The organism is Sporomusa sp. GT1 (genome assembly GCF_014634905.1).
GTDB lineage: Bacteria > Bacillota > Negativicutes > Sporomusales > Sporomusaceae > Sporomusa > Sporomusa sphaeroides.
This window is the reverse complement of record NZ_BMBX01000022.1, coordinates 1-55,925: the sequence shown is the minus strand read 5'-3', so window position 1 is coordinate 55,925 and position 55,925 is coordinate 1. Positions and strand designations below refer to the sequence as shown.

49 protein-coding genes are annotated in these 55,925 nt (G+C 46.1%); 27 read left to right on the top strand and 22 right to left on the bottom strand.

From position 1 onward, the window contains the following. Positions 1–103 precede the first annotated feature (103 nt). Genes GT1_RS17880 through GT1_RS17865 form a run of 4 tightly spaced genes read right to left on the bottom strand, consistent with a single transcriptional unit; the run spans position 104 to position 2,759 of the window. Positions 104–457 carry a NifB/NifX family molybdenum-iron cluster-binding protein gene (locus tag GT1_RS17880; RefSeq protein WP_188399852.1) on the bottom strand — a complete coding sequence of 118 codons (354 nt, stop codon included), beginning with the start codon at positions 455–457 and terminating at the stop codon, positions 104–106. A 50-nt stretch (positions 458–507) separates the two neighbouring features. Next, complete coding sequence (locus GT1_RS17875; protein WP_188399851.1) at positions 508–1,425, bottom strand: ATP-binding protein; 918 nt, start codon at positions 1,423–1,425, stop codon at positions 508–510. Next, a complete protein-coding gene (locus tag GT1_RS17870; protein ID WP_188399850.1) occupies positions 1,422–2,273 on the bottom strand; it encodes an ATP-binding protein in 852 nt (283 codons plus the stop codon). Before GT1_RS17870 ends, GT1_RS17875 begins: the two co-directional genes overlap by 4 nt. Positions 2,274–2,327: 54 nt before the next feature. After that, positions 2,328–2,759, bottom strand: coding sequence for a DUF134 domain-containing protein (locus GT1_RS17865; protein WP_188399849.1), 432 nt, complete (start codon positions 2,757–2,759; stop codon positions 2,328–2,330). Positions 2,760–3,303: 544 nt separating this feature from the next. On the opposite strand from GT1_RS17865, the gene GT1_RS17860 reads away from it, so the two are divergent. Then, positions 3,304–5,946 carry an EAL domain-containing protein gene (locus GT1_RS17860; RefSeq protein ID WP_223226349.1) on the top strand — a complete coding sequence of 881 codons (2,643 nt, stop codon included), beginning with the start codon at positions 3,304–3,306 and terminating at the stop codon, positions 5,944–5,946. A gap of 20 nt (positions 5,947–5,966) precedes the next feature. Then, positions 5,967–6,659, top strand: coding sequence for an HAD family hydrolase (locus GT1_RS17855; protein ID WP_188399847.1), 693 nt, complete (start codon positions 5,967–5,969; stop codon positions 6,657–6,659). A gap of 176 nt (positions 6,660–6,835) precedes the next feature. Here the strand turns inward: GT1_RS17855 and GT1_RS17850 are convergent, their stop codons facing one another. Further along, a complete protein-coding gene (locus GT1_RS17850) occupies positions 6,836–7,036 on the bottom strand; it encodes a hypothetical protein (RefSeq protein WP_188399846.1) in 201 nt (66 codons plus the stop codon). Between the two features lie 245 nt (positions 7,037–7,281). Here GT1_RS17850 and GT1_RS17845 point away from each other — a divergent pair, with 245 nt between their 5' ends. The 4 genes from GT1_RS17845 to GT1_RS17830 all read left to right on the top strand — a co-directional run bounded on the left by GT1_RS17845 (position 7,282) and on the right by GT1_RS17830 (position 14,414). Next, positions 7,282–7,881, top strand: a complete 600-nt coding sequence (locus GT1_RS17845) for a flavodoxin family protein (protein WP_188399845.1) — start codon at positions 7,282–7,284, stop codon at positions 7,879–7,881. A 51-nt stretch (positions 7,882–7,932) separates the two neighbouring features. Further along, positions 7,933–8,772 (top strand): Cof-type HAD-IIB family hydrolase, encoded by an 840-nt coding sequence (locus tag GT1_RS17840; RefSeq protein ID WP_188399844.1) that lies wholly within the window; start codon positions 7,933–7,935, stop codon positions 8,770–8,772. A 394-nt stretch (positions 8,773–9,166) separates the two neighbouring features. Next, positions 9,167–10,114: a YadA-like family protein gene (locus GT1_RS17835; protein ID WP_188399843.1), complete on the top strand. Its 948-nt coding sequence runs from the start codon at positions 9,167–9,169 to the stop codon at positions 10,112–10,114. Positions 10,115–10,154: 40 nt separating this feature from the next. Further along, complete coding sequence (locus tag GT1_RS17830; RefSeq protein WP_188399842.1) at positions 10,155–14,414, top strand: S-layer family protein; 4,260 nt, start codon at positions 10,155–10,157, stop codon at positions 14,412–14,414. A gap of 213 nt (positions 14,415–14,627) precedes the next feature. Here GT1_RS17830 and pdxK read toward each other — a convergent pair whose 3' ends face one another. Then, positions 14,628–15,437 carry a pyridoxine/pyridoxal/pyridoxamine kinase gene (gene pdxK, locus GT1_RS17825; protein ID WP_188399841.1) on the bottom strand — a complete coding sequence of 270 codons (810 nt, stop codon included), beginning with the start codon at positions 15,435–15,437 and terminating at the stop codon, positions 14,628–14,630. A 133-nt stretch (positions 15,438–15,570) separates the two neighbouring features. Here pdxK and GT1_RS17820 point away from each other — a divergent pair, with 133 nt between their 5' ends. Beyond that, on the top strand, positions 15,571–16,974 hold the full coding sequence (locus tag GT1_RS17820) for a PLP-dependent aminotransferase family protein (RefSeq protein WP_188399840.1): 1,404 nt from the start codon (positions 15,571–15,573) through the stop codon (positions 16,972–16,974). A gap of 111 nt (positions 16,975–17,085) precedes the next feature. Here the strand turns inward: GT1_RS17820 and GT1_RS17815 are convergent, their stop codons facing one another. From GT1_RS17815 to GT1_RS17800, 4 genes are all read right to left on the bottom strand, one after another. Further along, the gene (locus GT1_RS17815) at positions 17,086–18,117 is read right to left on the bottom strand and encodes a DnaJ C-terminal domain-containing protein (RefSeq protein WP_188399839.1); all 1,032 of its coding nucleotides are present in this window, start codon (positions 18,115–18,117) and stop codon (positions 17,086–17,088) included. Between the two features lie 38 nt (positions 18,118–18,155). Further along, positions 18,156–20,024 (bottom strand): molecular chaperone DnaK, encoded by a 1,869-nt coding sequence (dnaK, locus tag GT1_RS17810; protein ID WP_188399838.1) that lies wholly within the window; start codon positions 20,022–20,024, stop codon positions 18,156–18,158. A 304-nt stretch (positions 20,025–20,328) separates the two neighbouring features. Next, entirely contained in the window at positions 20,329–20,790 is a 462-nt protein-coding gene (locus GT1_RS17805; RefSeq protein WP_188399837.1) for a redoxin domain-containing protein, read from the bottom strand. Positions 20,791–20,927: 137 nt separating this feature from the next. Continuing rightward, complete coding sequence (locus GT1_RS17800; RefSeq protein WP_188399836.1) at positions 20,928–22,904, bottom strand: methyl-accepting chemotaxis protein; 1,977 nt, start codon at positions 22,902–22,904, stop codon at positions 20,928–20,930. A gap of 242 nt (positions 22,905–23,146) precedes the next feature. On the opposite strand from GT1_RS17800, the gene GT1_RS17795 reads away from it, so the two are divergent. Both GT1_RS17795 and GT1_RS17790 read left to right on the top strand, forming a co-directional pair. Beyond that, a complete protein-coding gene (locus GT1_RS17795; RefSeq protein WP_188399835.1) occupies positions 23,147–24,394 on the top strand; it encodes an NAD(P)/FAD-dependent oxidoreductase in 1,248 nt (415 codons plus the stop codon). Positions 24,395–24,498: 104 nt separating this feature from the next. Continuing rightward, a complete protein-coding gene (locus GT1_RS17790) occupies positions 24,499–25,188 on the top strand; it encodes an aspartate/glutamate racemase family protein (protein WP_188399834.1) in 690 nt (229 codons plus the stop codon). A gap of 128 nt (positions 25,189–25,316) precedes the next feature. On the opposite strand, the gene GT1_RS17785 is transcribed toward GT1_RS17790, so the two are convergent. Further along, positions 25,317–26,225 carry a LysR family transcriptional regulator gene (locus GT1_RS17785; protein WP_188399833.1) on the bottom strand — a complete coding sequence of 303 codons (909 nt, stop codon included), beginning with the start codon at positions 26,223–26,225 and terminating at the stop codon, positions 25,317–25,319. A gap of 172 nt (positions 26,226–26,397) precedes the next feature. On the opposite strand from GT1_RS17785, the gene GT1_RS17780 reads away from it, so the two are divergent. Beyond that, a complete protein-coding gene (locus GT1_RS17780) occupies positions 26,398–27,162 on the top strand; it encodes a TSUP family transporter (protein ID WP_075753985.1) in 765 nt (254 codons plus the stop codon). 139 nt (positions 27,163–27,301) lie between these two features. On the opposite strand, the gene GT1_RS17775 is transcribed toward GT1_RS17780, so the two are convergent. From GT1_RS17775 to GT1_RS17745, 7 genes are all read right to left on the bottom strand, one after another. Next, positions 27,302–27,895: a TetR/AcrR family transcriptional regulator gene (locus GT1_RS17775; protein ID WP_223226348.1), complete on the bottom strand. Its 594-nt coding sequence runs from the start codon at positions 27,893–27,895 to the stop codon at positions 27,302–27,304. Between the two features lie 171 nt (positions 27,896–28,066). Next, a complete protein-coding gene (locus GT1_RS17770; RefSeq protein WP_188399832.1) occupies positions 28,067–29,107 on the bottom strand; it encodes an ABC transporter substrate-binding protein in 1,041 nt (346 codons plus the stop codon). Positions 29,108–29,119: 12 nt separating this feature from the next. After that, positions 29,120–29,896, bottom strand: coding sequence for an ABC transporter ATP-binding protein (locus GT1_RS17765; RefSeq protein ID WP_188399831.1), 777 nt, complete (start codon positions 29,894–29,896; stop codon positions 29,120–29,122). An 11-nt stretch (positions 29,897–29,907) separates the two neighbouring features. Next, positions 29,908–31,005: an iron ABC transporter permease gene (locus GT1_RS17760; RefSeq protein WP_188399830.1), complete on the bottom strand. Its 1,098-nt coding sequence runs from the start codon at positions 31,003–31,005 to the stop codon at positions 29,908–29,910. A 44-nt stretch (positions 31,006–31,049) separates the two neighbouring features. Further along, positions 31,050–32,777, bottom strand: a complete 1,728-nt coding sequence (locus GT1_RS17755) for an ABC transporter ATP-binding protein (protein ID WP_188399829.1) — start codon at positions 32,775–32,777, stop codon at positions 31,050–31,052. A 147-nt stretch (positions 32,778–32,924) separates the two neighbouring features. After that, positions 32,925–34,862, bottom strand: coding sequence for a TonB-dependent siderophore receptor (locus GT1_RS17750; RefSeq protein WP_223226347.1), 1,938 nt, complete (start codon positions 34,860–34,862; stop codon positions 32,925–32,927). Positions 34,863–35,360: 498 nt separating this feature from the next. Beyond that, a complete protein-coding gene (locus tag GT1_RS17745) occupies positions 35,361–36,266 on the bottom strand; it encodes a malate dehydrogenase (protein WP_188399828.1) in 906 nt (301 codons plus the stop codon). A 371-nt stretch (positions 36,267–36,637) separates the two neighbouring features. Here GT1_RS17745 and GT1_RS17740 point away from each other — a divergent pair, with 371 nt between their 5' ends. The 8 genes from GT1_RS17740 (at position 36,638) to GT1_RS17705 (ending at position 45,045) form a co-directional block, all read left to right on the top strand. Next, the gene (locus GT1_RS17740) at positions 36,638–37,600 is read left to right on the top strand and encodes a TAXI family TRAP transporter solute-binding subunit (protein ID WP_188399827.1); all 963 of its coding nucleotides are present in this window, start codon (positions 36,638–36,640) and stop codon (positions 37,598–37,600) included. A gap of 51 nt (positions 37,601–37,651) precedes the next feature. Continuing rightward, positions 37,652–38,137, top strand: coding sequence for a DUF1850 domain-containing protein (locus GT1_RS17735; protein ID WP_188399826.1), 486 nt, complete (start codon positions 37,652–37,654; stop codon positions 38,135–38,137). 50 nt (positions 38,138–38,187) lie between these two features. Continuing rightward, positions 38,188–40,146, top strand: coding sequence for a TRAP transporter permease (locus GT1_RS17730; RefSeq protein WP_188399825.1), 1,959 nt, complete (start codon positions 38,188–38,190; stop codon positions 40,144–40,146). Between the two features lie 216 nt (positions 40,147–40,362). Then, a complete protein-coding gene (locus GT1_RS17725) occupies positions 40,363–41,226 on the top strand; it encodes a transporter substrate-binding domain-containing protein (RefSeq protein ID WP_188399824.1) in 864 nt (287 codons plus the stop codon). 157 nt (positions 41,227–41,383) lie between these two features. Next, positions 41,384–42,178, top strand: a complete 795-nt coding sequence (locus tag GT1_RS17720) for an amino acid ABC transporter permease (protein ID WP_188399823.1) — start codon at positions 41,384–41,386, stop codon at positions 42,176–42,178. Between the two features lie 40 nt (positions 42,179–42,218). After that, positions 42,219–42,944 (top strand): amino acid ABC transporter ATP-binding protein, encoded by a 726-nt coding sequence (locus GT1_RS17715; protein WP_223226350.1) that lies wholly within the window; start codon positions 42,219–42,221, stop codon positions 42,942–42,944. Positions 42,945–43,106: 162 nt separating this feature from the next. Next, positions 43,107–44,069 carry a copper amine oxidase N-terminal domain-containing protein gene (locus GT1_RS17710; protein WP_188399821.1) on the top strand — a complete coding sequence of 321 codons (963 nt, stop codon included), beginning with the start codon at positions 43,107–43,109 and terminating at the stop codon, positions 44,067–44,069. A gap of 376 nt (positions 44,070–44,445) precedes the next feature. Next, a complete protein-coding gene (locus GT1_RS17705; RefSeq protein ID WP_223226345.1) occupies positions 44,446–45,045 on the top strand; it encodes a flavodoxin family protein in 600 nt (199 codons plus the stop codon). 9 nt (positions 45,046–45,054) lie between these two features. Here the strand turns inward: GT1_RS17705 and GT1_RS17700 are convergent, their stop codons facing one another. The 3 genes from GT1_RS17700 to GT1_RS17690 form a co-directional block, all read right to left on the bottom strand. Next, positions 45,055–45,489: a universal stress protein gene (locus GT1_RS17700; protein ID WP_075754014.1), complete on the bottom strand. Its 435-nt coding sequence runs from the start codon at positions 45,487–45,489 to the stop codon at positions 45,055–45,057. Between the two features lie 203 nt (positions 45,490–45,692). After that, the gene (locus tag GT1_RS17695) at positions 45,693–46,058 is read right to left on the bottom strand and encodes a hypothetical protein (protein WP_188399820.1); all 366 of its coding nucleotides are present in this window, start codon (positions 46,056–46,058) and stop codon (positions 45,693–45,695) included. A 181-nt stretch (positions 46,059–46,239) separates the two neighbouring features. Continuing rightward, positions 46,240–46,698: a hypothetical protein gene (locus GT1_RS17690; protein WP_075754018.1), complete on the bottom strand. Its 459-nt coding sequence runs from the start codon at positions 46,696–46,698 to the stop codon at positions 46,240–46,242. A 101-nt stretch (positions 46,699–46,799) separates the two neighbouring features. Here GT1_RS17690 and GT1_RS17685 point away from each other — a divergent pair, with 101 nt between their 5' ends. Beyond that, the gene (locus GT1_RS17685) at positions 46,800–47,291 is read left to right on the top strand and encodes a GNAT family N-acetyltransferase (RefSeq protein WP_223226344.1); all 492 of its coding nucleotides are present in this window, start codon (positions 46,800–46,802) and stop codon (positions 47,289–47,291) included. Between the two features lie 134 nt (positions 47,292–47,425). Here GT1_RS17685 and GT1_RS17680 read toward each other — a convergent pair whose 3' ends face one another. Then, a complete protein-coding gene (locus tag GT1_RS17680; protein ID WP_188399819.1) occupies positions 47,426–48,238 on the bottom strand; it encodes an alpha/beta fold hydrolase in 813 nt (270 codons plus the stop codon). Between the two features lie 251 nt (positions 48,239–48,489). Here GT1_RS17680 and GT1_RS17675 point away from each other — a divergent pair, with 251 nt between their 5' ends. The 8 genes from GT1_RS17675 to GT1_RS17645 all read left to right on the top strand — a co-directional run bounded on the left by GT1_RS17675 (position 48,490) and on the right by GT1_RS17645 (position 55,802). Next, on the top strand, positions 48,490–49,992 hold the full coding sequence (locus GT1_RS17675; RefSeq protein ID WP_223226343.1) for a 4Fe-4S dicluster domain-containing protein: 1,503 nt from the start codon (positions 48,490–48,492) through the stop codon (positions 49,990–49,992). Positions 49,993–50,100: 108 nt separating this feature from the next. Further along, positions 50,101–51,573, top strand: coding sequence for a YdiU family protein (locus GT1_RS17670; RefSeq protein ID WP_188399818.1), 1,473 nt, complete (start codon positions 50,101–50,103; stop codon positions 51,571–51,573). A 219-nt stretch (positions 51,574–51,792) separates the two neighbouring features. Further along, entirely contained in the window at positions 51,793–52,287 is a 495-nt protein-coding gene (locus tag GT1_RS17665; protein WP_075754026.1) for a hypothetical protein, read from the top strand. Positions 52,288–52,694: 407 nt separating this feature from the next. Further along, positions 52,695–52,913, top strand: a complete 219-nt coding sequence (locus tag GT1_RS17660) for a hypothetical protein (RefSeq protein WP_223226342.1) — start codon at positions 52,695–52,697, stop codon at positions 52,911–52,913. Positions 52,914–53,171: 258 nt separating this feature from the next. Then, positions 53,172–53,735, top strand: a complete 564-nt coding sequence (locus tag GT1_RS17655; protein ID WP_188399816.1) for an acyloxyacyl hydrolase — start codon at positions 53,172–53,174, stop codon at positions 53,733–53,735. Positions 53,736–53,876: 141 nt separating this feature from the next. Beyond that, complete coding sequence (locus GT1_RS22580; RefSeq protein WP_255430463.1) at positions 53,877–54,005, top strand: hypothetical protein; 129 nt, start codon at positions 53,877–53,879, stop codon at positions 54,003–54,005. Between the two features lie 183 nt (positions 54,006–54,188). Beyond that, positions 54,189–55,349, top strand: coding sequence for an MFS transporter (locus GT1_RS17650; protein ID WP_188399815.1), 1,161 nt, complete (start codon positions 54,189–54,191; stop codon positions 55,347–55,349). A 93-nt stretch (positions 55,350–55,442) separates the two neighbouring features. Continuing rightward, on the top strand, positions 55,443–55,802 hold the full coding sequence (locus GT1_RS17645) for a cupin domain-containing protein (protein ID WP_188399814.1): 360 nt from the start codon (positions 55,443–55,445) through the stop codon (positions 55,800–55,802). Positions 55,803–55,925 lie beyond the last annotated feature (123 nt).

The window sequence follows — 55,925 nt, the reverse complement described above, 5'->3', positions numbered from 1 at the left end:
TTTTTCGTGTCCGATTACCCATTTCCCATGCTCAGTTTTTTTAAAACTTAGGGCTTGACTTTTAATAGTTAGTCTTTGATAATGTGATCGTAATAACCGTTAATTAAGGCTTAGGTGCAGTGATAGTCGACAATTTTCCGGCAAGGAAAGCTTCCAGGGCAGCCTGGACGGTGCCGCTCTCAGTACCTAATGAATATATGGTGATATTAGCGGCATTAACGACTTTGAAAGCTTTAGGACCGACATGGCCGGTGATGAGCACATCGGCTCCAGTTCTGGCTAATGATTGTCCTGCCTGAATACCGGCTCCATGGGCCGCTTCCAGGTTTTGCGTGTTGGCAATAGTTTCCCAGGCAGCTTTTTCCTGGTCATAAATTACAAAATAATCAGCCCGGCCAAAGCGGGTATCAACGGTTGCCTGGCAGTCTTCACCGTGGGCGGTAATCGCAATTTTCATAGTATGTACCCTCGCTTTCTTAGTGATTAGGTTATGTGGCCGCTGTTTGCTTAGCGGAAGATGTTGAGTTTTTGCAATAGCAAGTCCAAGGCGCTGGTCTGACTTGGGAGCCTTAAGTGGCTTGCAATGTTTTGCCATAATATGGTCAGTTCTTTTTTGACATCACTGTGTGGCATCTCTAATACTGTTTGTCCGGACTGGGCAGCGGTGCGGAAGGTGTCGCTGTAGGGGATTTGACCAAATACAGGAAGCCCTTTGCTGAGACACCAGGTTATCATTTGGTTTGTATTTTCCTGATGAAGGGTACTTTTATTGATGCATATGGCCAAAGGCAGACGGAAATGGGCAGCTAAATCTGCCAAGCGGCCTAAGTCATGCATGCCGGATACCGATGGTTCTACAACCGCCAGTGCTAAGGTCGCTCCAGATAGGGCGGCGATAGCCGGACAACCGATGCCCGGGGGTCCGTCGGTGATAATGAGCGGCAGATGCTTTGTTGCCGCCATTTTTTTAGCCTCCCGCCGGACCTTGCTTACTAATTTCCCGGAATTTTCCACAGACAGGCCGAGTTCGGCATGAATTAAGCTGCCAAAGCGTGTATGGGAGATAAACCAGTGTCCTGCTTGCTTTTCCTTCATGGCGATAGCGTGTTCCGGACAATTAAAGGCGCATACGCCGCAGCCTTCGCAGTTTAGCGGTGTGGTAATAATACCGCTGTTAATGGCGCCAAACCGGCACAGGCCAGTGCATTTGCCGCAGTGGCTGCAGGCAGCTTCGTCAATGTGCGGCTCAAACCCGGCAGTAAATACATGCGTTTCCCGGATGGTGGCGCCGCTGACCAGATGAAAGTTAGCGGCATCGACATCACAGTCTACCAGCACTTTTTGTGGTGCCAGACAGGCGAGGGCTGCACTGATGCTGGTTTTGCCTGTGCCGCCTTTGCCGCTGACGATGACTAATTCCTTCATGTTTCCGCGCTCCTTTCGGCTTTAAGCTGCTGCCAGATAGAAGCGGCGATACTTTGAAATTCGCCTGGTATGCAGCCTGCGGCATATTGCCGGGCGAAGGCAAGGCTGTGGGGGATTTTAGCCAGGATGGGAACCTGGCGGCTCGCACAAAAGGTTTCAATACTTTCATCGCCAGCAGCGCCGTCACTTTTATTAAGTACAACACCTGTCGGCAGCCGGAGCAGGCGGGTGATATTCAGGGCCAGCTCCAGGTCATGTCTGCCAAAAGGAGTCGGTTCGGTAACCAAGATGCAAAAATCGCTGTCTTTGACGGCAGTAACCATGGAACAGGAAGTACCTGGCGGACAATCTATCAGAATATCGCCTGCAAGCTGCAAACCTGTTTGCTTCATTTGTTTGATCAGTGGTACGGCGCTGGGCGTGCCCACCTTTAACGTGCCTTTTAGCAGGTAAATACCAGGATGAGCGGCAGCTGTTCCGGTCGTAAGCGTGCCAATAGTCTTTTGTTCTTCACTTATGGCAGCCTGCTGACAGACTAGCAGGCAACCACCGCAGCTATGACACAGTTCATCGAACAATAAGGCGGAATTGCCGGAAATGGCTATAGCACTGAACAGGCAAACGGCTGAGCAGGCCCCGCACCCAGTGCAGCAGTCACTGTCAATATGCGGCACCATGACGGTAATGTCCTGTCCGGCTGCCTGCCACTGGGGCTGGAGAAACAAATGGCAGTTTGGTTCTTCAACATCACAATCAAGCAGCGTGACTTGAGAATGGACGGCAGCAAGTAATAAAGCTAAGGTTGTTTTGCCTGTGCCGCCTTTGCCGCTGGCAATACTGATTAGCACATTTCATCCTCCTTTGCATATTATGAAATATATTTCATAATTTAAACAAAAAAATTATTCGTCGTTGTGACTGACAGTTGAGGCTTGGCACGCAGGACATAAGAGGTCGTAGCAACGCTGCCCGTTGCCGTGCGGCAATGTCCATTTGTGGCCGCAGGTATGGCAGACAAAATGTCGCAACATAGTGCGGCGGTGGGCGATACGAAAAGTGCCGCCATCAACTCGCAGCGCATGACCTCCCCATAAGGCCGCAGCAATTTTTTGATGAGCGCTATTGACAATACGGTGAAAAGTGGGGCGGGAAACGTCCATACTTGTTGCCGCTGTTCCCTGATCAAGCTGTTCGATATCAGCCAAACGGATAGCCTCCATTTCTTCAATGGTTAGGGTAACTTCCTCCAGATCGCGTAAAGGAACCCCTGCAGGCTTGTAATGGGTAACCGGTGGTAATTGTTCAACACGGCGTTCTTTGTGTGGGCGAGCCATAGTAATCCTTTCAAATTATGAGATATATTTCAAAATCAATATATAATAATTTATCCAGTATGTCAAGGAATATTCTTCTGCAGTCTTGCTGCGATAAATGTCAAAATATTTTGCGAATACTACTTGCCAAACCACTAACCTTATGTTATTATCTAAGTAAGCACCATCCTTATAGCGCCGTAGATTCAAGACCAATGCAGTGGTAGGAAACATTCTGTTTTCCGTTTGTTGCAAGTAGGTTAGTCGAATTGGCAGGATAGTGTTTTTTGTGTATCTGTAAGAGCGTTACCGACTGAGTTTTCCATCTGGTGAAAGAGTAGGCGTAAGTTCCCTTTTTCGACAAGCGTGTTGTGTGAGTGGTTAATGGATGTGTGAGTAACCGTGTACAGTCAATGCTATATGGATGGGTGCTCTGGTTAGAGGGGAAGGTGTATACCTTCCCCTCGTTGTTTTCAAAAAAAAAATTACCATACAAGGGTATTTGTTGTTAAATAGCGAAAAAAGTAAAAAGGAAATAACGGTGGTGTATTTCACTGCTGTTACGGTGACGGTTTTACGAAAAGAGGTATTAAGGGTGCAAGCATTGACGCTTTGGCTGGACAAAACCTTAATCAGAATTTTACTTGCCTTACTGGTATCCATTATGGGTTTCGTGCTTACTGCCGGGTTTTTGACAGATAAATTTGAGGAAAACGGGTATAATTACCGGCGGCAAGAACTAAAACGTATTACTGAGGTTGCCCGGAATGCGATAGAGCCTGTTATCCAGCAGTACCGGTCAGGAGTATTGACCAGGCAGCAGGCAATGGACATGGTGCGGGGCAATATCCGCACTATGACCTATAACGATATATTTGGCCCAAACTATGTGTTTATGAGTACCTATGAAGGGATTATGCTTGTGCAGCCTTTTGAGCAAAAGCTGGAAGGCAGTGATCAAAGCCGGCTTACTGATGCTTACGGTTTGCCGATTATTGCTAATCTTATTGACAAAGCGCGCCAGGGCGAGGGGTATGTCACTTATTATTATCATCCGCCCGGACGCAGCCAGCCTCAGCAAAAAATATCCTATGTGGTAGGGATTCCTGAATTGGAAGCGTATATTGGCACAGGTATGTACGTTGAGGATATTCAACTTACTTATGACCGCTTTCGTCAGCAATTTCAGAGTATATGCCTACTATTTTTTTTGTTGATAATGAGTATCCAATATACTTTGCTACAGCCGGTTTTCAGCAGTTACCGGTTGCTAATCCAGGCTTTTGATCAGCTAGGGAATAATCCGGAGGAGCCGCTGACGCTGCCTTCCTCCCTTTACCGTAAGGGTTCTGAAGCCGGGCGTCTCATTACCGGTTTTAATAGCATGGTTGGCGAGATACAGGAAAAAAATGTGGCCATGCAGCAGGCTCATGAGGAGTTAACCCAAAGCTATGAAGAAATAACAGCAAGCAATGAAGAATTACTGGCTTTGTATACGCAATTAACGGAAGCTGATGAATTGCGCCAGATAAGTGAAGAGCGGTACCGTCTGGCTATGGACGGCATTAATGATGCTGTTTATGATTGGGATTTGCGTACAAATAAAATGGTGTGGGCGGGGCGCTGGAGCGATATACTGGGTGTGCCTGACGGTGAGGTTTTGGATGGTAAAGACTGGTGGGTAGACATGATACATCCCGAAGATAAGGCCGTACGGGAGCAGGCACTGGCCGATCATTTAGCCGGGAAAACTCCCATGTATTCTGCTGAATTCCGTATTATGAGCCAAACCGGGGAATATATTTGGATATTATCACGGGGGAAAGCAATATTCGATTTAGCCGGTAATGCCATTCGTATGGTAGGGTCTTTTAGCAATATTAGCGATAAGAAACGGAAGGAGGAAGAAATCTGGTGGTTGGCATACCGGGATTCACTGACCGGCCTTGCCAACAGGCAGTTGTTTATGGAACGCTTGCGGGCTGAATTGCTGCTGGCGCAGCAGGGGGAAGCCTGTGGGGCCATGTTGTATCTTGACCTGGATAATTTCAAGCTTGTTAATGATACCTGCGGTCACTCGCAGGGCGACCAGCTGCTTGTTGAGATTGCCAACAAACTGGTTGAACTGGTAGTGGGTGACGGCCATTTGGTAGCCCGTTTGGGTGGTGATGAGTTTGTCGTTTTGCTGACCGATATAACTCAGGAATTTGCTATTGCTCATATGGCCACAAATATTCTGCGTAATTTGGCTGGTGAGGTTAATTTATGCGGGCATCATTTTACCTTATCGGTGAGTATCGGTATTGCGCGTTACCCGTTTGATGGTACAGAAGTGGGCGAACTGCTTAAAAATGCCGATACCGCGCTGTATGTTGCTAAAAATGCGGGCAAGAATGTCTACCGTTTTTTTGAAGAGGCTATGCAGGAAGATATTATTGAGAAACTTAGCATGGAGCGCAGCCTGCGTGAAGCCATGGCCAACGACGAATTAGAGCTGTACTTCCAGCCGATTGTTAGTTTGTCAACAGGGAAAATTGGCGGCTATGAAGCGTTGTTGCGATGGCATAATCTCCAGCGAGGCATGGTATCACCCGGACGGTTTATTCCTTTGATGGAAGAGTCCGGCCTCATTGTTCCAATCGGTGCCTGGGTTATGAGAACAGCCTGTGCTTTTGCCCGAAAACTAATGGACCGAGGTTGCCTGGACAGCTATGTTGCTGTTAATGTTTCTGTCAAACAACTGATCAATGGAGATTTTGTATCCATGGTTAAAACGGCTTTGGCAGAGGCCGGTGTGCCGCCAACGGCGCTGGAGCTTGAGATTACCGAAACCATTCTTATGGATTCCGAGTTTTTTGATGACAATGTAGCTAAACTCAGGGAGTTAAAAGCGACAGGAGTCCGTATTGCTTTGGACGACTTTGGCACAGGTTATTCTTCGCTTACTTATCTAAAACAATTACCTATTGATATTGTCAAGATTGACAAATCGTTTGTGGACGATTTGGCGGCAGGTGGAAAAAATAAATTGATTATGGGGTCGATCATTGCGTTGGCTCATAACCTGGGGCTTACCGTAGTAGCCGAAGGGGTGGAGACAGAGGCGCAGCGCGACTTACTGCGGGAGTTCCAGTGCGATTTTATTCAGGGGTATATTATTAGCCGGCCTGCGCCGGCTGCCGAGATGCTGGAATTTAACACAGTATAATCTGGAAGGAGGGTGAACTGTTGCAAATACTTTTTTGGGATATTGACGGAACCTTAATCAGAACAGCCAAAGCCGGACTGTATGCATTTTGTCTGGCTACAGAGGAACTGTGGGGCAAGCCTGTGGATATTACCGCCATTAAAGCCGCAGGTATGACCGATAACTACATTGCCAGGCAGATTATCCGGTCCGTGTCCGGACGGGAAGCCAATTCTGAGGAAATTGCACGGTTGTGCTGCCGGTATGAAGCGCTGCTTCAAGAACAGCTGGAAAATAGAAAGGGCTTGGTTTTGCCGGAAGTCAAAGCTATTTTATCCCGGCTCCAGGGGCAGACGGAATATAAATTGCTGCTGCTGACAGGCAACAGCCGGCAAGGGGCTGAGATTAAACTAAAGTATTTTGGCCTGGATCACTACTTCGACTTTCCCCGCAGCGCGTTTGCCGGACAATGTGAGCTGCGGGTGGACATTGCGCGCAGCGGTCTGGAAATGGTGCGCTCAACCTGGGGAGACCCCGGGCAGCATACCATTTATGTCATTGGTGATACGCCCCATGATGTCGAATGCGGCAAAGCTATTGGCGCGTATACCATTGCCATTGCTACCGGAGGGTATTCGGCAGCAGAGTTGGCAAACTGCACTCCGTGGTGGGTTGTAGAGACACTGCCGCCGGCAGAGGCCTTCCTGGAAAGAATAACAGCCGCAAGACCATAAGGTTTGCGGCTGCTTTACACATCGGCAACATCTATAAAAATAATTATAAACCCGTTTAAAATTATTAGTTTTAGGCGGGTTTTGGTGTTTATTGCAGCAGAAAATGGTAAAATGTAAAGAAAGGAGGGAGCCTATAATAAAAAACGAGAGTATCGCTACTCTCGTTCCTAATAGTTCTATTTGCTATATGTTTGCAAAAAGGTTAAACCAAGTTGTTCGTACTTTTCCAAGTGATTAATAACGGCAACTCTTTGGGTAATGTTGAGATCATTGACACATTCAATGCCAATAGCATCTTTGATGATTCTTTTAATCTCAAAGCTGCAATACCCGAAAAAGGACAATCGGTTTATTAATTGTTCGATACGTTGATTCATATTTTTCCTCCAAATCTAAGTTTAAATTGGTAATTAAAACGTTTACTAACGTCACAGCCGCAATTACCTGATATTACCAAATCACACATTAGATTACAGAGAACTTTGGGCAGAAATTACTTGTTCTAATGGTCGCTTCTTGATTTTGAACGCAATGGTAAATAACGTATAAAGTATAACATGGAATGAATTATTAGTCAACAATTTTTATTTGTTAATGACTACGACATAAAGGGGGATTTATAATGGCGCAAATTTTAGCATTGTTAGGAAGCCCAAAAACTGATGGAACCAATAGTGTGCTAATTGATGAATTACTGCGGGGAGCTGCTTCGTGCGGTGACGTTGAAGTTCAGAAACTGGTGTTGAATAAGCTCAAAATTATACCTTGCCAGGCCTGTGATGCTTGCATGCATACAGGACGCTGTCATTTAAAGGATGATATGGAGATCATTTATGAAAGCATAATTAAGATGGATGCGTTTATTTTGGGAGCTCCGATTTATTTTAGCGGTATAAGTGCTCAGGCAAAACTTATGATTGATCGCTGTCAGCCTTTCTGGTCGGAAAAATATGTGAGAAAAAACGATGTTTTTTCCGGCCGGCTGCGTCCGGGAATCTTCGTTGCAACTGGTGGACAGGCAGCTTACGAAGGGCAGTTTATCGGTTCTTTGTATGTGATGAAGTTGTTGTTCAAGATGATTGGCGTTAAGGGTATTGCTAATCTTACACTGGACAATCTAGATAGCAAACCGTTGGCACAACGGCCTGACGATTTGGCACAAGCCTTTGAACTTGGGAGGAAGCTAATGGAAGATTGTAAGGGGGGCGGGGGCATACTGTAAACACAAACAAAGCCGGATATTATAATCAGTAAGGAAGGGTATCGCCGGAATATGGCCTACAAATTAATTTGCATTGATGTTGACGGGACGCTTTTAAATAGTAAGCATGAAATTACCCCAAAGGTGAAAGAAGCAATAGAGAAGGCCCATGCGCTGGGACTGCATACGGTGATAAGCACTGGACGCATGTATACCGACGCCCAATATTACGCTGACCTCATTGGCGTAAAATCCCCGGTGATAGCATCAAACGGAGCCTTTATCAAAGAAAAGGATAATGATCAAGTAATTTACAAAGATATTCTGGGTGAAAGCTTATGCCTGGAACTATTGGAGATATTTCGGAAACATCGCACAACACCTTACTTTTGTACTCCGCATAAATTTTATTATGGAACGATTCTGTTTAAATTCTTTTATATTGTCACTAAATTATTCGGCAGGAGGAACAACAACCTGGATATGGAATATGTTTTTTCCTGGAAACAGTGGCAAACGGTATTGCAACAGGAAAAAGAGGATATTGTAAAATGTGAGATTATCTATAGAGATGCAGCCTTGGTTGAACAGTTGCGGCAGGAACTGGCAAATATTGAACAGGTGGAAGTTGTTGATTCTTCTCAATATAATATCGAAATTACCCGCAAAGGGGTTTCAAAAGGAAAAGCGGTAGCCATGCTGGCAGCATTGTATAATCTGCAGCGGGAAGAAATAATTGCTATAGGCGACAGTGCCAATGATATTTCCATGATAGAATATGCCGGTTTGGGCATCGCTATGGGCAATGCTTTGGCTAATGTAAAACAATGCGCTGATTATATCACAGACTCTAATGATGAAGATGGAGTAGCTAACGCGATAAACAGGTTTGTTTTAGGGGCACAGTTTTGAAATACAATATTTAAACTGTGCTTACGCAAACGTCGGTTGTGCAGTGGTGGCAATAGCGCTAATTAAGTAACATAATTTCGGGATGGAATTTTCATTAAAAGCTATACGGATTTCCGGTAAAAAACAGCCGGGCGAAGACTTTGTTCAAGTCTTCGCCCGGCTGTTTTTTTTTATTATGTTTATGAATATTTGGTAATTAAAATAAATATATTTTGGTAGACATCCAATAAATGGCAATAATTCATACTGGAGAGTGGTCGATGTGCTGAGTTTGAAAAGGGTAGCTATTTTGTCAGTCAACTTGGCCAATAGTAGTCCGGGGAGACTTGGAGGTGGGATTGATTAGTTGAGAATAAGCCAAGAAATTGCCAAGAGTATGATGGGAGGTAAAATAATGAAATTGGATAATTTGGGCAAGGGGTTTATCGGTCTCTTATGTATCTGTGTAGTTTTAATGAGTGCCGCTCCTGTGTGGGCGGGCAACGCGGACATAGGTAATAGCCCTGCTGTTGCCGATGAGACCGCCAGTGCGGATGATACGAAAGCAACTGCGGCAGATAGTAACGTTACGGAAATCGGTACTTATGCAAATGCTGAGGGTGAAAATGCAACAGCAGTTGGCACTAATGCAAATGCTGTAGGCAAAAACGTTACGGCAGTTGGTACTTATGCCAATACAACAGGCGAAAATGCTACGGCGATTGGTGCTCATGCGACTGCTACCGGTAAAAACGCTACAGCCATTGGCGACTATGCACAAGCCACTGCTGAAAATAGTGTGGCCTTAGGTGCCGGCTCAGAGACCGGTGACCGAAAAAATACCGTATCTGTTGGCGCGCCGGGAGCAGAGCGCCAAATTACTAATGTTGCCGACGGGGTGGCACCGACAGATGCTGTCAATGTCCGTCAGTTGAATCGTCTCTCGCTGAGACTGGACCGCGTAGGTGCATTGGCAGCCGCCATGTCCGGCTTGGCTCCCCTGGCATATAAGGCTGATGAACCGACTCAAGGCTCGATTGCTACCGGTATGTATTCAGGTGAAACCGCGGTAGCCGGTGGTTTATACCATTATACGCATGAAGATGTTTTACTAAATGCCGCCTTCGCAATCTGTGGCAGTGAAAAAATGGGACGCATGGGTGTATCTTTCCGTTTTCCCAAAGGTAAAGATAAAAGCGTAACAGAAGCTCCCATTACTCCAGCAGCTCCTGCAGCCCCGGTGAATCCGGCCACTCCAACGGAAATTCAGGAACTGGAACCTGTAGCGGTGATTTCCGAAACAACTTTACCTGCTCATCAAGCTACTGACGCGGCTGCTGCCGACACTGAAGTGAAAGGTTAGAAATGCAGCTAACAACAGCGTTTCTGATAGGAGGTAAGACATGAAACTGAGCAAATGGGGTAAAGTGTCAGTCATTTCATTATGTTTAGCTGTGCAGACGCTTTATGTGGTGCCGGCATGGGCGGGGCCGGATGGAAATACTGAAAGCAACGGTGGTAAAGCCGGGCGGCCTTATAACTCAATTTTTGGGTATGAATGGACTACTAATAAAAACAACTCGGCAGACGGTGAAGGGGCCCGGGCTGGTAACAGTGAGACGTCTATAGCATTAAGAGGACATAATGAAAATAACCATGCAACCGGCGAGAAAGCTGAAGCAGGAAATGGCGATTATAATAAAGACAATATAGCTGCTGGCGATCACGCACGGGCTGGAAACGGACCTGGTGATGCAGGCGGTCCCAATATCGGCGGAGGCAATACAGGGAACAAAGCCGAAGGAGATTATGCGCAAGCCGGCAATGGTAATCTGAATAAGAATAATGAAGCCGATGGCGACAATGCTCAGGCAGGGAATGGGACTGGCAATGAAAGCAACAAAGCAGTTGGCAGTGGAGCAGAAGCGGGTAATGGCGAGTTAGGTCTTAATAAGAAAAACGAGGCTTCCGGAACAAATGCCAAGGCAGGTAACGGTACACTAAATGTGGGCAATAAGGCCTCTGGTGATAATGCTCAGGCGGGGAATGGGATTGGTAACGAAAATAACATAGCAGCAGGCAGTGGAGCAGAAGCGGGCAATGGTGAGTTAGGTTTTAATAAGCAGAACGAGGCCAACGGAACAAATGCCAAGGCCGGCAACGGTACACTAAATGTGGGCAATAAGGCCTCTGGTGATAATGCTCAGGCAGGTAATGGAATTGGTAACGAAAATAACATAGCAGCAGGAAATGGAGCAGAAGCGGGCAATGGCACGTTAGGCTTTAACAAGCAGAACGAGGCTTACGGGACAAATGCCAAGGCTGGCAACGGTACACTAAATGTAGGCAATAAGGCCTATGGTGATAACGCTCAGGCGGGGAATGGGACTGGCAATGAAAATAATACAGCAGCAGGCGGTGGTGCAGAAGCCGGCAATGGTTTGTTAGGCTTTAATAAGCAGAACGAAGCTTACGGGACAAATGCCAAGGCCGGCAACGGTACACTAAATGTAGGCAATAAGGCCTCTGGTGATAATGCTCAGGCGGGGAATGGGACTGGCAATGAAAATAATACAGCAGCAGGCGGTGGTGCAGAAGCCGGCAATGGTTTGTTAGGCTTTAATAAGCAGAACGAAGCTTACGGGACAAATGCCAAGGCCGGCAACGGTACACTAAATGTAGGCAATAAGGCCTCTGGTGATAATGCTCAGGCGGGGAATGGGGTCGGCAACGAAAATAATACAGCAGTTGGCAGTGGGGCAAAAGCGGGCAATGGTGTAATTAATGCAGGAAATGAAGCCTACGGCGACAATGCCCAGGCTGGAAACGGGATTGGTAATACAGATAACAAAGCAGCAGGAATTGGGGCAAAAGCCGGCAACGGTGTAATTAATGCAGGAAATGAAGCTTACGGTGATAATGCTCAGGCTGGAAACGGGATTGGTAATACAGATAACAAAGCAGCAGGCAGTGGAGCAAAAGCTGGCAATGGCATAATTAATGCAGGAAACGAAGCCTATGGCGACAATGCCCAGGCTGGAAATGGGATTGGTAATACAGATAACAAAGCAGCAGGAATTGGGGCAAAAGCTGGCAATGGCATAATTAATGCAGGAAACGAAGCTTATGGCGACAATGCCCAGGCTGGAAACGGGATTGGCAATACAGATAACAAAGCAGCAGGAATTGGGGCAAAAGCGGGCAATGGCATAATTAATGCAGGAAATGAAGCCTATGGCGCCAATGCTCAGGCTGGAAACGGGATTGACAATGATGGCAATAGAGCAATCGGCTATAAAGCAAGTGCCGGTAACGGTATTGCCAATAATGAGAATACTGCTGTAGGTGAAAAAGCCGCAGCCGGCAATGGTATCGGCAATGACGGCAATAGAGCCATCGGCTATAAAGCAAGTGCCGGCAACGGTATTGCTAACAATGAGAATACTGCCGTAGGCGAAAAAGCAGCCGCCGGTAATGGTATCGGCAATAACGACAATAGAGCAATCGGCTATAAAGCAAGTGCCGGCAACGGTATTGCTAACAATGGGAATACTGCTGTAGGTGAAAAAGCCGCAGCCGGCAATGGTATCGGCAATGACGGCAATAGAGCCATCGGTTACAAAGCAAGTGCCGGCAACGGTATTGCTAACAATGAGAATATTGCTGTAGGCGAAAAAGCAGCCGCCGGCAATGGTATCGGCAATGACGGCAATAGAGCCATCGGCTATAAAGCAAGTGCCGGTAACGGTATTGCTAACGATGAGAATATTGCTGTAGGTGAAAAAGCCGCAGCCGGCAATGGTATCGGCAATGACGACAATAGAGCCATCGGCTATAAAGCAAGTGCCGGCAACGGTATTGCTAACAATGAGAATACTGCTATAGGCGAAAAAGCAGCCGCCGGCAATGGTATCGGCAATAACGACAATAGAGCAATTGGTTATAAAGCAAGTGCTGGCAACGGTATTGCTAACGATGAGAATATTGCCGTAGGTGAGAAAGCAGCCGCCGGCAATGGTATCGGTAATGACGGCAATAGAGCCATCGGCTACAAAGCAAGTGCCGGTAACGGTATTGCCAATAATGAGAATACTGCTGTAGGCGAAAAAGCAGCTGCCGGCAATGGCATGCTAAATAACCGGAACCTGGCAAAAGGCAAGAAGGTTGCCGCTGGTAATGGTATTGACAATGATGGTAATACAGCCATCGGTCGTGAAGCTGCAGCGGGAAATGGCGCGTTAAATGACAAAAATAAGGCAGTAGGTAACGAAGTGGCAGCAGGCAATGGTTTCGATAACGATAGAAACATTGCACAAGGCTATGAAGCTGTAGCGGGCAATGGTGCGTTTAATGACAAGAATAAGGCAATAGGGCATGAAGCAGCTGCCGGCAATGGCATGTTTAATGATCGGAACCAGGCAAAGGGTAAGCAGGTTGCTGCCGGCAATGGTTTCGATAATGACAGGAATATTGCTGTTGGTGAGGATGTCGCAGTCGGTAACGGTTATGATAATAACTGGAATGCGGCAGTAGGTCAAAACGCCTATGCCGGTAACGGCGCATTTAATGATGGCAACCTGGCGATAGGCAGCAAAGTAGCTGCCGGCAATGGTATAGGCAATGATCAAAATGTGGCAATTGGCCATAAAGCACTTGCTGGTAATGGTTTTGATAATAATCAAAATATAGCTGTGGGTGAAAAAGCTGCCGCCGGTAATGGCGCAAAAAATGATAATAACCTGGCAGTAGGCATAAATAATTACGGTGATGATGAGCAGCCAACCTTCGATAATGAAGCAAAAGCCTTCAGCAGCCAAGTCAATGAGAAAAAACTGGGTAGAAAAGTTAATGCTGCAGCCGGTAACGGCTATGATAACAACGAAAATGCAGCTATTGGTCATCAAACGGCAGCAGGCAACGGCAAGTTTAATGACAGGAATCTGGCAGTCGGCTATGAAGCAGCAGCCGGTAATGGTGAGGGCAATATAGGTAATACGGCAATTGGCTACCAAGCTCAGGCTGGCAACGGCAAAGGCGGGATAGGCAATACTGCAATCGGTAATCAAGCAAGGGCTTCCGGCTCAAATAGTGTTGCCGTAGGCCATAATTCTGCAACAGGCGGCCGCAGTAATGCCGTCTCTGTTGGGGAAGCCGGTAATGAACGGCAAATTATTAATGTGCAAAGTGGTGTTTATTCTACAGATGTTGTTAACATGAGCCAGCTTGACCGGCTGGATAGCCGGACCGATAAGGTAGGTGCTATGACAGCGGCTATCTCCGGTTTAGCGCCGTTGGCTTATAAGCTGGATCAGCCTACCCAAGCAGCCTTTGCCTGGGGTACGTATTCCGGCGAGAACGCATTTGCCTTAGGTTTTTACCACTATATCCAACAAGATGTTTTACTGAATGCCGCTTTTTCCTTCTCCGGACATGAGCAGATGGGGCGTTTCGCTTTGTCACTACGCTTTAGTACCGGCAGCAATAAGAAAGATATTGAAACTGAAATCAGTGACCCAGGTACGGTAAAGACAGAAACCGTCGAAGCTGCTGAAATCACTACAACACCTGAACCCTCCGGATTGGTCGAAGCAGCAAGGGTAAACAATACCGAAGGAAGTTTAGGGTTTGCCGGAGCCATGCAGGTTGGGGCCGGCGCTGCCTAATCTCTTTTAGCTAAGGTTAGTTACATTCAGGCATAATTATAGATCGTTCAGCTATTTGGCCTAATAGACCTAGTAGCTGAACGATCTTTTGCTTGATCCTGCCGGCAGTACTTGTGCCGAGCCTTTGGCGACGGCGTGTTAGAAAAGAAAATACCCTGAACTCAGGCTGAGAGAGTTCAAGGTAGCTAATGACAGTGAAATTAAGTTAAAGCCTTACTTGTTCAGACGATGGGCGGCATGATAAGTCGGTCCGACATAAGCATTCAGCGGGAATGAGGCCTGGATGGCGGCGGTAATGAATTCTTTTGCTTGTTTAACGGCCTCGTGCACAGGCAAGCCCTTGGCCAGTCCGGCGGTTATCGCCGATGCGTAGGTGCAGCCGGCGCCATGAGTGTAAGTTGTATTGAATTTCGGGGAGCGCAGGATGGTACATTCGTTGCCATCGTACAATACATCGACAGCGTCCGGGGTGTCGATTTTGGCTCCGCCTTTTATTAGTACATTCTTGGGACCCAATTTGTGTATTTCGACAGCGGCAGCCTTCATATCTTCAATAGAACGAATGGAACGAATACCGCTTAACTGGGTAGCTTCAAAGATATTAGGCGTTATGAGGCGAGCGCGGGGGGCCAGTATTTCGCGCAGGCCAACCGTTGTTTCCGGGTGGAGAACCTCATCGGTGCCTTTGCAGGCCATAACCGGGTCGATTACGACATTGTTAACCCCATATTTATCAATTTTTTTGGCGACAAGCGAGATGACCTCGGTAGTTGCCAGCATGCCTGTTTTCAAGGCATCAATGCCAATCCCGCCAAGTACGGTTTCCATTTGTGCTTCCAGTACTTCCAGCGGCAGGGGATAGATATCATGGGACCAGTTATTGTTTGGGTTTTGCGAAACAATGACAGTGATGGCAGTCATGCCATATACGCCTAGCTCCTGAAAGGTTTTTAAGTCTGCTTGCAGTCCTGCGCCGCCGCTTGTATCTGAACCGGCTACGGCAAGTGCCTTGAATATTCTCATAAGTAACTCCCCTTTGGTTTATGTGTATTTGTAAATATAGCTTTCAAAAAATATAGTTGTATTATAAAATAAAAATGAACCTTTTAAAATATACAGAATAGATAACTTTGATAGGTACAGTTTGGAGGATGTCATGGATGTAATTATGCTTGACTTTACTAGCAAAGCCCCCCTGTATATGCAGCTATATCATTACTTTAAGCAGGAAATTGAACAAAACCGCTTGCACGAAGGGGAGAAGCTGCCATCTATCCGGGGACTGTCGGCCGGTCTTTCTGTGAGCAAAATAACTGTGGAAAAAGCGTATCAACAGCTGATGAGCGAGGGCTATATTTTAAATTGCAATCGTTCGCGCTATCTGGTGAACAAGTTTGATGGCATTAGTATCAAAAAAAGTACCGGCTTCATCCCTGAGCGTGAGGTTGACAGGCAGCCGCCGGCAGAATGCAACATAGTATATGATTTTGCCAGTGGCGGGATGGACATTGATGGCTTTGATTTTTCTTTGTGGAAACGCTATATCAACAAAGTGTTTTTAAACAAAGAACGCCTTGTCGGGTACGGGCATATTCAAGGCGAGCCGGAGCTGCGCCGGGAGATAGCAGCCTATATCCGCAATTCAAGAGGTGTCTATACCTATCCGGAGCAAATTATTATCGGCCCCGGGGTGCAAAGCTTGTTAAATACTCTTTGCAGTTTATTGAAGTCGGAAACCAATAGTATTGCCTTTGAAGACCCGGGGTTTAAAAATGGCAGACGCATTTTTGCCAATTATTCGTATAACATCATTGCCATACCGATGCGCAAAGACGGCATTGATATGGACAGTTTGCTGGGCAGTGGGGCGAAGCTTGTTTATGTTAGCCCGTCACACCAATTTCCTACCGGTTATATTATGCCTGTTGGTAAAAGAACACAATTGTTGAATTGGGCTGAGCGGGTAAATGGTATTATTATCGAAGATGACTATGACAGTGAGTTTCGTTATTACGGGCGTCCGATTCCGGCGTTAAAAGGCCTTGATAACAAGGAAACCGTAGTATATCTGGGGTCCTTATCCAAGATAATACCGCCATCCATCCGTGTCAGTTATATGGTGCTGCCGGAGAAGCTGCTTGCCGTTTTTCAGCAAAACGCGGCATTATACAACCAGGCGGCTTCAACCATTGAGCAGCTCGCGCTGGCTCAATTTATGGCAGATGGCTGTTTAGAGCGTCAAATCCGGCGGTTGCGTAAATTATATTATGGGAAAAAATTAATACTGGTAGAGGCAGTCAAGAACATTTTAGGCAATCATGTGGAATTTGAGGGAAGTGATTCCGGGCTTCATACCATTTTGCACGTCAAATCGGAACTAAAAGCCGGGCAATTGGTGGAACGGGCGCTGGCAAAAGGCTGTCGGGTGGCTTCTGTTCAAGATTATTATTTGCAGAATACACCGGAAAACACGTCACGTATCCTCCTTTATTTTTCGAAAATTCCTGCCGGTGAAATAGAACCCGCAGTTAAGCTGCTAAAAGCTGCGTGGTTTGGGTAGTATACAGCGGCAGCTAAAAAGACCAAGCCGCTCACCCTGCGCAAACGCTGGACAGGAGAGTGGCTTGGTCGGTGGCTGGATAGCCTAACGCAGATTTTAAACCCAAGGGACTTAGGAAGCTAATTCTGTTTGCCCGGTATCGGTGCCAGCTGTTTTGGTTTCCCGTATTTTCCGGTAAAGTGCCTTTTCAGCTTCTGACAGTTCGCGGGGGATATCGATACGGATTTTTATATACAGGTCGCCAACCCCTTGTTTTTTCGGCAGGCCTTTATTTTTTACCCGGAGCCTTTGACCGGTGTGAGTACCTGGCTGCACTTTAAGCTGGACTGAACCATGCGGTGTGGGAACCTTGATGGTGTCGCCCAGGACGGCTTGCTCAGGCTGAAGTGTGAGGTCGGTTTCCACATCACTGCCCTGTATTTGCCAGACAGGATGGGGAGCAACCTGGATTTGCAGGTAGAGATCGCCGGCAGGGGCTGCGCCATAGCCTTGGCCGCCTAAGCCCTTCAGTCGCAATGATGCCCCGGGATAGAGCCCGGCAGGAATTTTTACTTTAACTGTTTTGCTGTCTGCCATAGCGCCTGTACCGCCGCAGGCCTGACAGAGGCCGCGTTGGCTGAAGCGCCGCCCTTCGCAGGCGGTGCAGACGGTGGAGGTTGCCAGGTGCAGTTCCTTTTCCGCTCCCCGGAGGAGCTCCTCTATTGCCAAACTTATTTCCGCCTGGACATCTTCGCCTTTGCTGTTCCTTTGCCGTGTACGGCTTTCATAGTGCTGTTTGGCCGCAAAATCCTGCCCAAACAGGCTGGAAAAGAAATGGCTGAATTCAAAGCCATTGGGATCAAAGTCGGCATTTCCCTGATAGGTATAGGTACGGGCAGCACCCTGAGCGGGGTCAAAAGGGAATTCATCGCCTGAGCGCCAATTCATGCCTAATTGATCATATTTGGCCCGCTTATCAGGGTCTCCCAACACTTCATAAGCTTCATTGATGAGCTTGAATTGTTCTTCCGCAGCGGCCTTGGCATCGCCTTGATGAAGATCAGGGTGATGCTGGCGGGCCAGTTTGCGGTAGGCTTGCTTGATTTCTTTTTCCGAGGCGGTTTTGGCAACGCCCAGTGTTTCGTAATAATCAATATATTTCATAACCCATCACCCCTTTTGCTTCATTAATAGTCGACGGTTTACTCGTACTCAACGTCGATGATGTCATCCTCTGGTTTGCCTTGTTTGCCGGTAGTACCTTGCTGTTGCCCGGCAGCGTCAGGCTGCCACTGAGAGGCCTGGCTGTAGGCTTGCTCTAACTCAGCCTTGAGCTGATGCAGCTTATTGCTGTCAAGGCTGTCTTCACCGGCTTGCTTGGCGGCTTCGAGGGCGGCAGACAAGCGTCCGCCGATATGGGCCGGCAGTGTGGCTCCTTTTTCTGTCATCAGGTTTTGCGCCTGATAGGCCAGGGAATCCAATTCATTTTTCAATTCCGCATATTGGCGGCGGTTTTTATCTTCGGCTGCATATTGTTTGGCATCAGCCACCATGCGGTCAATATCGGCTTTATCCAGGTTGCTGGAACCGCTGATGGTGATAGATTGCTCCTTGCCGGTGGCCTTGTCCTGGGCACTGACGGTGAGAATCCCATTGGCGTCAATGTCGAAGGTGACTTCGATTTGTGGCAGCCCGCGAGCTGCCGGGGGGATACCGGTTAATTTGAAACGGCCCAGGGTACGGTTGTCACCGGCCATTTCCCGTTCGCCCTGCAGCACATGAATCTCTACGTCGGCCTGATTATCCTCGGCAGTGCTGAAGCTTTGGCTGCGGCGGGCGGGAATGGTCGTATTGCGTTCGATAATCCTGGTCATTACCCCGCCCAGGGTTTCCACACCCAAGGATAAGGGGGTAACATCCAGCAGCACGACATCCTTAAGGTCGCCGCTTAAGACAGCACCCTGAATAGCCGCGCCCACGGCTACGACTTCGTCAGGATTAACGCTTTGGTTGGGGGTTTTGCCTGTCAGTTGTTTGACTAATTGCTGTACTGCCAGGATACGGGTGGAACCGCCCACCAGGATGATTTCATCGATATCACCGGCTGTTAGTTTGGCGTCAGCCAGCGCTTTCTCTACCGGAATACGGCAGCGTTCTACCAGGCTGCGGGTAATTTCATCAAATTTAGCCCGGGTGATTTTGGCATCCAGGTGTTTTGGACCGCCGGCATCGGCGGTGATGAAGGGCAGATTGACGGTTGTTTCGGTAACGGCAGATAATTCAATTTTAGCCTTTTCGGCTGCTTCGGTCAGACGCTGCAAGGCTTGTTTGTCCTGCAGCAGATCAATACCGTTATTTTTCTTGAATTCACCTGCCAGCCAATCGACAACTGCTTTATCGAAGTCGTCGCCTCCCAGGTGGGTATCACCGTTGGTGGCTTTTACTTCAAATACGCCATCGCCAACATCCAGAATGGATACGTCAAAGGTTCCGCCACCCAGGTCAAAGACCAAAATGGTTTCGTTCTTTTTCTTATCCAAACCATAGGCCAGCGCTGCGGCGGTAGGTTCATTGATGATTCTCAGCACATTAAGGCCGGCAACCCGTCCGGCGTCTTTGGTAGCCTGGCGCTGAGCATCGTTAAAATAGGCGGGAACTGTGATAACGGCATCGGTTAGCTTTTCACCCAGATATTTGCTGGCGTCATCTACCAGTTTGCGCAGTACCTGGGCTGAGATTTCTTCCGGTGCATATTGTTTATCGTCCACCAGGAACTTGACAGTATTTTCAGCACCCTGAACTATTTTGTAGGGAACTAATGTCATTTCAGCATCGACTTCATCGAAGCGGCGGCCGATGAAGCGTTTTACCGAATAAAATGTTTTTGCCGGATTTAAGACAGCCTGACGTTTGGCTAATTGACCGACAAGACGTTCGTTATCGCGAAAGGCGACAACCGAGGGAGTCGTCCGGGCGCCTTCGGCATTGACAATAACCTCAGGACGGCCTCCTTCCAATACAGCAATACAAGAATTGGTAGTACCTAAATCAATGCCAACTACTTTTCCCATAATACACGCCTCCTCTTTATTAAAAATTGCGGGATAGTACCTTAGCTCTAAATCCATATTACCAGATAGACGTTATTAAGAGAAAAACGAAAAAAGTTCAAAAATACCCGCTTAGCAGCAATTTAGCCATTTTAGCGATATGATGGTGAATTTTCACAGGCAGGCTAATTATTTTGACCTTTCTTGACTTTTCGACCTTTTGACTTTGTATTTTTGGCTGCCGGGAGAGGAGGACTGAGACGACAAAAGACGCGGCAGCAAGTGTTGTTACTTGCTGCCGCGTCTTTGTACTGTTACATACTTATTATGCTTTTTTGACTTGTTCCAATACTTCCGCTATATCCGGCAGTTCGGGAATGGGATAAATCTTGACCCAAAGGACTTTTCCGTCCTCACCGACAAGCACATTTGCCCGTTCCGAGAATCCTTCCTGTTGGCGGAAGAGTCCGTATTGCTGGGCAATTTCGCCGTGTGGCCAAAAATCAGCCAATAGCTTTACCGTAGCAATCCCTAATTCTTTTGCCCAGGCATTCTTGCACGGATAGGAATCAATGCTTAAGCCGAGCGGAACGGTGTTATTGCTCTCAAATGCTGCCAAATTGGCTTCTAATGCTTTCATCTGTTCGGCACAAACACTTGTCCAGGCAAGAGGATGCCAGGAGAGCAGCACTTTTTTGCCTTTATAGTCTGTCAGGCGAATTTCTTCTCCACGGTTGTCTTTCAGAAGAAAATCAGGTGCATAATCGCCAACCTTAATTCTGTCCATTGCAATCGCCTCCACATATGTTTTAAATTTGCCTATTATATAATTTAACAAAACTCACCTAAAAATCCTTCTTTTACAAACACAGTCAGGAGAATTTTACAGAGAATATTTTAGTGGGTATGCAGCCGGCTGCCCGCTTATATACGGAATTTGCCAATGGCTTCCTGTAATTCTGCAGCCATGTTGCTGAGATTTTGACTTGATGAAGCGATTTCCTGCATGGCTGCCGACTGCTCCTCAGTAGCTGCCGATACGGTTTGGGCTTCATCGGTCATGGTGTTGGTCAAAGCTGCGATATTTTCGACAGATGATACAATTTGCCGGCTGCCGCCTTCGGTATGCTGGATGGCGACGGTAATTTCTTTGACTTGTTGTGAAAGCTCGGCAATCATCTCAATGATTTTTTGGAATGCAGTACCTGCTTCATTTACCACAATGGTGCAGGTTTTAACCTTGCTGTTGCCGGAATTCATGGTCTGCACTGCTTTGCCGGTTTCATTCTGAATATCTCTAATCAGTGCTTCAATCTGCTTGGCAGCCACTTGGGACTGTTCGGCCAATTTGCGGACTTCCTCGGCAACTACGGCAAAACCGCGTCCTTGTTCACCGGCGCGAGCAGCTTCAATGGCTGCGTTCAGAGCAAGGAGATTAGTTTGACCGGCTATACCGGAAATGGTATTTACGATCTGGCCGATTTCTTTAGATCGTTCTCCCAACTCGGTCACTTCTTTTGCTGTCGAGTTCACTGTTGCTTCGAGTTCTGTCATTTGATTTACCGCGTTTTGTATAGCTATGCCACCTTCCTGGGCAGTTACCGCAGTCAGTGCTGATTGCTCTGAAACTGCACCGGCATTAGCTGCTATCAAGGAAACATTTTCAGACATTCGGGTCACTATCCCGGAGGCTGAATCTACTACAAGGCGCTGTTGTTCGGCGCTTTGGGCCACTTCGGTTATGGAGGAGGCTACCTGATTAGCGGCCTGGGCTGATTGTTCAGAACTGGCATTCAGTTGTTCAGAGGAGGCTGCAACCAGTTCCGCATTGCCTTGTATTTGACGGATCAGCTGTGTTAAGTTGAGAACCATGGCATTGAAGGCATCTGCCAGTAAACCTAACTCATCTTTTGAAGTTGCTTCCAGTCTTTTAATGGTTAAATCGCCTTTAGCAACCTGATTGGCGGCAGCGACAAGAGCAAGAATGGGTTTGGTGGCAATGGTTGAAAGATAAAAAGCTGCCGCACCTGTTAATGCTATCAACAGTAAGCCAATAAAGGAAGTTTGAATGGCTCCATTTATGCTGCTGGCATTGATAACATGGTAAGGAACTTCGGTGCAGATCAGCCAGCCGGATTTTTCATTTTTAACATAGCTTATCAGCAGCTTTTGGTCGTTTATCGTAACTTCTTCGGAACCGCTTTGGCCTGACAGACCGTTTTTAGCAAAGCTATAGCTGGAAAAATCAGTGCGTTCTTCCGGCTTTTGCATATTTTTGGTGGGATGTGCCAGCAGCTTTCCGTCCTGGTCCAGGATAAAAGCGGTAACTTCATCATTAGACAACGTCTTTACAAAGTCGTTTAATACGGCAAGCTCAACCGTTCCCTGGATAACTCCTGTTACATTATTGCTGACAAAATCCCGTATCGGGGCAGCCAGTACCGCGATAAGATGGCCGTTATCCTTACTTACAAGAATTTCTGATATTACCTCCGGTTGGCCCTGCATGCCCAATTTGAAGAAATTGCGGTCAGAAACATTTGTCAGCGGCCCGTCATCACTTCTTGCCACCTGGGTTCCCGAAGCACCGGTAACAATCATCAGCGCAAGCTCCGGGTATACCTTTACCGCATCTGTAACCAGCGTCTTAATTTCTTTCGGGTCACGCGAACCATAGGAGCGAATCGAGGGATTGGTCGCCATGACTTTAACGCCAAATAGATTTTTATTAATAAAACTGTCTACTTTCTCGTGAACAACTTCCGCCCGTTTTAAATTTTCCGCCATCGCGTTTTGTTCCGCAAGCTGTATGGAATTGTTTAAGCTAATACAGGCGAAAATGATAAGAGGTATTGCACTTGCCAATAATAATAAGAGCGTCAGTTTTTTTCTAATATTCAAAAATATCTCCATCCTTTACAACAATATACCTGGACATCTCGTGGATTATATTTGGCAAATAAAACCATATACCTCCGGAATATATTGATGAATAGTATGAATTTATTGACAATATGGCACATATTGATACAACAGTACCGGTTCTGTCAATTTTTCAACTCATGGCAGGAGTTTTGCTGCTCATATGGGAAATAGTATTAATTTACAGGCACTTACTATCTGGAAATGTAGAGGTATCGGTTATGACAATAAAGTCAAAGCGCGTAATTGTTGTCGGCGGCGGCGCTGCCGGGATGCTGGCGGCCATTTCAGCAAGCCGGCAGGGGGCCGGTGTGACAATACTGGAGCGCAATCCCCGTGTCGGCAAGAAACTATTAACAACAGGAAATGGGCGGTGTAATTTTACCAACATCTATGCCGATAGTACCTGTTACTATGGTGATAATCCCAATTTTCCCCAAACCGGACTGGCGAAATTCAGCATTCCGGCAACAATTGCCTTTTTTGAAGAATTAGGAATTGCCCACAAGGTGGAGGAGGGCGGCAAGGTGTTTCCGATGTCTGATCAGGCGTCCAGTGTTTTGGATGTATTAAGACATGAGCTCAATGAACGAGAGGTCACTGTTAACTGTGATGCGTATGTCAGAGAAATAAGAAAGCAGCAAGGAACCTTTACCGTTATCCTGGAAAGCGGAGCGACATTGCAGGCAGACAGTGTCATCCTGGCTGCCGGAGGGAAGGCAATGCCCTCTACCGGTTCTGATGGTAATGGCTTTCTATTGGCAGAAAAACTGGGACACACTGTTATCAATGCGTTTCCCGGGCTTGTGCAACTTAAGCTGGAAGGACCTTTTTTCAAACAAATTGATGGAGTTAAGTTTGTCGGTACTGTGGAAATTTTACATAATGGCAAATCGGCAGCCAAAGACCGGGGCGATATTTTATTTGGCAACTATGGTGTCTCCGGGCCGCCGGTATTACAGGTGAGCAGAACAGCGGCGCAGCTTCTGCATGAGAAAAAGGCAGTTCAATTAAAAATTACTATGCTGGACACTCTTGCCCCGGAAGATCTCAAAAAACTGCTGGCAGCGCGTTTTGACCGGCAATCCAGTAAAACAATTGAATTTAGTTTAGTTGGCTTGATCAATAAAAGGCTTATCCCTGTAATACTGAAGGAAGCCGGCATTGGGGAGATACAGCGGCCTGTTGCCAGCCTGTCTGCCCGGGAACAGGAAAAAATCATGGGAATACTGACAGACTGGCGCTTCACGGTGACCGGCACGAAAGGCTGGCCCTGCGCCCAGGTAACCGCAGGCGGTGTTGCCACTGACGGGATTAATCCCCATACTATGGAATCGAACCTGGTAAAAGGCTTGTTTTTTGCCGGTGAAATTATGGATATCGACGGACAGTGCGGGGGGTTCAACCTTCAATGGGCATGGTCTTCCGGTTTTATTGCCGGACAGAATGCGGCTCTCGAAAATAATTAATCGCTACAACGTTTTTGCTATTTATTCTGCTGAAAACACACCAACCATTATTGCAGCTTACTATTGAAAGAAGATTTTAGCTGAAAGCTGATGGGGGAGATAATGTGCTGACAGTAGGAATATTAGGCGGCATGGGACCGATGGCGACAGTTGATTTATTTGCTAAAATTGTCGAGTGTACGCCAGCTGCCTGTGACCAGGATCATATCAAAATCATAGTGTATAACAATCCTCAGATACCTTCGCGGATCGAGGCGATCCTAAATGGCAGCAGGAGCCCTGCCGGAGAACTTATTGATTCGGCCCGGTTCCTGGAAAACGCGGGGGCAAACCTTCTGGTCATGCCGTGCAATACCGCGCATTATTGGTATCAGGATATTCAGGCGGCAGTTACTATCAAACTGATCAATATGATTGAGAATACGGCCAATGCTGTAGCTTCCCAGGAAAATAGCGGAGATATTGTGTTGTTTGCATCTGCCGGCACAGTTCAAACCGCACTGTATCAAAAAGCATTTCTGGCTAAAAACATTTCCTTGCTCATCCCGAAACCTGACGAGCAGCAGATTATATCCCTGGCAATAACGGTGGCAAAGGCGGGACAGCTGGAAAATAACCCGTATCTCGGTCAACTTGACGAAATAATGTTTGCCTACCAACAGGCAGGGGCCAATTCCTTTATCGGCGGCTGTACCGAAATTCCACTCTTATTTAAATATAGCAACAGGGATTGCTGCCGGATTGACCCAACACGGCTGTTGGCTCAGGAAGTTGTACGTCAGGCTTTACTGTAAAGCCTGTCCGGCGGTGCTGAGCGATGTTATGGCAATAAGAAAAACCCTTAGACATATAAGAGAAAGAGCATTGCGTTTTAGCAATGCTCTTTTTTAGGATCGCACCGGGCAAGTTAGCTTTCTTCCGGTTACCTATGTTTAATTTGGTTCAGGTAGTCAAATTGCGTGTATAGCTCTGCGGCAAAAGCTTCAAAAATAGCTAACGCTTCTTTGGTGCTGGATTTAGCCATTTTGTGAGTTAATTTATAACATATCCGGTCTGGTGGGGGATCGGTAAGCTTTTGAATGGTGTATTTGCTGGTTGCTGCCGCGGATTGGGCAATAGACAGGGGAACAATGGCCCACTGGTGTGCCGTCCGCAGTAAGGGCAATACCATGGGACCGTTGCTTACCTGAATGTGAGGCGGTTTGAGCGGGTCCCACCATTTGCTATGCCAGATCTGATAGGTTGGAAACCATTCATGGTATAATTCATCACTTGGATTTAGTTGCTCGGGATGAATGTACTGAACAGCCTGATGCTCCGGCAGGGCTAAACGCAGGACGACCATAGGCTCTGCAAAAAAAGGTGATAACTCGATATTTTTTATCAGCCTTTCCTGCAGGACAAACGCAATGTCAATCGTGCGCTGCTCCAGTAAATCATACAGTTCGGTTGAATTTTTGGTATAAATATGCAAGCGCATGGCAGGATGCTGACTAATGATCTTCTGATAAACATTAGGCAGTAAATATGTGCTGACACTGTCGACAGAACCAATTGCCAGTGATAAGCTGGTACGTGATTTTAGCGACTGGGTTTCCAGCAGCAGATGCATCCATTTTTCCGCCACCTGAATGAAATCTTCACCGGCAGGCGTAAGGGTGATGGTTTTTAGGCCTTTTCGCCGTTCCACCAGCACCAGGCCGAGCTCCCGCTCGAGATTCTTGAGGCGGTGGCTTACGGAGGATTGGGATAAGTGCAGAAATTCAGCTGCTTTTGTTAAACTTTGATTGGCAACAATGGCGAGAAATGCTTGAATGTCATCAATATTCATGATACTTGTCCTTTGGCCCGAATATTAAAGTTTTGCATGTTATTAATGAAATTAATTCGTTTTACTTAAGTATAAGCACTGGCTATAATGAACTCAAGAGGCGGCACTTGCCATTTTTTTATTTTTTACATAAGTTGAAGCAATTGTGCATGGAAAATAGGAGGTCAATAGTATGGATAGTATTAGTATGGAGATGATCAGCTTTTTACTGGTAGCAGGTTTTGTCGGGGCATTTATCGATTCGGTTGTTGGCGGCGGCGGTTTAATCTCCATGCCGGCACTGATGATGACCGGCTTACCGCCCAGTGTTGTATTAGGGACCAATAAGCTTGCCGCCATATGCTGTTCTGCGACAAGCAGCATATCCTTTTTGCGCTCAGGCAAGATGGATCTTGGTTTAATTAAGTATCTGTTTCCGGTGTCTTTACTTGGTTCCATCCTGGGAGCGTACACGGTAAGACTGATTCCGCCCGAATTTTTAAAACCGTTAGTTGTGGTCATGCTGATTTTGGTAGCCATTTATACAGTGTTTAAAAAGGACTGGGGTGATACCTCTACTTATCAGGGGGTAAATCAAAAAGTGGGTATCTTGAGCGGCTGTGCTGCTTTTGTGCTGGGTTTTTATGACGGTTTTTTCGGACCGGGGACAGGCTCCTTCTTAATCTTTGTATTCTTGATGCTGGGCTTTGACTTTGTTGTGGCTGCCGGCAATGCCAAGGCGCTCAATATGGCGAGCAATCTTGGTGCACTCGCAACTTTTCTGGTGTTTGGTTCAGTCAATTTTGTATATGGTTTTACCATGGGCATTGCGATGATTATTGGTGCGATTGCCGGTTCAAAATTTGCCATTGCCAAAGGTGCTGCCTATGTTAAGCCTTTATTTATATCTGTGACAACACTGTTGGTCGGAAAACAATTATGGGATCTTTTACCATAAACCAAATGATAAGAAATAGCAGGGGACAGGTTCAGTGTTGGACGAAACACCGGCCTGTCCCTTGTTTTATCTGATGACTAAGATTCAGCTGGGATTAAAACCCCAGCTGAATCAAGTTTCCATGTATCTCTTGTTGTTGCTAAATAACTTGAGGTTCATCTAAATGAATGCTGCCGGGGGAGGCCCCAAACAAAGTCTCTAACATTTTTTCGGCAATTGTTAATTTGGCTCTCAAAATTTGGGGATTGGACTCGTGGCCAAACTCCAGGGGTGAACTTGCTTCCAGCAGTGCGGCCATAACACCGCCAAAAAAACAGAGGGTTTCATCTATGTGAATAACATGAGTCACTCCGGCCTGGTTACATTGCTCAAGGATATGTGACAAAAGCGGATTGGTTATGGTAATAGTTTGGCGCCATAATTTATTGATTAACAACCCTTGTTTTTCTTTATATAACACCTTGCTGATTAATCCCGGTTCACCAAGGTAGCTCAACCGGTAAAAGCGATTAATAAAAAATTGAAGCTTTTCTAAAATATTGTCAGGCTTAAACGCCTGAATTTCAGCTATCATATTTTGCACATGACTAATCAGGATAGCTTCCAAAATGGCCTCTTTTGAAGGGAAATAATAGTAAAAGGTTCCTTGCGCCACATTGACGTGTTTGACAATGTCCTGCACAGTCGTTTTTTGATATCCGTTGGCAAGAAAGAGTTCCAGTGCTGTGTCCATTAACTCAGCCTGGCGCACCTGAGGATCTTTGGTAACTCTAGAAATAGGAAACACTCCCCTTATTTTAACTGACTGACATCAGTTAAAATATTAAAATAAAAAGAAAATATTGTCAATCACCTTTTTATTAAAAGCCAGTGGTCTGTCTACGCAGAAAACGTAGACAGACCACTAGTCAAAGCATTCCGGATATAATGTTTCGGCGATTTTTTCCAGCACATCTATTATACGTACTCCGCCGTTATTTACACTAAAGAAAGGGACATTGATGATATTCCCCTGCTCAATGGCCCGCATACTTTGCAGTTCCCGGATGCCTTTCAGGTGAGTTATTGCTTCCTGATCGGTAAGATCTTTGGCAGCATCTTTTCTATTGACGGATACGAAGAGGATGAAGTCGGGGTCGTGGGACAATACTTCTTCGGCACCGACGATAGCTGTCATCGTGTCGCCGATGTGCTGGCCGCCGGCACTGGCAATCAGCGAGCTGACAAGATAGCTGCTGTCATACAGGGAAAACTTGCCGTCTAAATGATCCTGCAAGACCAAAACGGTTTTCTTTTGCGGGATGTTCCGCACTGCTGCCTCCACGCGGGCAACACGCTGCCGGCAGTCCTGGATATATTGATTGGCCTGATCCGGTATGCCAAAAATTTTACCGATATCGGCAATATAAGCGTAGACGTTATTTTCCAGCAGGGGCTTTGTTTGGCGTAAGGTACTGGGGACAATGAAGGTTGCCACGCCCCGTGTATGCCAGCTTTGTATATCGCCAAAGACATTTTCACTGAAGTGGTGGGGCCAGCCAATCACCATGTCAGGTTCCAGGTCCAGTATTTCCTCCCGGGAGGGGGCATACTGGGCCTGCATAATTTTCATTTTGGCATATTTTTCTCTCAACCGCTCCAACGGGGGGCCATAGGGTGCTATTGTAGCCAGGATACGGTCTTCGAGTCCTAATTCCAGCAGGAGTTCGGTTGCGCCCGGATGAGTAACGACCACACGGGTGGGAATCTGGCGGTACGTATATTCTGCCAGGTTCCCGGCGGCATCATAATTAGTAATGGTCACAGGCGGGTAGCCTGTGACGGTGGAAATAACCGGCGGACCTTTATGCGGATCTGGCGGCAGGGTGCCGCAGCCTGTGAGCGATAATGCGAGTAAACAGCTTATCAGTAGGAAGTTGATGTTTCTATTCAGCCTTAGCGGCATTGTTCTATCTCCTTATGCATACCGGTGGGTAGGATAGTACGTTATCGACAAATAGCCGGTATCGGGGTTTTCCCGGATGTCACAATCAATTTCATATACATCCCGTACCAGACCGGGAGTCAAGACTTCTTTGGGGGAGCCATGGGCAACCAGCTTGCCGTCCTGCATCACATAAAGTTTGTCACAGTACATGGCAGCCAGGCTGAGGTCGTGCAAAGCCGCAAGAATTCCAATTCCCAGTGATTTTACAATGGTAAGCAGCTGCAGTTGATACTTGATATCCAGATGATTGGTCGGTTCGTCTAGAACCAGTATCTCGGGCTGCTGTGCCAGCGCCCGGGCAAGAATAACCCGCTGCTTTTCTCCGCCGGAAAGTGTTGAGAAACTACGGTCGGCATAGTGCTCCATACTTACTTTGCGGATTGCCTCCAGTGTAAGTTCATAATCGGACTGGTTATTGGTACCAAGGAAGCTCTTATGAGGTGTTCGTCCCATCATAACCATATCAAACACGGTAAAATCAAAATTTATGTTATTAAACTGTCCGACTACAGCCATCTTTTTGGCCGATTCCGCCAGTTTGACTTTTTTGTAGTCATTACCGTCCAAGAGAATGGTGCCGGTTGTCGGCTGGATTACCCGGTAGATGGTACGCAACAGGGTAGATTTGCCGCTGCCGTTTGGGCCGATAATCCCAACAAATTGCCCTTTTTTAGCATCAAGTGAGACATCCTGGATGATGTTTTTTTGGCAAAGGGTCACATTGATATTCTTCAGTGATAAATCCATGCCGGTCCCCCCTACTTATTAGAAAATCCAAGCGAATTCTTAAATAAAACATACATGAAAAAAGGTGCGCCGATCAGTGCGGTAATAATGCCAATCGGCAGTTCACCTGATGGCAGCGCTGTTCGCGCCAGCACATCTGCCCAAATGAGGAAGAGTGCTCCTGTCAGCATGGCAGACGGTAAGAGCCGTCTATGATCAGAACCCACAAACCCACGGACAATATGGGGTATAATTAAGCCGACAAAGCCGATTACCCCACAGGAGGAAACAATCAGGCCGGTGAGCAGGGCGGTAACAAGAATGATATTTCGCCGCACCGCTTGTAACGTAATGCCTAAGGTGGTAGCAGCTTCTTCGCCAAGCAGCAGGGCATTGAGATTACGCGACTGTGCCAGGAGGAATATAGAACCTAACAGTACACCCAGGCCTGGGAGCAATATATTGTTCCATTTAGCGGCAGCCAGTGAACCCATTGTCCAGAACGTTACCGTGCGGATGCCTTCAGCGCTGCTGGCAATGTAGATAATAAAGCTGGAAAAGGCACTAAATAACGCATTGGCAATAGTGCCGGCCAACACCATTTTAACTGTGGATACCTGACTGCCGATACCGGATAGTACCATGACCAACAAAGAGGCAGCCAGTGCTCCGATGAAAGCCCAAAAGGCGGTTGGCAAGCCGGAAAATATGCCGGACGCGTTAAGCAGGATAGAAAAGGTGGCACCAAGTGAAGCTCCGGCCGATATGCCCAAAATATAAGGATCAGCCAGTGGATTTTGCACCGAAGATTGCATGGCAGTGCCGCACATAGCCAGCCCGGCTCCGGTAATAACCGCCATAAGGATGCGGGGAAACCGGATTTCCCAGATGATGTCCAGATGAGCGCGCGATGCCTGGGCAGCAATATCGCCAATATTTATGTGGAACATTTTGAACAAAATAATCTTCAAGGCCGCTTCGGGGGCAATTTTTACCGTTCCGAAACAAACCGCCAGCAGCACTGATATTAGAACGCCGGTTATCAGTACTGTTGTCCAGCCGAGAAAAACTTGTTTTTTGCGGATAACTGCATCAAAGGGAAAGGGTTGTCGAGAGGGTACTTGCATCATGTGAGCTGGTCTCCTATTCGTTTTTGCCTGGGTGTAGTGGTATTTCACGCTATTTGAGAAGCACAGAGGCGGGCATACAGCCCTGCTTTTGCCAACAGTTCTTCATGCGACCCCTGCTCAACAATGTTGGTATCATCCAGCACAATGATTTTGTCTGCCCGGCGTACGGTGGAGAGACGGTGAGCAATGACCAGCAGGGTCCTGGTTCCGGCAAGCTGCTGGATCGCCTTTTGAATTTGTTTTTCGGCTTCCATATCGACCGATGCTGTTGCTTCATCCAGAATTAGCAGCGGGGTGTTGCGCAAAAGTGCCCGCGCAATTGCCAGACGTTGCTTTTGACCGCCGGACAGCAGGATTCCCCGCTCACCTACCAGGGAAGCGTAGCCTTGTGGCAGTGAGGCAATGAAGTCATGAATATACGCTTTTTTTGCCGCTTGTATCAGTTCTTCCGGGGTTGCATCCGGCCTCCCATAAGCAATGTTTTCAGCAATCGTGCCATTAAATAAAAATACTTCCTGAGGCACTACGCTCATTTGGCTGCGCAAGGATGCAAGCTCAATATCGCGCAGATCAACCCCGTCGAACTTAATCCGGCCGGAGTTCGGGTCATAAAAGCGGGTAATTAATGAAGCGATGGTGGTTTTACCTACACCGGTGGGGCCGACAAAAGCCACCATTTCTCCTGGTGCTATTGTAAACGAGATGTCCTCTAATACCGGGGAAGCTTTGTCATAACTAAAAGTGACGTTTTCAAAAACAAGGTGTCCCTTAGCGGCCGGCAGGCGGAGGGCAGCAGGCTTATCTTTAATCTCAGGTTCGGCATCCAGAAGGTCAAATACGCGTTCAGCTCCGGCAACAGCCTGGAGGAGACTGTCAACTGAGGTAACTAAGGTGGCAATCGGGGCATAAAACAGGGTGAGATATAACAGAAATCGTACAATATCGCCGACACTTAGGATTCCTTCTAATGCCATGATGCCGCCAAAACCAACCACCACGACTGTGCCCAGCGAGAGAACGGCTTCCACAGTCGGATGATAGATACCGCCTAGCCAGACAACCTTCATAACTGCGTCCCGCCATCTGTATGTCTGGAAACTAAAGACTTCTGACGCGCTGTTTTGCCGGCCAAAAAGCTGAATTTCTTTTAATCCGGTGAGGTTATCCTGCAGTACGGCATTCATGTCGCCCAAACAGGTTTGATGCAGGCTGTAGGCTGGATAAATTTTTTTGCTGTAGTACAGGCTGAAAGCCACCATAAAGGGAACCGGGATAAAGGTCAAAAGAGCCAGCCAGGGGTTAAGCAGTACCAGCAAAATAGCAACTCCGGCTACAATAAATGTACTGCTTAAAATGTTAGGAATGGCGTGGGCGATGAGCAATTCAAACTGAGCCGTGTCGTTCATCACCCGGCTCATAATCTGCCCGGTTTGTTTGTCACTATAATAGCCTAATGATAGTTTCTGCAAATGATCATATACCTTGATCCGCATTTTGGCAACGATATTCCAGGCGGCACAATGCGCCCAATAGTCACTGCCCAGACGGAAAAACGCCCGGAGCAGATAGGTACAGAACAGCAATAGGGCGAGGCGTTGAACCTCGGAAATATTTGCTTTGCTGAAATTGCCTGTCAGTAAGTCGATGAGACTACTGATTAAACCGGGACCAATCAGGTTGAGCGCGGTGTAGATGACAATGCTGGCAACTGCGCTGGCAAGCATCCAATAATATTCCTTTGATGCGTAAAGTAATCTTCCGATATATTTCATAAAATGCATGCTCTCCTCTGTAATTGAGGTTAATTTTTTGTAAGCACCGTTACGCTGCTCCACTCAGCTATGTCACACGACAATTTTAGAATGGCAGCCAGGCATGGGGACAGGAGATTGTGGGGCAATCTCCTGTTTACTTTAGGGCTAAATTTTGTGTTCCAGGCCAAAATAGAAGCTGCGTGACGGCATAGGGAATTGTCCCGGATGGCGTTGGCCGAAGCTGTCAGACCAATAGCTGGCTGCTGATTCGTACGCCTCATTGGTCAGGTTATAGCCTTTGAAATAGATGCGGGTGTCGGAATTGCACTTATAATTGACCGTCATATCCAAAGTCAGGTACGATTTGCCGGAAAAAACACTGGTATCGCGGCCGGTGACGCTCCTGAGGGTAAGGCCGGTATTGAGCTTATCCTGATCATATTCAACATTGAGACGGTAGCCGTTAGGCTGACTGGTGCGCGGATCGTTCGAATAAGCAGTTTCCGTGTTGGATTGATTTTGGATCTTTACATACGTATAACCGGCGGCTATATTCCACTGTGGCGATAACTGCCGCGATAGCGTGAGGTCAAAGCCCTGACGTTTTTGCTTATTCACATTTATATATTTGGTATATTCAATGCCATTGTTATCCCAATCCCGCCAAGCCCAGTCAAGAGCATTATCGATTTGGCTGCGGTAAACACTGGTCTGCAGTTTTGTTCCATGCCCCAATTCGGTGTTTAGACCCAGAGTTATTGTCCGGCCTTTCTCCGGGTCCAGATCAGGGTTTCCTTTCCAGTATATGGTATTGCTGTACATCTGCGCAATAGTCGGATTTTTGACATATTGCCCCCAGGAGGCATAAAGATTGGTTGTGGAATTAATTTCACGGTTAGCCGTCAACCGTGAGGTGAAGTGGCCGCCGACTACACTGTGATGATCATAGCGCGCTCCGGCCGATAGTGTCCAATTGCTGGGGAGGCTCCAGCGATTTTCGGCAAAAACGGCTCCGGTAATAACGCTTTCATCGATAGAGTTATTGTCATTTATTGTTTCCTGCCGCCATTCACCACCGCCAACCAAGGTGTGTTTTCCCCCTAATTTCCAGCTTTGCTGCCAGTCAAGGCCGGTAGCCTCCAACTCATCGATAGCAAACAGGGAATTATAATATGTGGCTTCATAGTGGTTGCGATATACGCGCAGCAAATTGTTGGCTCCGGTATCTTTTCCCCATTGGTAGGTAAGTGCCACGTTGTTGTCCAGGCTGGTACGGTAACCCCCGGGGTATTCTGATCTGCCGTCCGGATGTATGTAACCGGCAAATCCTGACTCATCTTCGGTATGCTCGAATTGCAAAGACAGAGAGCGTCCGCCCTTCAGCTCCTTGTCCAGACGCAGAGTCAAAAACTCCCGGTCCAGCTGGCTATCGTTATGGGTTCTGATTTTACCTGTCCGGAAGTCTTTGTACTCAAAGCTATCTTGCTGTTTCTTTTCTGCTGTCAGCAAATAACTGATATCACTGGATTTACCCTGGCTGGTAAGATTATAGCGTTTAAAGCCCCAGCTGCCGAATTCAGAAGCCACCGATGTCCGGGTTTCACCGGCTTTGCGGGTAATGATATTAATGACTCCGCCTGCCGCTTCGCTGCCGTATAGCGAGGAAGACGGACCGCGGACAATTTCAATGCGTTCAATATTTTCAACGGCCAGCAGATCCAGGATTGCACCTGAGTTGCTGCCGCTGGCAACAAGATGACTCCAATTCATGCGGCGGCCGTCAATCAATACCAGCACCCGTTCGTCACCATTGAGTAAAGGGATAGTAGCCCCACTGTTTTTTTCTAAGGTTATGCTGCTTTTCCTTAATACATCAGGCACACTGCTGTAGCCGCCTTTTTCAATTTCTTCACGGGTAATAACCGTGACATTTGCCGCTATTTCTGTCTGTTTTACAGGAATGCGGTTGGCGGTAACAACATATTCATCCAAGGCATACTCGTGCTGGTCGGCGGCTTCCTCGGCCGGTGTGGCTAACGGTGTCCCTAATAATAATGCACTGCTCAAAAGGGAACACATAACTTGGCGTTGTCGCTTATTCATAATAAATTCCTCCCAGGATTTTAAGATTACGCATAATATCAAAAAATAAAACGACTGACATCAGTCAATAAATTCCCTGAAAAAACATCTCTGCCAACTTTCAAACTCCTTTCTTGTTTTATTTGGTAGCCTTGTTGCCGGGGCTTTTGGCACAACAGGTTCTCTTAAGCAATCGCCGTGCACAGTGTATATCCGGTGACTAACCCATGCTAAGGATTCCCGCGTTTATAGGTGGGCGTCACTAGGTTTATTTTATATTTGACTGACAACAGTCAAATATAAAATAAAGTATTACATGGAATGAAAATCATTATCATTAAGATTATAACTGCCATTCGTCAAATTGGCAATACTTTTTTTTGGGCATTTTTTTCGATTTTACTGAAAGGGTTTTGAATCTGTTTTTATATAGCTTATTGACATTCGTTTGCCGACATTAAAAGGACGGTGCAGCCGCCGGCAGATAAAGCAAAGGGGCAGCTGCACCAGACAAGGAGATTATACTTCTAATTCATCGACATATCTTTTTATATTGGCAACCGAGTGAGCAAAGGCCGTAGTTTCAGACGGAGACATAGGAATGTTAAGGACCGGCCCTGCTCCATGCCGGCCTACTACTGTGGGCAGGCTGACTGCAGTTTTATACCTGCTGTTAAAGGTGGAGACCGGCAGAACTTTCCGGTCGTCGTTTACGATAGCTCCCAGGATCTCGCAGGCAGATGCCGCAGGAGCATAAACAGTGCCTCCTTTTAATGCAATTACTTGCCCGGAAGCGGCCTCTACTTCCTGACCAATGCGTGTGATGACAGTGTTATCATAAGCCGGCAGGGTAGCTAACGGTACGCCTTTGATGGTTATATTGCCTGTTAGCGGCACCATCGTTTCCCCATGTTCTCCTATTACATAGGCGTCAATGTCACGGGCATCCACACTAAAATGCTGTGCAAGATAGGAACGGTAGCGGGCGGTGTCAAGGACAGTTCCCATACCTATCACCCGTTCGGCAGGAAGGCCGGAGACTTGATAGGCTAAATGGGTCATGACATCAAGTGGATTAGTAATAATTAGTAATATACACTGCGGACTTAAGGCAACTGCTTCTTTTACGATCGCGGCAATTAAACTTGCGTTGCGGGAAAGCAGCATTACGCGCGGCTCGTCTGCCCGGCGGGGAATACCGGCGCTGATAACTACAATATCCGAATTGGCGGTATCCCGGATTTGGCCATGCGTAATACGGGCTTGAGGGCAAAAGGCCTGGCATTGCAGGAGGTCAAGGGCTTCGCCGTAAGCCTTGTCGGCAGAGACATCTGATAAAAGAATTTCCTGAGCCAGGCCTTTTAATGCCGTCGTATAAGCTAAAGCTACTCCGACTTTGCCGCTGCCAATAAATGAAATCTTCATAGTTTGTTCTCCTTAACAGATATTTTATTGTTTCTAATAAAATATTTTGCTCGCGGCAAATGGGTTTATACCACCTTGCTCCAACCTGAAAATTAGTGAAACTATAAAAATTACAGGCATGAAAAATATATAGGAAAATAGTTGCTTGTTTGAGAAAGTCTGCCTTGCGGTTACAAAAACAGCTAAAATCTCTTAAATATAGACATTTTGTGTTTATATAAACTAATTATGTTTACATTGAGAAGAAAATAGTGCGCTCCTGGTGAAATAAAATTTTATATTTGCAGGAAATCTCTTATAAGGCGCGAATACAAAAAAATGTAAATTGGTAAAAGGAATGCTTTTACCTTATTTGATTGGGAGGGGAAAGTATGAAAAAAGTGTTGTCAATTTTAGCCGTGTCCATGCTCCTTATTGGAATGCTGGCCGGCTGTGGTGGAGGAAAGTCCACAGAACAAGCAGCGGCAAAGAAAGAATTTGTAAACATTGCTACCGGTGGCACTGCGGGAACATATTATCCCTTGGGTGGAGCTATTGCAGAAATTCTTAACAAAAATGTTGCCAATGTAAATGCCAGTGCGCAAAGCACCGGTGCTTCGGTAGCCAATATCAATATGCTTAAAGACGGCAAAGTTGAAATGGCGTTAGTGCAAAATGATATTGCCTATTATGCCGTCAAAGGAACCGAGATGTTCACCGATAAGCAGGTTCCCAGCTTGAAGGCCATTGCTACCTTATATCCTGAAACCATTCAAATTGTAACCGTGGACAAAACCGGCATCAAAAGCATTGCTGATTTGAAAGGCAAGCGTATTGCCGTTGGTGCGGCAGGCAGCGGTACTGAGGCAAATGCCCGCCAAATTCTTGAAACCTATGGCATTACTTATGATGATATTAAAGTCCAGTATCTGTCCTTTGGCGAAGCGGCCAGCGGCCTTAAAGACGGAAATGTTGATGTTGCTTTTGTAACCGCCGGTTTCCCGACGGCAGCGATTCAGGATATTGCTGCCCAGCATAAGGTTGTGCTTATTCCGGTGGAAGCTGATAAAGCCGATGCCTTAATCAAAAAATATCCTTTCTATGCAAAAGTTACCATTCCGGTGAACGCTTATCCTAATCAGGCCGCCGATATCCCGGCCGTAGCGGTCAAGGCTATGCTGGTAGTCACCGACAAAATGAATGCTGATCTTACTTTCAATATTACCAAAGCGATATACGATAACCTGGAGCGTTTGAAAGCCGCTCATTCTGTCGGCAAGATGATTACTAAAGAAAATTCCCAGGAAGGGATGTCTATCGAATTACATCCTGGCGCTGCCAAATTCTTTAAATAGTCACTCTGGGAGGGAATGCCGGACAACAGGTAACCCGTTGTCCGGCTTTTTATGATAAGAATACGATTTTATCCGGTTGTTGCCGCCATTGTCATTGGCGGATTTATCATTTGGTTCGTTGGAGTCATATTGCAGCCACATGTATTCATTGAGACAACTCAGGGAATTTATCAAACCGTTCCGGTAAAATCCGGCGAGCAGCTAAGTCTCTCCTTTGTCCATTCTGTGCAAAGGACACCGGTTATTGAAAATTTTACTATTGAAGACTCGGGTATTTTTATTTTGGAATCTACCGAGTATCAATCTTTTGGGGTAGGACTTCCTTTTTTGGCGGAAGACGGGATTTTCCAGGCAGAGAAGGATAAATTTGTTATGAAGGGAATGAACAGGCCTGAGCAGTGCTTACGCCTGCGTACCGGGCCGGAAGCAAAATTATCGTTGACTTATGCTGGCCGGACCATTCCTCTCTACAGCGTATTTCCGGCAGGAACTCTCGTTACTGTTCGGGTGGAGCCGCTGTATTCCCGCTGGTTTTGAGAGGATGCTTCCATTCCGGATGCATTATATATTTTTTCGCACAAAAGGTGATGGGAGGCGAATTTGATTCAATGAAGCAAAGTCTTTCAGCTGAAGAAATTTTAAAAAAATATGACAAAGAATCCGACTCACGTCAGTATACCGGCCCTATGTCCTATATTATCAGTGTTCTTGCTATCGTTTTTTCCCTGTTTCAATTATATACTGCCATATTTGGCGTTCTGGATGCTCACTTGCAACGGGCAATCCATCTGGGGTTTGGACTCGCGCTTGTTTATTTGCTGTATCCGGCGCGTAAATCCTGGTCAAGAAGCAAATTACATCCTTTTGATTTGTTGATGGCGATTCTTGGTGCCGTGGCTCCTTTATATATTGTCATGCTCTACCAGGAGCTTGTTTTGAGGGCCGGTACGGTGACAAGCAGCGATTTTGTTATGGGCTTACTGGGGATTGTGCTGGTTCTGGAAGCTGCCCGGCGGGTTGTTGGATGGCCCATGGTCATTGTCGCGTGTGCCTTTATTGTGTATGCTTTTGCCGGGCCTTATATGCCGGATATGCTGGCACATAAAGGCGTTGATATCGGTGAGTTGGTCGGACATTTATTCTTTACTACCGAAGGCATCTTCGGTATTCCCTTGGGAGTTTCTTCCACATTTATCTTTTTGTTTATTTTGTTTGGTGCGTATTTGGAAATGACCGGTCTGGGCAAATTTTTTATTGATATAGCCAATGCTGTAGCCGGCTGGGCTAGAGGCGGACCAGCCAAGGTTGCTGTTTTATCCAGTGCTTTAATGGGAACTGTTTCCGGCAGTTCGGTTGCCAATGTTGTCGGCACAGGCAGTCTTACGATTCCCATGATGAAAAAGCTTGGTTATAAGCCGGAATTTGCCGGGGCAGTTGAAGCGACTGCCTCAACAGGCGGACAGCTAATGCCGCCTGTCATGGGAGCTGCGGCTTTCCTTATGGCTGAATTTGTTGGCATTCCTTATATTGAGGTAGTTAAGGCAGCTGTTATTCCGGCCGTTCTTTATTACGCCGGCATTTGGATCGGGATTCATTTTGAAGCCCGCAAGGAAGGCTTGCAAGGCATTCCCCGGAAAGAACTGCCTAAGTTTAAGGAGCTATTCCTTGAACGGGGTCATCTGGCATTGCCTTTGATCGTCATTGTTTATCTACTGGTTGCAGGCTATACGCCGATGAAAGCCGCTTTGTGGGCAATTGTTCTTGCCATTGTCGCCTCTATGCTGCGAAAATCTACCAGAATAACTCCCAAACAAATCATTCAGGGTTTGGAGAATGGTGCTCGCGGCGTGCTGGGGGTTTTGGTGGCCTGCGCCACTGCCGGCATTATTATTGGTGTTGTTACCAAGACCGGGATTGGGTTAAAGCTGGCGTCAGCGCTGATTGAGCTGGCTGGTGGGCAGCTGCTGCCGGCCATGTTCTTTACTATGATTACCTCGCTGATCCTGGGAATGGGTGTCCCCACAACAGCTAACTATGTAATTACCTCGACGATTGCTGCTCCGGCACTGGTTCAGTTGGGAGTACCTATATTGGCAGCGCATATGTTTGTTTTTTACTTCGGAATTATTGCCGATATTACTCCACCGGTAGCGTTGGCTGCGTTTGCCGGCGCAGGCATTGCCGGTGCGGCGCCGATGCGAACAGGTGTTAATGCGGCAAAGCTGGCGATAGCGGCCTTTATTGTTCCGTATATCTTTGTGCTTTCACCGATATTGCTGATGATTGGCGCAACAGCAGGCTCAATACTTTTTAGCAGCCTAACCGCCATTTGCGGGATGATGGGCTTGAGTATAGCGATGGTGGGCTACTGTATCACCGACGCCAATTATATTGAACGGGCCCTCTTTTTCCTGGGGGGGATTTTGATGGTTGATCCAGGCTTGGTTACCGATGCCATCGGACTGGTTATTTTGCTTAGTGTTACAGGTGTTCAAATTATGAAGGCTCGCCGGCAAAAGCAGAATGCCAAGGGAGCAGCTCAATAACACCTGGGAGATCCCGGGTTTGGGCATAGATAATTGTACAAGAGGCAGGTTCTTCGGAAGCTGCCTCTTGTGCTAGGTATTTTACTTGATAAAGTAACAATAAATATATTTCGATATCGCCAGATATAATGTATACAGCTTGACATTTATTCCTATGGATTGCTACAATTATACGTGTTGACTTATTAAAGAGAGTAAGGGGAAGGTTGAGCGAGGATGAAAAATTACAAAACGATGTTAAGGATGGTACTTTGCTTAGCAATAGTCGCTTTTGGTGTGATGTTGGCCGGATGTTCCAGTGATAAAAAAGCAGCAGAGAACAAACCGGCGGACAAAAAGGTGTTGCGCGTTGGTATGGAATGTGGTTATGCTCCGTTTAATTGGACGCAGACTACGCCTGATAACGGAGCGGTACAAATCAAAGGCAGTCAGGAATATGCCTTGGGCTATGATGTGATGATTGCTAAAAAGATTGCCGACTCTATGGGGTATGAACTGGAAATACATAAAATTGAGTGGGATGGCTTGGCCCCTGCTATAAACGCCGGTAAGATTGACGCAGCTATCGCTGGCATGAGTATTACCAGCAAGCGTAAAGAAACAGTGGATTTTTCTTCTGTTTATTACAATGCGGATATTGTTGCCCTTACGAAGAAAAACACCCCTTTTGCTGATGCTAAGAATCTGGAAGGCCTTAAAGGCGCTGTTGCTACATCGCAGCTTAATACCGTTTGGTATGACTTGCTAAAACAAATTCCTGATGCGAAAATCCAACCTGCTATTGATAATGTTCCAGGAATGATTGTAGCCCTGACTTCCGGTAAGGTAGATGTTGTGGCTACCGATAAGCCGACGGCTATGGCTGCCGTATATGCCAATCCCGGATTAGTTATGCTGGACTTTAAAGATGGACAAGGCTTTAAAGTAGAAAAAGAAGAAGTTGAAATGGGTATTGCGGTTGCTAAAGGAACCAGTGCAGACCTGCTGAAGAAAATTAATACAGCACTGAGTACAATGACAGAAGCTGATCGCGATAAAATGATGGAAGAAGCCATTAAGAAACAACCATTAGCGAAATAATCAGTAGTACTTAGGGATGGCAGCCGCCATCCCTAAGATTTGTTATCCTAACAGCAAGTATAACTTTTTTAAAAACAAGATAAGGGCAATATCGACTTATGCCGTCGCTAAAGGCGGTACAAGCCGTGTTTTCCTTATTGATCAAGGTGGAAAAAACATGACAAGTGCTATGCCGGTAACCTTTTTTGAGTGGGTTTATTTTCTTCTCCAGCAATATGGTGCACTTTTTGTAAAAGGTGCCCTTGTTACACTGCTATTGGCTGTCGGTGGTACCATCATCGGCTGTGTAATTGGTTTATTTGTCGGTATTTTGCAAACTATCCCGATTAATCCTAAGGATGGGATTGTTAAACGAGGCTTTTTTCGGTGCATCAGAGCCCTCCTGGCTGCCTATGTTGAGTTGTTCCGCGGTACACCTATGATAGTGCAGGCAATGGTTGTATATTACGGCTCGATGCAGGTTTACGATATTGATATGTCACCGTTGTTCGCAGGCTTTTTGGTGGTGTCTGTAAATACCGGTGCCTATATGGCGGAGACTGTCCGCGGCGGCATCATCTCCATTGATGTTGGTCAAAAAGAAGCTGCCAAAGCTATTGGCATGAATCATTTTCAACTTATGTCCTATGTTATTTTGCCGCAGGCTTTACGCAATATTATGCCGCAAATTGGCAACAACCTGATTATTAATATTAAGGATACCTCGGTACTTAATGTTATTTCGGTAACTGAGCTATACTTCTTGTCCAAATCGGCCGCAGGGGCCTATTACCGGTATTTTGAAGTATTCTTTATTACTTGTGCGATTTACTTTATCATGACCTTTGCCGTATCCCGCTTTTTACTCTGGATAGAAAAGCGTATGGATGGTCCTGACAACTATGCTCTGGTTCCGTATGATCCTTTGGCTGATCCCTGTGGGCCGTTTACTCCAACGAAAGGCGGGAATTAGACAGATGGATAATAAAATTTCCGCAAAGAGCTCACAGCAGGTGCTGAAAATTAAAAACCTGGTTAAGTATTTTGGTAAGCGTGAAATCCTCAGAAATGTTAGTTTTGATGTTTTTCAGGGTGATGTTATTTGCATTATTGGTGCGTCAGGTTCCGGTAAATCGACTATGCTCCGCTGCATCAACATGTTGGAAACACCGACCTCGGGCGAGATCATTCACGCTGACCGGAATGTTGTGGAAGAACAGGACAAGCTCACACTGTACCGGACAAAAGTGGGTATGGTATTTCAACAGTTTAACCTGTTTAATAATATGACTGTACTGGAAAACTGTATGGTAGGTTTAGTCAAGGTGTTAAAGCAGGATAAGCAAACGGCTATGCAAACAGCTCTGCGCTTTTTAGAGAAAGTCGGTATGGCGCAATATATTAATGCCAAGCCGCATCAGCTGTCAGGCGGCCAAAAGCAGAGAGTAGCCATTGCCCGCGCGCTCGCTATCCAGCCACAGGTTCTGCTGATGGACGAACCTACCTCAGCGCTGGACACGCAAATGGTTGGTGAAGTATTGGCCGTTATGCGTGAACTGGCTAAAGAAGGTTTAACCATGCTGATTGTCACCCATGAAATTGCCTTTGCCCGCGACGTTGCCACCAGAATCATTTATGTGGAAGATGGTGTCATTGTAGAGGATGATACACCTGATGTCATCTTCAACCAGCCTAAGGATGCGCGGACGAAAGCCTTTCTTTCACGGGTTACTAACTGAATTAATCAATAAGAGCATTTACCTCCTATGACTGAAACATCTGTCATAGGAGGTGTTTTTTTAGTTTAATAAAAAAACAACAGCAGCGTTACTTTTTGCTGGAATAGACGTTTAATAGTTTGTAGATGCATGATAAGCAAATTGTATGACAGGAGGAAAACAATGAAAAGAATTTTATCAGCCATTCTCGCAATTACAGTGATGGTAAGTATGACAACAGGCTTTGCTCAGGCGGCGGGTGCTGTTGCTGCAGCAGCAACAATCGAAACTCCGGTACCTAAGGTAATTTCTACAAAAGGCAAAATTGCAGAAATTGGCGACAACCGAATAAGGTTTGCCGGAAAAGGTTCATATAACGAAATAGTGCTACATATACAAGAGGGCACTTATATTGTGGATGCAGAGGATGGTACGCACATTCCCTTCACAGACTTAAAAACAGGTGATGCGGTAACAGCTTACTACAGCCCGGTTGTTACCAGAAGTATCCCGCCGCAAAGCAGTGCCATTGCTTTAGTTGTCGGGACACCCGAAACGGGTAATCCGGGTCAGTACATGAAGGTTGCTGCGGTAGAGCAAAGACCGGACGGCAGCGTTAGAGTGCTTTGCACCAATTCAGAAAGACTTGTGACCATTTATCCTGAAATTTTTGCCCAGCCGGCAGCCATCAAAGTCGGTTCTGAGTTAATTGTGTGGTACGATATAATGACAATGAGCATGCCTGCACAGGCAGGTGCAACCAAAGCGGTACTATTGCCGGTTAACGCTGATATAAGAGTCCATACCGGTGCCGGTACAATTGTTATAGATAAAAAAGAATTAGCATTAGGTGAAATTGACATTTTAAAAACCAATGCGAATACAATAATGCTGCCGCTCCGCGTTATTGCCGAAAGTTTGGGCTATACTGTGGTTTGGAATGGCGAGGCAAGAACAGTTGAGCTTCAAAACGGTATGGGGACAATGTCGACTGTGACAATAGGCAGCAACAATTATGGCAGGTTAAAAATGGCTGTTCAGTTAGACACTGCACCGGAAATTGTTAATGGTACAACACTTGTTCCTGTTGAATTCTTTACAGACGTGCTGAATTTGACAGTAGATATAAACGACAGTCATATTTAGCAGAAAGAGATAACAGGTAGAGCATTTACCCCGCCGATAGCGGGCAGGAGATTTTGCTTCATATCCCGGGATAAAACAAGAAAAAGGGGCTTGTCACACTAACTTTTCTTAGTGCGGCAAGCCCCTGCTTTATCGGCTGCAGGCGGGCAGGAAGCTGTTTCAGTCATTAGTTTTGCGGCATTGGCATAATTAAGCCCCCTGCTTGATTGAACAATGCAGTATATAAATGGATACTATAATACAAATAAGTGCGTACTTGCCTAATTATATCCTGGCATGTAGTATTATAGCAGAATAGAAATTTTTTGGAAAGGAGTGACCGCAGGCAGTAATTGTTGCTAGTGCCACCAATGCCAATATCTAAATCATTGTTACAATGAAAGGACGTGTGATTGATTTGAAAGTGATTGCATTTAACGGAAGTCCCAGAATTAATGGCAATACAGCACAAAGCTTGCAAATCGTTCTGGCAGAATTGGAAAAGGAAGGAATCGAGACGGAATTCATCCAACTGGGCGGGCGCAAAGTTTTCGGCTGCCTGGCTTGTGGCAAGTGCTGGGAAACAAAAGATAACCGCTGTATACGCCAGGACGATGAAATGAATACCTTTATCCAGAAGATGATAGAAGCCGACGGAATTATTATTGGTTCTCCCACCTATTTTAGCAATGTGTCCACAGAAGTTAAGGCACTTATTGATCGCTGTGGCTTTGTTGCCAAAGCGAATGGCGGTGATATGCTGCGCGGTAAAATTGGTGCTGCAGTGGTTGCTGTGCGCAGAGCCGGAGCAACGTTTACTTATTCGGCAATCAACTTCTTTTTTGGTATTGCCGAGATGACAATCCCTTCCTCCCACTATTGGAATATGACATTGGCTCTTAATCCGGGTGATGCTCAAAAGGATGAAGAAGGTATCGCAACCTTCCAGACTCTGGGTAAAAATATGGCAGAGCTTTTAAAGCAGGTGAGAGGTTAAGGCCAGGCATTAGTCGGAATCGCGGATGATTAATGTCGGGCAGGCGGCGTAGTGAAGGACATAATTGCTGACACTGCCGATTAAAAGTTTGGCGACATCACTGATACCGCGGCGTCCCATGATAATTAATGAATAGTTGTTTTCCTTGCTTATTTCCGTAATTTTAATGCCGGGATGACCATATTCTATGCGGGTAGTTACATAACCATCAAAATCCTGGAAGATTTCTGATGCTTGCTCTAAAACTTCTTTGCCTCTTTCGTCCAAACTTTCGATTACCGAGCTTGGCACCGCATGGGCACCGGACATAATGTAAGCCGAATGCTGAATGATGTGGAGTAAGGTTACGGAGCTGCCAAATTTCTCAGCAATTTTTCGTGAGTATTTTGCTGCCGCGAGTGCTTCTGTTGAGCCATCAATGGGAACCAAAATTTTTCTAAACATGCTATCCCTCATTTCTTTGTTGATTATCCCGGGTCATAGGATACAGGTAAATTATAATTTCCGTATGTAAGCAGATTTTTCCTCTTTTTGGCGGTTCTGTAATCTGACGTAAAAGGCTCTTAGATAGGGTGCTATTCACCATAAAGAAACCGCCGGCAATTAGTTGCAAACTAATGTCGGCGGTTCTGCTGGTTACCGGCGTATTATTCGTCTGCGTCTTCGTCTTCCGCCAGCTCACTCATTACCTTGACTTTATGTCCGTAGCCGCCAGGCCGGACAAACCCACCGGGGCCAAAACCGCCAAAGCCGAAGCCGCCAGGTCCGAAATTACCAGGGCCAAAGTTACCAGGACCGAAGCCGCCGGAGCCAAAGCTGCCAGGTACATGATTTCTGCAACGCGGGCATATATGATGAAACTGGGGTTCATATTCAAAACCGCATACGGAACAAACCTTAACTACTATACGACAGCATACTTCATAAACTTTAAATTTTTCATTGAATTTTCCTATACATTTTGGTGGTTTACAACCATGGTGCATAGGTCTATCTTCATTACAACGCTCCACACATGCAACCTCCTTTATGCTTTTTAATACATTATATGTTAACTTTTATTTTATGTTACAATAGGAAAATAGAACTCTTGTCAGGAAGGCTATCCCTGGGAGAAAAGAGCAAACAGATGCGTGTTGATACGCAGCTGTTTGCTCATGAGCCTAATCGTGCAGTCGTTGCTTTAGTTTTTTGCTACTTTTCAAATTCTGTGGCAATAAAGGTAATTGGTCCGATAACCGTCGCCGCACTGCCGACATCAAGAAGTTCTGCGGTGAGGAAATAGCTGGGCGGCCTTGAGGACCGTAAATCAAAGTTGCTATCGACATGAGTAAAGCTGGTTACCTTTCTGTTGTCAAAATCGCTTTCGCCGCTGTCAACGACACTGAAAATTAAATTACCTGTTGCGGGGCTGCCGCGCCAAATTTTAAATAACACATTGACCCTGTCTATTCCTGTGCCATTAGTTACCGCCAGCCAGCCGACAGTTGCATTCAAGACCACGGCTCTGCCGCAATCAAAGTTGGAACGCAGGGTAATAGAGGCTAAAGGTGTAGGAGTTGGCGACAAGGTAAGCGGTATAGACACACTCCCGGTTGTATTATTGCGTAATACGTAAAATCTAACATTATTAATCTCGACATCATGACCCATCAGAAGTACCTCCTTACTATATTCTATTAACATAATATTAATTACTAAGGCTAATTGTTACAAATTACTTTATTTAGCAGAACATTGAATTTGGAGGAAACATGGATATGTTAATAATACGAAATGTAAAAAAAGAAGATTTACCTGAGCTTGTAGTCATTGAGCAGCTTTGCTTTTCACCGGCAGAGGCCGCGACGCGAGCAGCGTTTGCAAGACGCATTCAATTTATTCCGGATAGTTTTTTTATAGCGGAAGCGAATGGCAGCATCATCGGCTTAGTGAACGGACCGGTCATTAACACCGCTTTCATTACTGATGACTTGTTTGGTGATATAAAAGAAAATCCTGCGTTTGGCGGCCATCAAAGTATTTTAGGATTAGCGGTGGCCCCAGCCTTTCAAAAACGGGGTATAGCTTCAAAGCTGCTTACACATCTCGAAAAAGAAGCAAGAATGAAGCAACGTGAAACAATTACCCTTACCTGTAAGGAGAACTTAATTCATTTCTATGAAAGTCACGGGTATCTCAACAACGGTGTTTCAAGCTCTGAGCATGGTGGAGCCATTTGGTACAACATGAGTAAAAAGCTGTAATAAATATCATTTCCAGACCTATTCGCGGGCAGGTGTATATGCAATTAAAACAAGCTGGGCAGGCCTCTTATGACAGATACAACTGCTGTAGGAGGCTTGTCTTTACAATTTTGGCAAGCCTGTTATTCCCCCCTTTACTCATCAATAAAATCTGTCAATTCCTTATTGAACTTATCACACTCGTCATAAAATAATCCGTGACCGCTATATTGGAACGGCACAAGCTTGGCGTTTCTAATTCCTTTCTTTTGGGCAAGTGCCAATGGGAATAAACAAACTTTGTCATGAATGCCATGAAGAATTAAAGTAGGAACCTGGATTTTTCCAAGATCAGAAAAAAGTTCCTCATCCAGCCAGGCAGCCGCAACCGCCGCGGTGGACCAGCTTGCTGCCTGCAGCCCCAGGTTGAAGAACCAATCTGAGAGAGGCTGGGTTATATGCTGAAAGAAAAACATATTTCCAAATCCCCGTAACATTTCCGGACGGTCAGTATAGGTTCCCTGAATGATACGGGTTACATCTTCCCGCTGTAACCCGTAAGGGAAATAGGGACGCTGGATCAGGCTGGGAGCCGCAGCTGCAAACAGGGCTAGCTTGGATACCCTGAATCCCCTGTGGCGGGCCATGTAGCGGATGGCAATTGCTCCACCGGTGGAATGGCCCGCAAGTGTAAAGTCGTGCAAATCGAGTGCTTCTACCACACAACGAATATCATCTGCCAGGGTATCGTAGTCGTAGCCTCTCCAGGGCTTATCGGAATTGCCGAATCCCCTGGTGTCTACGCCAACGCATCGATAGCCCATCTTGGGAAGCTGGTTAAACTGATATTCAAACATCTGATAGTTTGCCGGCCAACCGTGTATAAATAAAATTGTTTTATCGCCTTCCGGGTTAAGGTCCTCTACATAAACGTTTACGTCCGGTTCTACGTCAATATATAATCCCACATAAAGGCCTCCTCTAAGTTTTAATTCCTTATATTATGTTATGCGCTTTGTAGTAGTCGGGTGATATCTGTTATGCCTGAGAAGAGGCGTAAACATGGTCCACGCGATAGTTTGCTGTTTGTTTATCGGATGACTAAGATTCAGAAGGGGAAGGGAATAGAACTTTTTTGTTGAAAATAATAATCTAAGTTCTTTTTATTTAGTTGCAGCAATAATCCTAATTTATTTATTCAAATGGAGGTAGCAATCCTATGGCAATATCTCAAACTACAGAAGTTGTAAGAATTCGCAGCCAGGTTTTAGAAGAAATTACGAAAATGGCATATGAGAACCGTCTGGAAAAAGACATTGTGAATGTGAGGGATATTATCGTATCTGAGGAGGGACCCCGTTATCGGTGCTGTATTCATAAAGAGAAAGCGGTGTTGCGTCAACGCATTAATCTGACCTTGAGTCAATCGTTGAAGCTGTCTCAGGAAGAAGCCGCCGCGGCGGCTTTGGCCGGCAAAGTGGAAGACATGCCTCTCATTACGGTAATGCCGGAAGCTTGCGACCAGTGCCCGATAGATAAATATTTGGTTACCGATGCCTGCCGCAATTGTTTGGCGCATAACTGTATCCACAGTTGTCCTAAAGAAGCCATTATGGTGGTACAGAACCGGGCCTATATAGATAAAAACCGTTGTGTGGAATGCGGCCTGTGCAAAAAATCCTGCCAATATGGCGCCATTATTGAGATAAGTCGACCGTGCGAACGGGTATGTGCCGTCAAAGCTATTGTTGCCGGTGGTGACCGTAAGGCAGTAATTGACCAGAAAAAGTGCGTTGAGTGCGGATCATGCCGGGAAGCTTGTCCTTTTGGCGCTATCGGCGATAGTTCTGCAGTAGTCCAGGTTATCCAGCACATTCTAAACGGCAAGCAGGTATATGCTATGCTGGCACCGGCTTTTGCCGGACATTTTGGCCCTAAAACTAAACCAGGCCAAATCGTTGAGGCAATTAAACAGTTAGGTTTTTATGCGGTACAAGAAGTGGCCTACGGAGCCGATATTGTAACCCTTAACGAAGCCAAAGAATTTTTGGCAACTGTGCCTGAACAGCGTCCATTCATGACCTCATCCTGCTGCCCGGCCTTTGTTACTATGATCGAGAAGCATTTTTCAGATATCAAAGATAGGATATCCTCTACTGTTTCACCGATGCTGGCAACAGCCCGGCTGATTAAAGCCAATAATCCGGCCGCGGTTACCGTTTTTATCGGGCCCTGTATTGCCAAAAAGGCGGAAGCCCGCAAGCATGCCGGATTAGTGGATTATGCCCTTACCTTTGAAGAACTGACCGCTATGTTTGCCGGCAAGAGAATTGAGCTTGACTTGGTGCCTGACAAGGGTTTTGAGTCGGCCGCTTCAGGTACTGCAAACGGTTTTGCCTGTGCCGGCGGATTGGTGAAAGCAGTCCAGTCCGCAGTAGCCGGGCTTGATCCTGAAGCTATCGTCAAACCTCTTAATGCCGAAGGAATTGAGAGTTGTGCGGAAGCTGTGCAGCAGCTCCGGGCTGGCAAAGTAGAGGCAAATTTCCTGGAGGGCATGTCGTGTTACGGCGGCTGCATTGGTGGTCCCGGTGGGCTGGCCAATGTCCGGGTAGCTAAAAAACTGGTGGACAACTTTACTCAAAAATCCGCAGCTGCCACCGCTTTGGACAATGAATCGGCCGCTATTGACAACGAAAAGATCGGACACTGGCATTGCCGATAGCAGTTCGTAAAAAAACAGAAATTAAAAAATCATAGACTATCTATGGTTTTTTGTTTATGCAAAAAGAAAAACTAAATACAACAGACTAACAGACGCAAAGGAGATACGATGATGGAGGAAAATGCAATAGCTGAAACAGGATGGAATCTGGACAACAGTTATGCCCGCCTGCCGCAAGCATTTTTTAGCAGCCTTAATCCAACCCCTGTACGCTCACCTAACCTGGTGTTGCTTAATCATCCTTTGGCAACATCCCTGGGTCTGAATGTCCAGGCACTGCAGAGACAAGCTGGTGTGGCCGCGCTTGCCGGCAATCGTATCCCTGACGGTGCTTTGCCGCTTGCTCAGGCATATGCGGGTCATCAATTCGGGCAATTTACGATGTTGGGAGACGGCCGGGCGCTATTGCTTGGCGAACAGATCACTCCCCAGGGTGAACGGTTCGATATCCAGCTCAAGGGTTCAGGCAGAACTCCCTATTCCCGCCGGGGTGACGGGCGTGCGGCACTTGGACCGATGCTGCGTGAATACATTATCAGCGAAGCCATGCATGCGCTGGGAATTGCCACCACCCGCAGTCTGGCGGTGGTAACAACCGGTGAGCCGGTGCTCCGCGAAACCGCACAGCCTGGCGCAATTCTGACCCGTGTGGCGGCAAGTCATCTACGTGTCGGAACTTTTCAATATGTTTCGAACTGGGGTACCCTTGAGGAGCTCCGGGTCCTGGCTGACTATACTCTAAAGCGTCATTTTCCCAACATTGAAACCGATGGAAATCGATACCTTGCGCTGCTCCGGGAAGTGGTCCGGCGTCAGGCGGCACTGATTGCCAAATGGCAACTGGTGGGCTTTATCCACGGAGTAATGAACACCGATAACATGACCATTAGTGGGGAGACCATTGATTATGGCCCTTGTGCTTTTATGGATACCTTTGACCCGGCGACCGTCTTCAGCTCCATTGACCTTCAAGGCCGCTATGCCTATGGCAACCAGCCGCATATTGCCGGGTGGAATCTCGCTCGCTTTGCTGAAACTCTATTGCCGCTGCTGCATGCCGATCAAGAGCAGGCTGTTAAACTGGCGCAGGATGCGATTGCCGATTTTGCCGAGTTGTATCACCGCAATTGGCTTGCGGGAATGAGAGCAAAACTGGGAATAGTTAACCAAGAGGCACAGGATACGGCTCTCATTACAGAACTTCTCCGTATCATGCAGCAGTATCGCGCAGACTATACCAACACCTTCCTGGCATTAACTTTTGCCAAACCGGAAGATACGGTTCTGTTTGGCACCGCCGAGTTTGCTCAGTGGTATGAACTATGGCAGGCGAGACTAGGCAGGCAGCAAGAATCAAAAGCTGCCGCTGACCAGTTGATGCGCAGCCATAACCCTGCGGTAATTCCCCGCAACCATCGTGTCGAAGCCGTACTGGCAGCCGCAATGCAAGGAGATTACAGCCCGATGCAACGGTTCCTGGATGTCCTGGCAAGCCCTTACGCACACTCACCGGAACAAGCCGCTTACTCCAAGCCGCCTGAGCCATCAACCCTTCCTTACCAAACCTTTTGCGGTACCTGATGTGAGTCAAGATGAGTCAAGAGACGGTTCCCTTGAGTCAGGGAACGGTTCTCTGACTCATTTTGTATTTTTGAAAAAATGTGATAGGCATACTAATTCTAAGAAAAATCTAAAAAACATCAGGTAAAATTTTCTTAGTAGATAATTATATGGGTAAGTTACTTACCTCAAAGAAAAAAGAGCTTGGTAGAAGAGTTATAATTTAAAGGAGGAGTTACAATGAAAAAGAGTTTACTTATTTTAGGGGCGTTCGTTACTTTGAGTGCAGGGACGGCTTTTGCCGCGCCGCTTAACAATCTGGATAACGGACAAACGGCAGTGGGGGTAAGTGGTGATACGGTCTATATTGAACATAAGCTTGCTGACCGTTTTACGATTGGCTATCAATCCATTGACCGTGATTACTATGGTGATATGAAAGACTTTTATGGGCAGTATCAGTTTTCTAATAATCTCAAAGGCATAATTGGCCACCGGGATTTTGATTATAATGATTCATCCATGTATCTCGGCCTGGGTTTGCAGGGGCCGTTGGCGCCAAAGCTTGATGGTTTTGCTGCTTTCATAGCTGGCGATGAATTTAACGAAGTACAAGTAGGTGCCGGCTATCAAATAGCTGCTAATGTTGATCTTAATCTTACATACACCAATTTTATGCCTGATCATGGCAGGGATAAAGATGAATTTGCCATTGGTGCAACCCTTAAGTTTTAAAGCCGGACGGGTGTAGTAATCTATACAACAAATCCACCGTTCCCTACACAGGGACAACGGTGGATTTATTGTTTTCCTTGCTGGTTTATCCACAGGTTATTAAACTTGTCCTTTTAAAATCATTGAAAATAATTATCATTGGTGTTAGAATATAAATATCGTTACAATAATGCTTTATCCTGAGATTAACCCGCTCTAAAACTCCCATCTTCTACAAGTGGGAGTCAAGAGCGGCTAAGTCCCAGGATAAGGGCGACTTAGCTTCAGGCAGGTTCTTGGGTTTTTCGTAAAATAATATGAGGAAGTGTTAACGCATGTGTACTTCGTGTAATGCAGCATTCACAATATTTTCTGTTGAAATTGTTACAAAAGAGCCGGTTAGTACAAATACGGAATTATATAAGGAAATGGCCCGCAGATTGTTTCAAAACAAAGTAATTTCAAATCTTCATGTTGGCAACAATAAAGCCTATACTGTTAATGCCAGGCAAATATTTGGGTTCGATCTTCATTTGGCTAATGCCAATAACCCTCTTACGGTAACTCTTGCTAATGTTGAGAAGGCGCTGAGCGGGGTCCTGGACGATTTTGAAGACTATGATGAGCTGAAGATAGCACTGAATTAAAATGTTACAGCTAAGCATCCTGCGGGGTGCTTTTTATAATTTTTTCAATGAATATCGGAGAGTCCGTGGGGGGCGGAAGCGAAAGAATAGGAGAAGTTCATATTTTTAGTTGCAGCTATGATAATTTAACAGGAAAAAGCATATGAAATACAGAATATTAATTATAGCCATGTATCTTTCGCACAGAAAGTTATGGTTATTTTTGCGTAATGGCAGCTATATAACTGCAATATAGAATCAGCAGGGGAGTGGCGTATTGTGCGTAGATTAATTTGTTTCATAGCGATCATTAATTTTTTTCTGATTTGCCTGCCGGCAAATTCATATTGCTATGCGGCCGAATCCAAGCTTGAGCTGAATTGGGATTACCTGACTCCACACTCAAGTGACCGCGATCTTGATACGGTATCACTACATATACTAGAAAAAATTTCTGAAAAAAAGAGTAAGTCTATTTATAGAGGCATTACAATAACCCGGCCGCGCGGGGATGTAACCTTAAAGCACCGGGAGCCTCAAGACAGTTCCGCGGTCGGCATCGGACCCATTTACATGATTCGCGATGAAAAATATCACTCAGGCAAACTAACGGCAGCATTAGAGATGAGTGGCGGCGTTATCCTATATGACAAAGTATTTCCCGCCGGAGGAAGATATTATAATTTTATGTGGCGGATCGGACCGACATTCAGTTATAAAATCAGCGAAGACTCTTCACTGAATCTCGGATATATGTTCATGCATGTTTCTAATGGTTTTAAAACCCATAATCCCGGGTATGACGCCCATGGAGTTTCCTTTGGCTTTGTAACAAAGTTCTAATTGCTGCATGCGTGCAATTGCACCTGGATAGGATTGTATTAAAAAAGTATTGACCTTTACCGGTAATCAGTGTATATTTGAATTACTAAATAATAGAAGATATTAATTGGCAAAACAACAATAGTGGAAGGGGCGGGGTCATTGAAAAAAGAAGATGATAAACGTAAAGTTGAGGAAGTTTTGGTTTGTGAAGAATCACGTTGTGACAGTGAAGATACCAGTTGCCCGGAACACTGTGAACTAGTTGAAAAGAATGTTCCTGAAAAATAGAATTTGACTATAAGCTGCCTTTGAAACAGGCAGCTTTTTTTGTTTTGGGTAAGGCAGGATATTATTCTTTTGCCGTCATTATGATATAATTAGAAATTAACTGTAGAACAAAGGATATGGATATAGGCCGAACAATAGGATACCATGCTTTTGCAAATGCTGGTATATTAAAGGGGGGTAACAATGAATGAATTTAGCTTGCTCTCAAGAAACTTTGTTTTAGTTTGTCTTTCCGGCTTTTTATATTTCGGCAGCTTTTACTTATTACTGCCGACAATCCCGCAATTTGTAGCAGAATTGGGAGGAACAACAAGCCAGATCGGGATCGTGGTCGGAATTTTTACCATGGCCTCTGTTATCTTACGGCCCTACTTCGGCAAGCAAGCCGATGGCTACGGCCGGAAGAAAATGATGCTATTGGGTGCCGGCTTTTTTTCATTACTATTTGTGCTATATGGGCAGATACAACAGGTTATTCCGTTGTATGTTTTGAGAACATTTCATGGTATTGCCCATGGCTGTTATTTAGCTGCCGCCTTTGCTTATGTTGCAGATTTAGCCCCCCATAACCGGCGCGGAGAAGTCATGGGGGTTTATGGTGTGGCCAATGTGGTGGCGATGGCACTTTTCCCTGCCTGGGGTACTATGATTATCGCGACAACGCATGATTTTTCTCAGTTATTCCTCTATTCTTTCCTTACCGCCGCCGCGGCCTTTTTAGCCACTTGCTGCATTGATGAAATCAGGCCGGAAGCCGGTAATAAACAAACTATCAGTATCTGGGCAGTTGCTCGCCAAAAAGCGGTTATGGTTGCTTCGCTGACTTTTTTTGCGGCGGCCACTTTATATGGCGCAATAATCACCTTTTTGCCTGTATATGCACCCAAACAGGGGATAATTAACTTTGGGATATTTTTTACAACCTACGCAATCTTTACGCTAATCAGCCGGGTATTAGCGGGAAAGCTGTCTGACCGTTACGGACGGCGGAAAGTAATTCTTCCTTTCCTGGCGCTTTTGGCGATAGCCGCTTTTCTACTGCCATTTTTAGAAAGTGTAGAAATGCTGATTATAATAGCCGGGTTCTTTGGGTTGGGATTTGGTGCATTTATGCCTGCACTCAACGCTTTTGTGGTAGACCGGACATTACCTCATGAGAGAGCAAGCGCACTGGCTTTTTTTACTTCGTTTATGGATATTGGCATTACCACCGGGGCAGTGATACTCGGAATTGTCGGAGAGTACTGGGGATACGGGATAATGTATGGTGTGGGCGGATGTATTATCTGTTTAGGATTTATCGGGTTTTCCCTTGGCTCAAAAGAAGCACAGCGCAATATATAATCAAATCCTGCATCCATATGATAATGGTGCAGGATTTTTATTTTCGTAATCGAAGGTGTTATAGATTGCATAAATAGATGGGGAGTGTAAACTATGGAAAAAATAGTTCTTGCGGAGAAATTTAATCTTTTTACAGAGCATTGGAGTCCTAAAATTGTCGCTGAATTAAATGATTCCTATATCAAGCTGGCCAAATTAAAAGGAGAATTTGTTTGGCATCACCATGATGAAGAAGAGGAACTGTTTTTTGTTGTAAAAGGAACATTATTAATAAAATTCAGGGATAAAGAGGTATTGCTGAATGAAGGTGAATGTATTGTCATTCCCAAAGGCGTTGAACATCTTCCTGTTGCAGACGAGGAAGTACATGTAATGCTTATTGAGCCAAAAACAACGTTAAATACTGGTAATGTGGTAAATGAAAGAACAGTTGAAACCTTGAACAAAATATAATTCGTAAAACAATATGAAATCCAATGAAGTTTTAAAAGCTTCATTGGAGGGCACAGAAAATTTTGTGTAAATAAGTTTGAAACATCTTCCTTACTGGCAAGAATAGGAATAAACCTATTTGAG

Bases quoted from the DNA above. Each gene is read 5' to 3' on its own strand.
- GT1_RS17780 (WP_075753985.1), top strand. From the start codon at position 26,398: ATGGATAGTATTAGTATGGAGATGATCAGCTTTTTACTGGTAGCAGGT.
- GT1_RS17865 (WP_188399849.1), bottom strand. From the start codon at position 2,759: ATGGCTCGCCCACACAAAGAACGCCGTGTTGAACAATTACCACCGGTT.
- GT1_RS17850 (WP_188399846.1), bottom strand. From the start codon at position 7,036: ATGAATCAACGTATCGAACAATTAATAAACCGATTGTCCTTTTTCGGG.
- GT1_RS17650 (WP_188399815.1), top strand. From the start codon at position 54,189: ATGAATGAATTTAGCTTGCTCTCAAGAAACTTTGTTTTAGTTTGTCTT.
- GT1_RS17805 (WP_188399837.1), bottom strand. From the start codon at position 20,790: ATGGACAGAATTAAGGTTGGCGATTATGCACCTGATTTTCTTCTGAAA.
- GT1_RS17675 (WP_223226343.1), top strand. From the start codon at position 48,490: ATGGCAATATCTCAAACTACAGAAGTTGTAAGAATTCGCAGCCAGGTT.
- GT1_RS17755 (WP_188399829.1), bottom strand. From the start codon at position 32,777: ATGAAATATATCGGAAGATTACTTTACGCATCAAAGGAATATTATTGG.
- GT1_RS17840 (WP_188399844.1), top strand. From the start codon at position 7,933: ATGGCCTACAAATTAATTTGCATTGATGTTGACGGGACGCTTTTAAAT.
- GT1_RS17670 (WP_188399818.1), top strand. From the start codon at position 50,101: ATGATGGAGGAAAATGCAATAGCTGAAACAGGATGGAATCTGGACAAC.
- dnaK (WP_188399838.1), bottom strand. From the start codon at position 20,024: ATGGGAAAAGTAGTTGGCATTGATTTAGGTACTACCAATTCTTGTATT.
- GT1_RS17830 (WP_188399842.1), top strand. From the start codon at position 10,155: ATGAAACTGAGCAAATGGGGTAAAGTGTCAGTCATTTCATTATGTTTA.
- GT1_RS17725 (WP_188399824.1), top strand. From the start codon at position 40,363: ATGAAAAATTACAAAACGATGTTAAGGATGGTACTTTGCTTAGCAATA.
- GT1_RS17845 (WP_188399845.1), top strand. From the start codon at position 7,282: ATGGCGCAAATTTTAGCATTGTTAGGAAGCCCAAAAACTGATGGAACC.
- GT1_RS17710 (WP_188399821.1), top strand. From the start codon at position 43,107: ATGAAAAGAATTTTATCAGCCATTCTCGCAATTACAGTGATGGTAAGT.
- GT1_RS17685 (WP_223226344.1), top strand. From the start codon at position 46,800: ATGGATATGTTAATAATACGAAATGTAAAAAAAGAAGATTTACCTGAG.
- GT1_RS17820 (WP_188399840.1), top strand. From the start codon at position 15,571: ATGGATGTAATTATGCTTGACTTTACTAGCAAAGCCCCCCTGTATATG.
- GT1_RS17665 (WP_075754026.1), top strand. From the start codon at position 51,793: ATGAAAAAGAGTTTACTTATTTTAGGGGCGTTCGTTACTTTGAGTGCA.
- GT1_RS17645 (WP_188399814.1), top strand. From the start codon at position 55,443: ATGGAAAAAATAGTTCTTGCGGAGAAATTTAATCTTTTTACAGAGCAT.
- GT1_RS17815 (WP_188399839.1), bottom strand. From the start codon at position 18,117: ATGAAATATATTGATTATTACGAAACACTGGGCGTTGCCAAAACCGCC.
- GT1_RS17740 (WP_188399827.1), top strand. From the start codon at position 36,638: ATGAAAAAAGTGTTGTCAATTTTAGCCGTGTCCATGCTCCTTATTGGA.
- GT1_RS17700 (WP_075754014.1), bottom strand. From the start codon at position 45,489: ATGTTTAGAAAAATTTTGGTTCCCATTGATGGCTCAACAGAAGCACTC.
- GT1_RS17785 (WP_188399833.1), bottom strand. From the start codon at position 26,225: ATGAATATTGATGACATTCAAGCATTTCTCGCCATTGTTGCCAATCAA.
- GT1_RS17660 (WP_223226342.1), top strand. From the start codon at position 52,695: ATGGCCCGCAGATTGTTTCAAAACAAAGTAATTTCAAATCTTCATGTT.
- GT1_RS17880 (WP_188399852.1), bottom strand. From the start codon at position 457: ATGAAAATTGCGATTACCGCCCACGGTGAAGACTGCCAGGCAACCGTT.
- GT1_RS17875 (WP_188399851.1), bottom strand. From the start codon at position 1,425: ATGAAGGAATTAGTCATCGTCAGCGGCAAAGGCGGCACAGGCAAAACC.
- pdxK (WP_188399841.1), bottom strand. From the start codon at position 15,437: ATGAGAATATTCAAGGCACTTGCCGTAGCCGGTTCAGATACAAGCGGC.
- GT1_RS17730 (WP_188399825.1), top strand. From the start codon at position 38,188: ATGGGAGGCGAATTTGATTCAATGAAGCAAAGTCTTTCAGCTGAAGAA.
- GT1_RS17775 (WP_223226348.1), bottom strand. From the start codon at position 27,895: ATGGACACAGCACTGGAACTCTTTCTTGCCAACGGATATCAAAAAACG.
- GT1_RS17735 (WP_188399826.1), top strand. From the start codon at position 37,652: ATGATAAGAATACGATTTTATCCGGTTGTTGCCGCCATTGTCATTGGC.
- GT1_RS17720 (WP_188399823.1), top strand. From the start codon at position 41,384: ATGACAAGTGCTATGCCGGTAACCTTTTTTGAGTGGGTTTATTTTCTT.
- GT1_RS17795 (WP_188399835.1), top strand. From the start codon at position 23,147: ATGACAATAAAGTCAAAGCGCGTAATTGTTGTCGGCGGCGGCGCTGCC.
- GT1_RS17705 (WP_223226345.1), top strand. From the start codon at position 44,446: ATGAAAGGACGTGTGATTGATTTGAAAGTGATTGCATTTAACGGAAGT.
- GT1_RS17760 (WP_188399830.1), bottom strand. From the start codon at position 31,005: ATGATGCAAGTACCCTCTCGACAACCCTTTCCCTTTGATGCAGTTATC.
- GT1_RS17750 (WP_223226347.1), bottom strand. From the start codon at position 34,862: ATGAATAAGCGACAACGCCAAGTTATGTGTTCCCTTTTGAGCAGTGCA.
- GT1_RS17690 (WP_075754018.1), bottom strand. From the start codon at position 46,698: ATGGGTCATGATGTCGAGATTAATAATGTTAGATTTTACGTATTACGC.
- GT1_RS17765 (WP_188399831.1), bottom strand. From the start codon at position 29,896: ATGGATTTATCACTGAAGAATATCAATGTGACCCTTTGCCAAAAAAAC.
- GT1_RS17770 (WP_188399832.1), bottom strand. From the start codon at position 29,107: ATGCCGCTAAGGCTGAATAGAAACATCAACTTCCTACTGATAAGCTGT.
- GT1_RS17835 (WP_188399843.1), top strand. From the start codon at position 9,167: ATGAAATTGGATAATTTGGGCAAGGGGTTTATCGGTCTCTTATGTATC.
- GT1_RS17745 (WP_188399828.1), bottom strand. From the start codon at position 36,266: ATGAAGATTTCATTTATTGGCAGCGGCAAAGTCGGAGTAGCTTTAGCT.